We start from the raw sequence: 52,220 nt of genomic DNA, 5'->3' as shown, positions 1-52,220 counted from the left end.
CGCTTCGTGTGTCGCGTCAGCAGGGGGCGAACTATAGCAATGCCCTCCACACCACGCAAGCACTTTTTGAAAAATAAGCGAAAATAATTTAGCAAGAGCGCTCCACGCGCTTTCAAGATTCGCTCAAGGCCCTTTACCGGCGCCGGTTTCCAGCCGATATGAAGAAATGCGAAATCATTCAGAAAAAAGGGCCGCCCTGACGGGCGGCCCTTTTTACCGACCAAAATGATTCAAATGGTTAGTGAATTTTCTTGCGTACTTACAGGCTCTGTCATCCCGCCTTCACCGTCAATTCGCTCTTGACGTCCCTTACGCCATCGATCCCGGCGACCAACTGCAAGGCATGCTGCCCCAGTTCGGCGCTGGGGACCGATCCCTTCAGGGTGACCACGCCCTCCTTGGTGATGACCTTGATCTTCATGGAAGAGATCTGCTTGTCCTCAACCAGCGCCGCCTTCACCTTTGCGGTGATGACGGAGTCATCTATATAAGCACCGGCTTTCTGGGCGGAAGGTGCATGGGCGCTACCGGAATCGGCTGCCTGGACTGCGGGCGCAACAGCGGCCATGGTGAGGGTGGCGGCCAGCAATCGTGCTGCAAGTGAGGATGTGTTCATGGCGTTCTCCTTGTTGAACTGAGGTAATCGCGGCATTGCCTTTTACTTCATCTATATAGGCAACTCTGACTGGCCACTTCGCAAGGGCCATGCCAAGTCTTCATTTTGCCAATGAAATCAGTGACTTATCGTAGCGACTCCGGCCCGCCCCGCTACTGATGAGCAGACAAACCCGCGTTTTTCGTCGGCCTGCCGCGACACCAGGCGGCGCGGCCGCGCGCAAGTCCTTGATTTCAAACGACTCCATCCTGTCGCTCCAGCGCGACCGGCTCTTCGCCGCCCCTGAAGCGGCGCGGATCCAATCCGTTCTTCTGCAGCAGGCGGTAGAACTCGGTGCGGTTGCGATCAGCCAGCCGGGCCGCATCCGAGACGTTGCCATCAGTCAACTTCAGTAATCGCACCAGATAATCGCGCTCGAACTTCTGCTTGGCCTCGGCATAGCGCAACAGATCCAGGGTCGGCACCCGCAAGGCCCGCTGCACCAGAGAAGCCGGAATCAGCGCTGCAGTCGACAGCGCACAAACCTGCTCGACCACGTTGTAGAGCTGGCGCACATTGCCCGGCCAATGCGCCAGACTCAGCACCTCCAGCGCGTCCGGCGCAAAACCGGTCAGCCGCTTGGGGTACCGGGCAGCGATGGTCTTGAGGAAATGATTGGCCAGCAAGGGGATATCCTCGCGTCGCTCCTCCAGCGGCGGCAGGCTGAGGGTGACCACATTGAGCCGGTAGTACAGATCGGCGCGGAACTGCCTCTGGTTCATGGCCAGATCCAGATCGCGGTGCGTCGCCGAGATCACCCGCACATCCACTGCGGTGGCCTCGTTGGCGCCGACCTGCCGTACGGTCTTTTCCTGCAGTACCCGCAACAGCTTGACCTGAAGGGCCAGTGGCATATCGCCGATTTCGTCGAGAAACAGGGTGCCGCCATCAGCGGCCTGGAACAAACCTTCACGATGCTCCACAGCCCCCGTAAATGCGCCCTTCACGTGGCCGAACAACTCGGACTCCAGCAACTGTTCCGGAATGGCCCCGCAATTGACGGCGATGAACGGTTTGTCAGCGCGCGGACTGGCGCGATGGATGGCGCGGGCCAGCAATTCCTTGCCCGTCCCGCTATCACCTCGAATGAGGATGCTGGCATCAGAGGCCGCCACCAGCCGCGCCTCGGCCAGCAACTCGTCGATGCGCTGGCTGCGGCTGATGATATCGGCGCGCCAGACTTCGTCCGGTGCGTCTTGGGCCGGGGCGGACAGGCTCAGGGCCTGCGCCACCTTGTCCAGCAGGACATGACCGTCAAAGGGCTTGGTGAGATAGGCGAACGCGCCCTTGGTCGTGGCCTCGACGGCATCGGGGATGGTCCCATGCGCAGTCAGCAGGATCACCGGCAAGGCGGGATACCGGCTGCGGATCTCGGCAAACAGGGCCAGTCCATCCATGCCGGGCAGCCGCACATCGGTGACTACCAGCGCCGGCAGCGCAATGGCCAGCTGGGCCAGGGCGGCCTCGGCGCTTTCCACGGCCAGGATACGGTAGCCGCTGGCGTTCAGGCGCAGCGTCAACAGGCGCAGCAGGTCGGGATCATCGTCGACCAGCATCAGGGGGGCAGTCTTTCCCATCGGGACTCCAGTTCCAGTAAAGGGAACGGCCCCGACGGGATGGCGCCGTCCCGGTCCTCAGGGACTCAGGTCACTTGCCGCCAGCCGGCAGGGTCCGTTCGATGTTCTTGAGCGCTTCCAGCTTGTCGTTGAGCTGATCGACCTTGCGCTGCGCTTCCTTCAGTTGTACCGAAGACTTCTCGGCAACGTCGGCCACGCGGCGCAGGTCGGAATAATGACCAACCAGCAACTGCACCAAAGGCTTGAGCTTCTCCGCTTCGACGCTGCGATCGGCCATGACGTTCCATAGCTGCGCTTCGGCCTTGGCCAGATCGATGGCATCGCGGGTCAGCGACAGCGCCATGGCGCGGCGCACGTTGGTCGCCGGGCCGGCCGGATAGGTGTTGAGGCGCTGCAACTCACGCGCCAGTTCAGCCGGTGTCATCTTGCGCAGCTGGGCGTTGTAGGCCAGCAGCTCGTCGATGTTGCTGCTGGAATGAATCATTTGCACGGTGGAAGTCGGGGCCAACTGCTGCCCCGCACATGCAGCCAGCAGGACGGAGCAGGCCAGGATCAGGATTTTATTTTTCATCAGGCAACTCGATTCGGAAATGGGCCCCACCCTCGCGCGGGACCAGATACACCTTGCCACTATGCGCCTGCACGTACTCGCGCACCACGGACAGACCGATGCCATTGCCGCGACGGGCACCGGTGGGCTGGTGCAGACCCTGGTAGAACGGTTCGAAGATGCGCGCCGCATCGGTGGGTGCCACACCGGGCCCCTGGTCCAGGCATTCCACCCGCACCATGCCCGGCAGCTCGGTCAGCAGGAAACGGATGAAACCGCCCTGCGGGCTGAAGCGCACGGCATTGGAGAGCAGGTTGGCCAGTACGATGGCCATCTTCTCGGGATCGACCACCACGGTGCGGGCGGCCCCCTCGATTTCCACCTTCAGCTGGCGCGCCAGCCATTGCAGCCGCTGGTCATCGATCACCTTGTGTAACAGCGCGCGCAGGTCCACCGGTACCGGATGGATGCGCTGGGCATCGAAGGAAACTTCGTTATAGCGCAGCAGGTCCTCGATCTGGGTCTGCAGCGACTGGGTATTCTGGCGCAGGATGCGGGCGATCTCGCGCTGGTTGTCGGTGAGCTGTCCGGCCACGCCATCGTCGAGCAGAGCCGCACCTTCGCAGAGGGCGGCCAGCGGCGTCTTCAGCTCATGGGAGACGTGCCGCAGGAAGCGCGATTTCTCGGCCTCCAGGTCGGCCAGGCGCTGGCGCAACCAGTCCAGTTGCTGGCCCAGGCGACGAATGTCAGCGGGGCCGCGCACGTCGATGGGCTGGTCGAAGCGATTGTCGCCCAGGCGTCCGATGGCCTGCTCCAGCCGCGCCATCGGCCGCGAGAGCCACAATCCGAAGCAGAAGGCCAGCAGGACGGCCAGCACGATGGCCCCCACCACCTGAATGGTGAGCAGCTGACGTTGCTGTTCCAGCGCGGCCGACAGCGCATTGTTGCGGCGATCCACCTCGCGCCGGCTCTCCAGCGCGATGCGTTCATTGAGCGCAGGCAGGCGGGCAAAGTCCTGGAACAGCTTGGCCTGCTCCTCCTTGTCCTTGCGCGAATCGGCCTCCAGCACGCCGGCGGCCTCGTCCACGGACAGCCCCCACTGGCTGAACAGCTCGCGCGGCGCCATCGGCAGCGAATCCGACAATTCCCCCAGCGCCTGCCGCGCCTGCTCGCGCGCCTCGTTGAAGCGGTCACGGAAGGCGGGGTCATCCAGCACCAGATACTGGCGCGCGCTGCGCTCCATGGCCACGGTCCGCTCGGCCAGGCGTTGCGCCGATTCGGTCAGCTGCACGGCCTGGCGCGCGGTCTCGCGGCTGTTGGCCGACATGCGGTCCAGCGTGAAGAGGGCGTGGATGGAGGCGCCGCTGAGCAGCGCGGCGATCAGCAGGAAGGCCGCCAGCAGCAACTGCCGGAACGACAGTCCCAGGTAGCCGGGCTTGCGGTCGGCTGGCGACTGGGGCGAATGAGTGTGCTCGATGGCGTTGAACATGCGATTGATCTCGGTCCCACAAGACTTGCCTGGTTATCCGGGGGCTCAGCCCTCCGGCCCGGAACATGCCGACGGGCAATGTCGGCCACGCTGTTGCGGGCACACATTGTAATCATTTGTCGGCCCGCCTGCGATGCGGCGGCATTTCCTGATGGCAATCTCCGGGCCCGGTACCGGTGTCAGTTCTGCGGGCCGAGGAAATCCAGCAGCATCAGTGCCACCACCTTGGTGGCCTTCCTGAGGTCTTCCAGAGTCAGGTTCTCGTCGGCCTGCTTGGCGTTGGATTCCATGAGCGTACGCGGCCCGGCACCGAACAGCACCACCGGAATGCCGGCTTCGCCATACAGGCGGGCATCGGTGTAGAGCGCCGAACCATTGGTGGTGAGCGTCTCGCCCATGACCTGCTCGGCATTGCGCAGCAGGCTCTCCACCAGCTTCTCGTGACCGGGCAGCGGACGCAATGCACGCGCCAGCAGCAGGCGGCGAATCTCCACGCGAATGCCCGGCAGGCCCGCCACTGCATCGTCGATCAGCTTGCGCACACCGGCTTCGACCTGTGCCGGGTCTTCCTCGGGAATCATGCGGCGGTCCATCTTCAGCACCACCTTGCCCGGCACCACGTTGGTATTGGTGCCGCCATCGATGCGACCGACGATCATGGTCGGATGGCTGATGCCGGGGATGGACGAGCGGATCTCCTTCAAGCCCGGCAGTGCACCGTAGATGGCATTGAGAATGGCGTTGGCCGCCTGCAGGGCATCATGGCCGGTCTCGGGCATGGAGCCGTGGGTGGCCCGACCATGCACGGTCACCTCGAACTGCAGGCAGGCATTGTGCGCGGTCACCACGTTGTAGCTGAAGCCGGCCGCCAGCACGTAATCCGGACGGGTCAGCTGCTGTTCCAGCAGCCAGCCCGGGCCGAGCACGCCGCCGAATTCCTCGTCATAGGTGAAGTGCAGCTCGACCGCGCCGCGCAGTGCAGCACCCAGCGACTCCAGCGCGCGGGTGGCGAAGAGGTAGCTGGCGAAGTCGCTCTTGGAGACGGCCGCGGCACGGCCATAGATGCGGCCATCGGCCACCTCGCCGCCATAGGGATCGCGGGTCCAGCCTTCGCCCGGCGGCACCACGTCGCCGTGGGCATTCAAGGCCAGGGTCGGACCACCGTCGCCATAGGGACGGCGCACGATCAGGTTGGTGATGCTCTGCATGCCGTAGTCACGCACCTGCTCGGCCGGCACCGCATGCTTCTCGGCCTGCCAGCCCCAGGTCTGGACCAACGCGGCCACCGCATCGGCGTGGGGAGCATTGTTGCCGGGTGGCGTGTCCGTGGGAATGCGGATGAGTTGCTGGAGTACGCCGACTTCTTCCTCGAAATGCTGATCGATCCATGCGCACAGGCGCTCCGACAACTGCTGTTTGGACATGCTTGCCACTCCGTGATCAAAAACCGCCAGCCACGCCGGCGCAAACCGCCATCATAGCGCAGCCGCCCGGCGCGTGGCCGCCTCCTGCGTACTCCCACGTTCCCCGCTATCATTGACCGCCCTGTCTCAACGCCAGAACCCAACGAACCCATGCCCTCACAACCCTCCGCCTCCGGCGCTCCTGCTCCTCACATCGTCATCGCCGGCGAGGGCTTGCCTCCCGAGCAGCGCGGCCGCGCCATCCTGGCGCTGGGCATCGCGGTGGGCCTGGCCACACTCGATACCGCCATCGCCAACACCGCCCTGCCCGCCATGGCGATGGACCTCAACACCACACCGGCGGCCTCGGTCTGGATCGTCACCGCCTATCAACTGGCGATGATGGTGGCCCTGCTGCCGCTGGCGGCGCTGGGAGAGATCATCGGCTATCGCCGCATCTATGTCTGGGGACTGGTGCTCTTCACGGCCGCTTCGCTGCTGTGCGCCGTGGCCTGGTCACTGCCCACGCTGGTGATGGCGCGCTTCCTGCAGGGACTGGGCGGGGCCGGCATCATGAGCGTCAATACCGCGCTGATCCGCTTCATCTATCCCACCCGCTCGCTGGGGCGCGGCGTGGGACTCAATACCCTCATCGTGGCCATCGCCTTCACGGTCGGTCCCTCGGTGGCCTCCGGCATCCTCGCCATCGCCCCCTGGCCATGGCTGTTTGCGGTCAACGTACCGCTGGGCGTAGCGGCCGTGATCCTGGCACTGCCCTCGTTGCCGCATACCGCGCTGTCCTCGCACGCCTTCGACCTGCGCAGCGCCGTGCTCAACGCAGCCGCCTTCGGCCTGCTGATCCTGGCCATCGGCGAGGGTGCGCATCGGGCCCAGGCCAGCGTGGTGGGGCTGGAGCTGGCTGCTGCCATCCTCTGCGGACTGTTCCTGCTGCGACGCGAACTGTCGCATCCGGCGCCGATGCTGCCGGTGGACCTGTTCCGTCATCCCATGTTCACGCTTTCGGCCATTACCGCCGTATGCTCCTTTGCGGCGCAGGGCCTGGCCTTCGTCTCGCTGCCCTTCTTCTTCCACCATGACCTGGGCCGCAGCCAGGTCGAGATCGGCCTGCTGATGACACCCTGGCCGGTAGCCGTGGCCATCATGGCGCCGATTGCAGGACGCCTGTCGGACCGCTATCCGGTCGGCATCCTGGGCGGCGTCGGCCTGGCGCTCCTGTGCGCTGGACTGCTGACGATGACCTTCATGCCGGCGGCGCCCAGCGTCTGGGAGATCAGCTGGCGCATGCTGCTCTGCGGCATGGGATTCGGGTTCTTCCAGTCGCCCAATCTCAAGGCGCTCATGACCAGCGCCCCGCCCCATCGCAGCGGCGGTGCCTCCGGCATCGTGGCCACGGCGCGCCTGCTGGGCCAGAGCGTGGGCGCGGCGCTGGTAGCGCTGTGTTTCAACCTGTCGGAAACCCAGGGCTCGCGCCTGGCCCTCGGTTTCGGTGCCGCCTTTGCCGGGGTGGCCTGCATCGCCAGCTTCCTGCGTTTGCTCACCAGCAACCCTTACGCTGCTCCGCTGAAAAAATAAGTTTTTCTCAGTATTGCCCATCGCCACCACCGCCCGGATTCTCGCGCGGTGGCTGTCTTTTGTGGGGTTTCGTCAGTTTTTGTGACATCTCCATTCTAAACATTTTCCCCGCATAAACTTTACACAAGATCCCCGCTAAATTTCCTCGCCAGGCAGCGACCGAACAGCCTAAAGCCAAAGCCATTCTGTTACGATAAACCCGACAGCTCATCCATCATTACCGACTGTCACCATGAAGCCAGCCACAGAAGAACAGGCGTCCATTTCATCAGGGAAATCGAACCGCGTTCAGCACGGTAACCAGCAGCAGGCCAAGACCTGAATTCGATATGTTGAAATCCATCGCCATAGAACAATTGCGCCTGGGCATGTATGTCCACTCCATCCCCGGCGGATGGATCAATCACCCTTTCTGGCGCAAATCCTTCAAGATCGATACGCTGGAAGACCTGCAGACGCTGCGCGACTGCCCGGTCGACGAAGTCACCATCGATACCGCCAAGGGCCGTGACATCGCGCCCGAACATGATCACGACGATCAGGCCGCCGCCGACGACGACCAGCCCCAACCGTCGGCCGAGATCGTCATCGCCCATCAGGGCGCCAGCGCCACCGTGGCCGTGCGCCGGCCGGCCACGCGCACCGAGACGGCGGTGGAACGCGAACGCGCGGCCCGCATCATCTCTTCCTCCAAGTCCACCGTGCTCCACATGTTTTCCGAAGCGCGCATGGGCAGGACGGTGGACGTCAAGGACGCCGCCGAACTGGTGACCGAAATCACCTCGTCGGTCTCCCGCAATGCCGATGCCCTGATCAGCCTGGCGCGTCTGAAGACCACCGATGACTACACCTACATGCACTCGGTGGCGGTATGCGCGATGATGATCTCGCTGGCCAACCAGCTGGGCATGACCCCGGAACAGACCAGGCAGGCCGGCATGGCGGGGCTGCTGCATGACGTGGGCAAGATGGCCGTGCCCCTGGACATCCTCAACAAACCGGCCAAGCTGACCGAAGAGGAATTCGCCTCGGTGCGCTCGCACACCGTGCAGGGTCACGGCATCCTCCAGCAGATCGAGGGGATCGGGGAGGCGGCGCTGGATGTCTCGCTGCATCATCACGAGAAGATCGATGGCACCGGCTATCCCTTCAACCTCAAGTCCGACAGCATTTCCATCATGGCCAAGATGGGTGCGGTATGCGATGTCTATGACGCCATCACCTCCAACCGTCCCTACAAGGCCGGCTGGGATCCGGCCCGCTCGATCCGCCACATGGCTGCCAGCGCCGGGCATTTCGATCCGATCACGATGGAAGCCTTCGTCAAGGCCATCGGCATCTACCCGACCGGCTCCTGCGTGATCCTGCAATCGGGGCGCCTGGGCGTGGTGGTGGACCAGCGTCCGGACCAGCTGCTCACGCCGCGCATCAAACTGTTCTACTCGACCACCAGCCGCATGCCTCTCCAGCCGGAAATCATCGACCTGGCGCGCGGCGGCGACAAGATCGTGGCCTATGCCGATCCGGCCAAGTGGGGCATCCGCAGCCTGCCCAGCATCGACCTGAACTGAGTGACACTGAAGCCGCAAGAATGGAAAACGGCGCCTTGGGCGCCGTTTTCATCTGCTCCGCATCAATCGCAGTCAGTCGCACTCAATCGCGCTGCGCGAACGCCGCCGTCGACGCCAGCTCATTCAACAACGCCACCGTCGAACAGCTGGAGACGTCATAGGGATTGAGTTCGCCCGTGGCCGAATATTTCAGCAACAGCGAGCGGTTGATCTTGTCCAGCCGGATCTTGCCCATGGTCCAGGACGAGTACTGGCGTTCATCGATGGATTCATAGGCCAGCAGGATCACATCCTGGTGGCGATCATCACGCAGCAGCCGGCCATAGAGACGATTGACCTGATCACGCCCGCCTTCAAGCACCTGCACGAAAATGGTATCGCTGTAGCACAGCACGCCGGTGATGCCCTGCTGCGGATTGCGCTGACGCGAGGCCGCGAGAATGCCCTCGATGGTCTCGTGGGTGATGGTCTGGCGAGCACGGCTTGCATAGATCAGACGAACCAGCATGATTAACCTCGTTGACGTTGGGAAATCAGCGCCAGGAATTCACGGCGCAGGTTGGCGTCGCGCAGGAAGGATCCCCGCATGACGCTGTTGATCATCTTCGACTCCACATCCTTGACGCCGCGCCAGTGCATGCAGAAGTGATCGGCTTCCATGACGATGGCCAGGCCATCGGGCTGCAACTTCTGCATGAGCAGGTCGGCGGCCTGGGAGACGGCTTCTTCCTGGATCTGCGGACGGCTCATGATCCACTCCAGCAGGCGCGCATACTTGGACAGGCCGATGAGGTTGGAATGTTCATTGGGCATCACTCCCACCCATACCTTGCCCATGATCGGGCACAGGTGGTGCGAGCAGGCGCTGCGTACCGTGATGGGGCCGACGATCATCAGCTCGTTCAGGCGCTCGATGTTGGGAAACTCGGTCACCGGGGGCGGTGCCTGGTAACGGCCCTTGAAGACTTCGTTCAAGTACATCTTGGCCACGCGCTTGGCAGTATCCTGGGTGTTGTGATCGCTTTCGACATCGATCACCAGGCTCTCCAGCACCGCCGCCAGCTTGGACTGCACCTCAGCCTGCAATTGCTCCAGTTCGCCTTCCCTGATGAAGGCCGCGATATTGTCGTTGGCGTGGAAACGCACGCCGGCCGCCTTGATACGCTGGCGGATGCGGGCCGATACCAGCTGGTCATGCACGCTGGGTGCTGCCGTCTCGGTGCCGGTGGCGGCCTGGTTCTTGTCTGTTGCCATGATGGAGGGCGAGCACGCCGAACGTGATCGCTGAGTTGGGGGTGGCGCCATTATGCACGGAAAAACGTCGACGCATTGAGGGCAAACCAGCGTCAAGTCCGCGTCATGACATCGGCTGCATCGCCCTGGTGGCGCGCAGTCCAAGGGGCAGGCACCATTCATGTCGCATTAATGCTTGATTGATGAAGCATTAAACCTGGCTTAATGCCACCGATGGTGCCACCGATGATGCCGCCAATCGTGCAGCGGACTCTGAGGCACACCCCGGCGGCGCTGAGGCTTAACGACCATTGATGATTGTTTGCCGCACTTTACACCGGCCTAACCGCTGCTTACGTCCACAGCCACCATCATCCCTGCACGCGCCGCACGCACGTGTTACTGCATCTGGCAACAGCAGGCGGCGACGTGTGCCGGGCATCCAGCCTGGCCGCCATCGGGGGATCACCATGACATTCCAGTATCGCCTTGCCGGTGCCTGCGCACTGGCCGTCTCGCTATCGGCCTGCAACAGTCCGGCACCCATGGTGACCGGGCCCACCAGCGTGCGACCGGCCTACCAGGTGGCCAACGTGGAAAACAACGGCGCCATCTTCCGGGTTTCCAGCGCCCAGCTCTTCGAGGAGCCGACCACCTACAACGTGGGCGACATCATCAAGATCGACATCTCCGAATCCATCAGCAGCAGCAACAAGGCCGCCACCAGCAACAGCCGCGACAGTTCGCTCACGCAAAAGGGCCCGGGCTCGGGTGCACCGCTGGGCGGCCTGTTCACGCAGCTCTACGACGCCAACTATTCGGCCAGCGGCAGCAATACCTTCAAGGGATCCGGTGACAGCAGCAATACCAACACCATGAGCGGGACGCTGATGGTCTCCATCGTCGAGGTCCTGCCCAACCGCAACCTGGTGGTGGCCGGTGAAAAGCGCATCGGCGTCAATGGCAACGTCAATACGCTGCGCTTCTCCGGCGTAGTGCGCACGCGCGACATCCGCGGCGGCATCGTGGCCTCGGCCAACGTGGCCGACGCGCGGCTGGAACAGGTCGGCGGCGGCTCGGTGGCCGACGCCAGCACCGATGGCAACTTCTTCCGCCGCCTGCTGACCATCTGGTGATCGGGCTGTCCCTGCCGCAGAGGATGCGGCAGGGACAAACGGAAAACGGCAAAACGGCAAAACGAAAAAACGGCAAGCGCGCAGCTTGCCGTTTTTCATTGCGCCGATCACCGCGCACACCGCGTCGAGCGCGGCAAAGCATGTGCGATACCGTCAGAATCCGTTGGCCGCACTGCGCATGTTGTCCGGCGAATTGTCCGCCACCTGCGGATTGCCGGGGAACAGCGCATCGATCAGTGGCGCCAGCTTGTCACCGGCGCTGGCCCACTTGTCCTGACCGAAGGAGCCCAGCCGGTACTGCGCCGTGCCCAGCACGCGTCCCTCGCGACGCAGGGTCAGCGCAGCATAGGTAAGATAGGGGGTATAGGCATCGGTGAAGACCTTGGTATCCCATTTGACGTAACCCACATAGCTCAAGGTCACCGGGCAGTTCAGTGCCTGGGTGCCGGCATCGTAGACGCGGCTTTGTACGCCGTGCTTTTGCAGTTCGCCCTGCAGGCCGGGGACGAAGTCGCTCAGGGCCACCGAACCATTCCACTCGATGCAGACTTCATGGATCGGGTCCTTGCTGTAGACGATGGGATTCTGGACCGAGTTGGGCGTCATCGCCCGCACGCTGGAGGCGGTGGAACCAACCAGTCCCACGGCATCGACCAGGGCATTGCCGGACGTGACGATGCAGCCCGACAGCGATGAAGCCAGCAAGGTGGCAATGATGATGGTGCGCATGATGCTCTCCCCGAGCGCAATCCTCTGGCAGGGTCCCCGCATGACGCGAGGGGCAGGGATTACAGGCTGCCCATCATAGCGGCGCATATTGTCGCCACATGGCCGTTTTACCTTGATTTACGCTGACCCTGTACACGCTTAACAGCCGCGTACGTGACGCCAGGACGCACCATGGCGAGGCCTTGCGCAGTGCTGGCACAATAGGCGCCTGTATCGATTTTCCAAGGAGACTTCCATGCCCTCACTGCTCGCCCGTTCCCTGCTGGCCTCGCTGGCGATGGCTGGCATGCTGCATGCCGCCCGCGCCGATACCCTCAAGTCCGACAGCGAAGTACGCGCCCTGGCCGACAAGGTCATGGCCCAGGCTGGTGCCGGCCGCACCGATGATGCCTACGGCCTGCTCTCGCCTTATGCCTTGGTGGATATCCGCGCCTTCGAGACTGCGCGCACCAACGCGCGCAGCGCGCGCTCGGCCATCGAGGCGCTGGTCGGCAATTCGGTCGGCTATGAATTCATCCGCTCCGAGAAAGTGGGCCAGTCACTGATGAAGCTCACCTATATCGAAAAGACCGAACGCCAGCCCATCCCGTGGATGTTCATCTTCTACCACACGCCTGGTGGCTGGGCATTGAGCAGCTTCAGCAATGGCGCCAACGTGGATGCGCTGTTTGATCACTAGGGCCTGTTCACATTAAATCTGCGCGATGCGTTCCAGGTTCAGAACGCGCGCTGCGGCTCCAGATCGCCACTCTCGATGGCGCTGGCCACGCCCGAGATCTTGTCGGCGATGATGGCCGACGAGCCGCAGGCCGTGGTCCAGCCATTGGAACCATGCCCGGCGTTGAGCCACAGATTGGCATAGCGGGTGGCACCGATGAGCGGTGCGCCATCCGGTGTCATCGGCCGCAGCCCGGCCCAGTACTCCACTTTGGCCAGATCGGCCCCCTGTGGATAAAGATTCTTCAGCGACTTCAGGGCAGTGGCGCAGTCCCGCGGCGTGACGCGCGTATCCCAGCTGCCGATCTCGGCCGTGCCTGCCGCACGGATATGCTGCCCCATGCGCGTGATGGCGACCTTGTAGTACTCGTCCATGACGCCACTGCGTGGCGCGCTCGCAGGATCGGCCACCGGTACCGTGATGGCATAGCCCTTGACCGGGTAGATCGGCAGATCCAGCCCCAGGGGTTTCAACATCGGTACCGATGCGCTGGCGCAGGCGACGACGTAGGCATCGGCGCGCAGCGTGCCGGTGCGGGTACGCAGCCCGCTGACCTGCGCACCGGCCACCTCGATGGCCTGCACCTCTGTGGACAAGTGAAACTCCACCCCATGCGCCTGCAGCCATCCTGCCAGGGCGCGCGCAAACAGCGGGCAATTGCCGGTCTCATCGAGCGGCAAGAGCAGCCCGCCCTTCAATTCATGTCGGGCCGCATGCAAGCCCGGATCGAAAGCCACGCAACCCTCGGCATCCAGCAATTCGAAGGGCACTCCGGCTTCGGCCAATACCTTGGTCGACAGCCCGGCATTGTCCAGCCCTTCCTGGGTGCGGAACAGTTGCAGGTTGCCGCCGCTGGTCTGCTCGTAGCGGATATCCAGACGCTCGCGTATCTGCTTCAACTGGCTGTGGCTGTAGCGCGCCAGCCGCCCCATGCGCGCCTTGTTGACGGCATAGCGCTCGGGCGTGCATTGCGCCAGAAAAGTCTTGAGCCATTTCCACTGATGCGCATCCAGACGGGGCGTAAAGCGCAAGGCCGCTTCGATGCCCAGCCAGCTCTGCACCGACCACTTCAGCGACTTGGCCGGCATGCCCGGTGCCGCCCACGGGGTGGCGTAGGAGGGACAGACGTGGCCAGCATTGCCGACGCTGGTCTCGGCGGCCACCTCGGCGCGGCGTTCCACCACGACGACCTCGTGGCCGCGCTCGCGGAGGAAATAAGCAGTGGTGACGCCGACGATGCCGGCGCCCAGCACGATGATGCGCATGGTGTCAGTTCAACTTCCGGAAATGATCAATGAATATAAATAGACTAAATAATATAAATAATTTAAATCTTCTTGTCGCTACAGCGTCAGTCCGCCATCCACATGCCACACCTGGCCGGTGACATAGGACGCCGCCGGGCTGAGGAGGAAGGCGATCACGTTGGCGATCTCCTGCGGCTGTCCCAGGCGCTGCAAGGGGATGCGCGCCAGCGCCGCCTCCCAGGCGGCCGGATCGATGGCCGACTTGGCCGGGTCGCTCTTCTGAACGTAACCGGGCGCCACCGCGTTGACCGTCACGCCCGCCGCTGCCACCTGCACGGCCAGCGACCTGACCAGCGCCTCGATGCCGGCCTTGGCCGCCGCCGAAGCCGGAAAGCCCGATTCGCCCAGGCGGAACACATGCGCCACGAACGAGCTCACCGCCACCACGCGGCCCTGCCCGCTGGCCTCCAACGGCGCGCGGCAGGCGGTGATCAGGCGGAAGAAGCCACCCAGGAGCGCATCGAGCGAGCGCGACCAATCCGCATCATCGAGTTCGCCGATGCGCTTGCGATCGGCAAAGCCGGCATTGGCCACCAGCGCATCGAGCCTGCCGTAGTGCGTGAGCGCCGTGTCCCGCAACTGCGCTGCGGTGTGCGGATCGGCCAGGTCGCCCAGCGCCAGCGTGCACTGTGCGCCCTGCGCGCGGCATTGCTGCGCCACCGCCTGCAGCTCCGGCGACTCGGTGCGGGCATGCAGGACCAGGGCGGCATCGGGTGAGGCCACGCTCAAGGCCACCGCCGCACCGATGCCGCGCGCGGCACCGGTGATGAGGATGACTCGCCCGGAATGGGGTGGAGTGGCAGCAGGAAGGGAAGGAAAAGGGGACGGGTTCATGATCCAAAAGGTGAAACAGCGCGTTCCCGCTGATCGGGAATTTGGCAAAACGCTTCACTTGCGCAATCCCGTCATTTTAGCCAAAGCCCGCATCTACGGGGGTTCCCGGCGCATGATGAGACGTTTTGTTCAGTTCGTGCTCCAGGCGTTCTCCTTTACAATGGCCGGGTTCGCGGCACGCCGCAGCGTCGATTGCAATCGCTTGCAATCCATGCGCGGGCAGTTCTTCCCATGTCCTCCCTCCTCCCGGCACCCGGCGCGCAAGTGTCCCGGATGAACAGGGCATGGTTCGTGCATGCGCTGCACACCCTGCCCGCTTCGGGCTCATGCAATTGGCAACCAAGGAAAATCGCAGATGTATCAATGGGACTTCGGCTCGCTCTGGCAATTCAGGAGCATCATCGGAATCGGCTTCGTCTATACCCTCTCCTACACCGTGGCCTGTATTGCGCTGGGCCTCCTGGTGGGCCTGGTGGTGGGCTTGGGCCGGCTGTCGTCGAACCCCTTCATCTCCGGCCCGCTGCGCGCCTTCGTCGAAGTGTTCCGCTGCACGCCGGTACTGGTGCAGCTGGTGTGGTTCTACTATGCACTGCCGGTACTGCTGGGCATCGAGATGTCGGCCGGCACGGCGGCCATGCTGTCGCTGGCGCTGTATGGCGGTGCGTTCTATTCCGAGATCATTCGCGGCGGCATCGTCTCCATCGATGTGGGCCAGTCCGAAGCGGGCTGGGCACTGGGCATGACGCGTTTCCAGCTGATGAAGCGCGTGATCCTGCCGCAGGCCTTCAAGCGCATGACGCCGCCGCTGGTGAACCAGTCCATCATGCAGTTGAAGAACACCTCGCTGCTGTCGGTGCTGGCCGTGCCTGACCTGCTCTACCAGGGCCAGATCATCGCCCACGAAACCTATCGTCCGCTGGAGATCTACACCCTGGTGGCCATCATCTACTTCGTGATCCTGCTGCCGGCCACCATCTGGGCCAAGCGCCTGGAAAACCGCCTGTCGGTCCAGCACGGTTGAGGAGATCACGATGAACAACCAACACTCGGACGCGATGATCCAGATCAGCAATCTCAAGAAGGCCTTTGGCGAGCACGTGGTGCTCAAGGACATTTCCATCGCCGTGCCCCGTGGCAGCGTCGTGGCCATGATCGGTCCCTCGGGCTCGGGCAAGTCCACGCTGCTGCGCTGCCTGAACCTGCTGACCGTGCCTGACCTGGGCACGGTGCGCATCGGCGAGCGCCACTTCGAATTCAGCGGGCGCAAGTCGCGCCTGCCCAAGGACCGCGAGCTGGCCGCCTTCCGGGCGCGCACCGGCATGGTGTTCCAGCACTTCAACCTGTTCCCGCACATGACGGCCGTGGAAAACGTGATGGAAGGCATGGTCACCGTGCTGCGCACGCCCAAGGCCGAAGCGCGCGCCAAGGCCATGGCGCTGCTGCAGAAGGTGGGCCTGTCGGACCGTGCCGACATGTATCCGCAGAAGCTCTCCGGTGGCCAGAAGCAGCGCATCGCCATCGCCCGTGCGCTGGCCATGCAGCCGGACGTGATGCTGTTCGATGAAGCCACCTCGGCGCTGGACCCGGAGCTGGTCGGCGAAGTGCTCAACGTGATTCGCGGCCTTGCGGCCGATGGCATGACCATGATTCTGGTCACGCACGAAATCGCCTTCGCCCGCGAAGTGGCGGACCAGGTGGTGTTCATGCGCGATGGTGTGGTGGTCGAAGCCGGGCCGCCGTCGCAGGTGATCGACAATCCGCGGGAGGCCGCGACGCAGGCTTTCCTGGCCCGCTTCAATGCCTGATCGTCCAGGTCACGCGGCGCAAACCCACTGAAAAATGGCGCACAGAGAAATCTGCGCGCCATTTTTTCACCTGCGTTACGCCAGCGCTTTACTGCAGGTGATGCACCTCCTGCAAGCCATACACCGGCGTCGCAATGCCTTCCATGCGCGCCTTCAACTGCAGCGCCAGATACAGCGAGTAATGACGCGACTGGTGCAGATTGCCGCCGTGGAACCACAGCGCGGCTTGCTGCGTGGGCTTCCACATGTTGCGCTGTTCGCCCTCCCACGGCCCCGGATCCTTGGTGGTGGCCGATCCCAGCCCCCAGCACTTGCCGACCTTGTCGGCCACCTCGCGCGAGATCAGGTCGGCGGCCCAGCCATTCATGGAGCCGTATCCGGTGGCATAGACGATCACGTCGGCCGGCAATTCGCTGCCATCGGAGAGCAGGATGGAATGCGCGCGGATCTCCTTGACGTCGACGCCGCTCTTGAGGCGGATCTTGCCCTCGGCGATCAGCTCGGAAGCACCGACGTCGATGTAGTAGCCGGACCCGCGCCGCAGGTATTTCATGAACAGGCCCGAATCGTCGTCGCCGAAATCGAGCAGGAAGCCGGCCTCTTCAAGCCGCCGGTAGAAGTCCGCATCGCGTTCGCGGATCTTGTCGAACACCTGCTTCTGCATGGACGGCAAGACCTTGTAGGGGATCGAGGCGAACAGCAGGTCGGCCTTGCCGGTAGTGAGGCCGCTGGCCACTGCGCGCTCGGAATAAAGATCACCGAGGGCCAGTTCCATCAGTGAATCGGACTTGACGATATGGGTGGAGGAACGTTGCAGCATGGTCACGTCCACGCCGTTCTCCCACAGTGCCGCGCAGATGTCGTGCGCCGAATTGTTGGAGCCGACCACCACCACCTTCTTGCCGCGATAAGGATCGGGGCCGGGATGGCGCGAGGAGTGATGCTGATCGCCTTGGAAATTTTCCGCTCCGGGAAACTGCGGCACATTGGGCTTGCCCGACATGCCGGTAGCCAGCACCAGCTGGGTCGGCTGCAGCACCACTTCCCGGCCTTCGCGCTCGACCACGACAGTCCACTTCTGCGTGGTCTCGTCGAAGCTGGCGGACTTGCAGACGGTGCTGCCCCAGTAGTTCAGCTCCATCACCTTGGCATACATCTCCAGCCAGTCGCCGATCTTGTCCTTGGGCGCAAACACCGGCCAGTTCTCGGGAAAGGGAATATAGGGCAGATGGTCGTACCACACCGGATCATGCAGGCACAGCGACTTGTAGCGCTTGCGCCAGCTGTCGCCGGCACGCTCGTTGCGTTCGATGATGATGGTCGGTACGCCCAGCTGGCGCAGTCGTGCACCCAGCGCGATGCCGCCCTGGCCGCCGCCGATGATGAGGCAATACGGTTGCTGCTGGTAGCCCAGTTCGCGCGCCTCGGCTTCGCGCTCTTCCTTCCAGCTGCGACGCTGGGTATGCACCCCATGGACCGCACCGCGCGGACGGTTCACGCCCTTGGGTTCTTCGTGGCCCTTCAGTTCGGCGGCGGTGGTCAGGAGGGTCCAGATCTTGCCCTCGCGCAGTCGCAGGTAGCCCTTGCCGCGGGCGATGCCGGTCTCCAGCAGGATCCAGCCCTGGGTCACGCCATCGGCTTGCGATGGCGTCTCATCGGGATCGAGCCGCAACTGTATCGATCCGAGATGCGGCACCTGCGCCTGCAGCATGGCGCGGATCTGGTCGCGGCCTTCCAGCGTCTTGATGTTCCAGGTGAAGGCGATCAGGTCGCGCCAGTAGCCCTCCTCCTCGAACAGGGCGGCGGCCTTGGCGGCATTGCCTTCGCGCAATGCGGCTTGCAGGGTTTCCAGCGTATGGGCAATGGCCTGGCTGGCGTTTTCTTCGGGCATGACAAGTCTCCTCTATCTCGACAATAGATCTCGTGGTTGGATGGGGGTGGCGGTTCTTTGACCGCCTGGGTGAAGCCTGCAGCGCTAACGTCGATGCGGCGGCAGGATGCGGTAGCGCGCCATGCGCCGGTACAGCGTAGCGCGTGACATGCCCAGCAATTGGGCGGCGTGCGGGGCACGCCATTTGCATTCGGTCAGGGCGGCGACGATCTGGTCGCGCTCCTGTCGTTCATCAGCCTTGATGGCGTTGCCCTCGTCGCTGGAGGCAGCCGCTGTCGCAAGCGCATGCGCGCGGGCCGGGCGCAGCGCGCGCGATACCGGCGCGCGTACGCGGCCATAGAGCGTGGCGCCACCGTGCAGGCGCAGCAGGTGCAAGCCTTGCAGGGCGCGACTGTCGAGCAGGCTTTCAAAGTGCAGGTCGAAGATTTCGTCCAACGGGCAGGGCAAGCGTTGCAGGCCGGCGATGCACTCGCGCGCACGGCCATTGGCGGCGATGACGTTGCCCAGGGCATCGAAGGCGATGAGGATTTCCGGTTGCGCTTCGACATAGTGCCGGCTGCGATGCACCAGCAGTACCCAGGCGCAGGCCATGGCGTTGAGGAAATAGCCATCTTCGATCAGGGTGGCGCTTTGCTGGACGATGCGATTGACCAGGTTCTGGCTGTCGCGCGCATCGGGTGAGCGGATCGCCGAGGCATCGAGCACACCGATCAGTTCGCCCGCTGGCGAAAAGATGGGGGCGGCGCTGCAAGTCAGGGTGGTAAAGGCGGCGCGAAAATGATCGCCCTTGTGCACCGTGATGGGTAGAGCATCCTGCAGTACGGCGGCCACGCCGCAGGTGCCTTCTTCACTCTCGGACCAGCAGGAACCGAGATAAAGGCCGGCGCGCTTGAAATCCTGACGGCGTTCGCGGTCCACGCGATAGTCGATGGTGGTACCGCCGGCATTGGTGAGCATGACGCAGTAATCGGCTTCGCGCACGGTCTGGTGCAGCACCGACAGGCATTGACCGGATGCGCGCAGAAAATCCTCCTCGCCCTGCTGCACCTGGCGCAGTTCGCCGGAACTCAACACGCGCGGGCCCCGCATGTCGGCAGGGTCGAGGTGATGCTGGTCCAGTGAACGCAGATAGGACGAGCTCAGCCGTTGCAGGTAGGGACTGGCGGCGGGATCGGGCTGGCCATCGAGCAGACGGCGCACGCGGTCGAGATGGCTGACTTTCGCAACGTAGGGCATGGCGGCTCCTGGCGGGACGAGACTGCGCGAATCAATGCGGATCAATGCGGATCAGGGCGAAGACGACGGTGAAGCGATGGGTGATGTTGTAGCACAGCGTGCGCGGCGAGTTGTCCTGCGGCGCAGCATGGGGGGATGGTGAGACGCTTGTCTCAAGCGGCAAGACCTCTCTGTTGTGACGCCAACGCACGGCGCAGACTTGCCGAATGGGGATGCGTCTCCCACGGGCTTGCTCCCTGACACTACCCGGTGGGAGATGCGCCGCAAAAAAATCGAGACGCTCCTGCAAAAAGCTGTCATCACCTAGACTTCGGACGGGGCATCAGGCAATTTCCCGGTTCACCTTATCCCTGACTGAAGGTTCATCATGCCCGCTACTGCCGTTGCAACCATCGTGGTCGAAGCTACCGCGCAAGAAGAAAAGATCATCGCCGCCAAGGCGCGCAAGCTGGGACTGCCCATCTCGGAACTGATGTGTCTGGGGGCCGTAGCCTACCAAGGTGGGCAGATGCAAGAAGAACTGGACGCGCTGGCATGTCTGGCGCAGGAGGCCGCCGAACGCGCCGGAGCATGCGTGGAGGCGTCACTGGCCTTCGTCGAGGCCAGCAATGCGCGTCTGGACGCGCTGGACGCGCGGACCCGCGCCGGGAGCGCCTGATGCTCGGCCTCACCGGTCGCATCTGGAGCGCCCTGGCGACCGTCATCAAGCTGGAGGACAAGGTGAGTCGCCAGAGCGAAGCCTTACGTCAGCAACAGATGCGCATCGAAAACCTCACCGAGCGCACGATCAAGCTGGAGACCCTGCTGGAGGTCGTGCTCCATGCCAGCGAATTCAAGCGAATCAAATGAATCCGGGTTAGGTCCTGACATGAAAAAACCCGCACGGCATCACCCGTGCGGGTTTTTCTTTGCGCCCTGTGCGGCCCGCCAGGCCGCCCGCCATTACAACGGAATCTGCGCCGGCACATCCTCCGGCTTCACGCCCGAGAGCTTCTCCAGGTTGCCCAGCACGGTCGGCTTGATCTTGCCGGCGGCGCGTTCGGCGGCGATCCACTTGTTGATGGTCTCGACCCAGGCCTTGCTCTCTTCCTTGGGCACGCCGATGTTGGTGGAGGTCGCTTCCAGCGGCTGCGGGACAGTCATCTTGCCCAGCGAGGGATTCTTCTTGAGGATGTTCAGGGCCAGCAGCCACACCAGCACCTGCGCATCGACGCGACCGGTCTGCAGCGCCAGGGTGGCGTCGTCGGCCTTTTCCAGGCGCACGATGGTGGCATTCGGGCAGACCCGGCTGATCATCTGGTCGTGCGAGGAACCGATATCGACGGCGATCTTCACCTCCGGCTTGTTCAGGTCTGCCCATGTCTTGTAGTCCTTCTTGGACACCACGGTGAAGGCATTCAGGAACAGCGGCTCGGAAAAATTGATCACCTCGCGCCGCGCCGGGGTCGGGTTCATGCCGAAGAACAGGTCGATCTTGTGCGTCTGCAGATCCAGCACCGAATTGCCCCAGGTGGTCTCGGTGATGTCGAGCTTGACGTTCAGGCTGGCCGCCAAGCTCCTGGCGAAATCGATCATGAAACCGCCCCACTCGCCGCTGGCCAGGTCCTTGTTGTAGTACGGCGCGGCACCGCGCACGGCGCCGATGCGCAGGGTCTTGGTGCGCTGTACGCGCGCCAGGGTCGGCTCGGTCGAGCCGGTCGCAGCGGCGGCCTGGGCAAAGACGTTGGGGATGGCGGTGGCGGCGGCAAGGCCGGCCACGCCGGTGATGAAACTGCGACGGTTGGTCATTCTCGGTTCTCCCTGATTTGGCGGATGGCGCCGCTGCCCTGTGGTCGGCAACATGGCGCACGGGTCTGCGGTCCGGCTTGGCCAGACAGCGTCGTTGATTTTAGCCCAGCCGCAAGCCGCTCGCGCAGGCAAATGCCCGCTACGGACCGCACCAGGCGGCGTTCTCCCGGCAGGCAGGAAATTTTTTACGCCATCACCGATCGCGCGAGCTCCTGACATGGCTGTACGAAAATTGACAGCCCGCTCCCTTGTGCGAGCTTCATTGAAGATTTTTTTACAGCCACGGTATCCGGGTAAAACCGGGTAAGCCGCCGCCAGCGGAGCCTGGCGCGCGCGTAGGCTTGGCCTGTCGCGTTGATGCCGCAGGGCAATTCGGCGCACCGCACGCGTCACGAGCATAACGGGGGATCTCATGCGCATTGAACGTCATCATCATCGCCGCACCGGCGGCCTGCTCGCAGCCTGCCTCGGTGCCGCCGCTCTGGGCGGCTGTGCCAACTTCAGCGAAGTCAGCGCCGGGCGCGACGACCTGTACATGGTCTCGGCCACGGGCGTGAGCTACACCATGTCCATTCCGGCCCTGACCTCGGCGGCCCGCGAAAAGGCCAACGCATTCTGCGGCAAGCAGCAGATGCGGGCCGACCTGCGCCAGCTCATCCGTGGCTGGCGTCCGATGCAGGTGGAGCTGTACTTCCGCTGCCAGCCCGCTGGAACCAGCCTGCAAGCTTTGCTGGACTGATCAGGCCGCTCAGGCCGCCGGGAAATCACGTGCGCGCAGCGGCAATCCATCCGCATCGAAGCCATCGGCCAGACGCAGCGCGGACACGCCCAGCGAGCTCACGGCATCGGCTGCATCCAAGAGCAGGGCCTGCAGATTGCCCTCCACCGCATGCTCCGACTGCGCCAACGTCGCCTCTGCACTGCGCAGCACGACTTGCAGCGTAGTCTGCTCGTCCTCGTCCACCAGTGCCAGGAAGGCGGTGGCCGCTGCCGCCTGCGCACCGGACTGTGCCAATCCTGCTTCCAGTTCGGAAAGCATCTGCAAGGTGCGGTACTCACCATTGCCGGTGTGCTTGGCGCCATGGAACAGATCCTGGTACAGGAAATGCAGCTGGCACTGCGCAGCCTGGCCGGATTGCCCGGTCAGACATTGCTGCATCAGCGGCGTGATCTCTTGGCTCCACTGGCGGAACCGTTGCGCGCGCGATTCGAAGTAAGCATCTGCGGCGGCTTCCTCTTGCGGAATCGCGTAGAAGGGATCATTCACGTCCTTGAGCGAAAAGCCCAGCAGGAAGCGCAGTTCCAGCGCCTCGTCATCGGCCGCAAAATGACTGGCCGGCCAGCCGCGCATGCTGCGCTCGATGGCCGGCACGCTCAGGATCTTCTTGTCGGTCAGCGAAGCGAAGGCATCCCGGTTCATGGCCTCCACTTCACTGAAGCTCAAGGCGTTGATCTCTTGCGGGTGGTAGAGGTGATGCACCAGTACCACGCGCGCCTTGGGGCTTTCCAGACCGGCCTGCTGGATGCTTTCGCGCAGGGCGTCGAAGGCATCGCCATCGGCCATGGCCAGGTCCTCGCGCAGGCCACCACGCGTGCGGGCCAGCAAGGGGATCAGGAAGGCATTGATTTCCAGTTCCTTCTCGCCCCGTCGCAGCACGATGATGTCGGCGCTCTCCTCGACCACCTCGCGCAGAAAAGCATGGCCGCGCGTATCGTCGTAGCGCAGTTGCTCCAGTGCTTCGTAGAGGGTGTCATCATCGCGCTCGCGCAAGGCGTGGCGCACCATGCGCTCCAGTTCATCCTGCCCGACACGACGGCCCGCACGGTCCGGAGCATCGGCGGCGACGGCACTGGCCAGTGCGACCATCTGCTGCACCCGCAGTTCGTCCTCGTCCATGGTCTGTGAGGCGGCATGCGCCTGATGCTGGCGGCGACGCGCGGCTTCAGTGGAGACGTGGGTCTTGGGCTTGTCACGCAGCGGGCCGGCAGGCGCCGGCTTGGGAGGGTGCCTGGCCTGGCCCGGCGCGGGCTTCCTGGCTCCCGGAGACTGTGGTTTGCCTGATGGGCGTTTGGCTTGATTCACTTTTTTCCTCGCTCAGTTCAGCGGTAATTTGTCGGCCGCGCTGCGGCCCGGCAGCGTGGCCAGGAACATCCCGGCCAGGGCCACGGCGAAGGCGCCGGCCTGCAGCGCGGAGAGGCTTTCACCCAGCGCCAGCACACCGACCACGGCGGCCGAGACCGGCAGCATCACGGTAAAGACGCCAGCACGTGCAGCCGGCACCACCTTCAGTCCGGTCATCCACAACCATACCGTCCAGACGCTCGCGGCCAGCGCATAGAAGACCAGCAGCAACCAGATGTTGAGCGGCACGCTGGAGAAATGGAAATGCAGTGCCGTGTACAAGCCCATGGGGGTCATCAGCAGCAGCCCCCACAGGTTGATGACGGCGCTGATGCGCTTGGGCGTGAGGACCGTGGTCAGCTTCTTGCCGATGACGGCATAGGCGGCCTCGCACAGGACGGCGCAGAACACCAGCACGTTGCCCAGCCAGGCGGTCTGCCCGCCAGGTGCGGCGGCAGCGCCGTGGCCATCCTTGGCCAGGGACAGCAAGCCGATGCCGATGGCCCCGCAGGCCACCGCAGCCCAGACGCGCAGGCTGATCTTTTCCTTGAGGAAGATCCAGCTCATCACCGCCACCACGGCCGGGATGGAGGACATGATCACGCCCGCCGAGACTGCATTGGTCATCGACACGCCGGTAATCATGCACAGCGTGAAGAGGAAATTGCCGAGGAAGGATTCGAGGAAGACCAGCCAGCGCGACTGCGTGGAGAGCGGCTTTTCATCGGCCGGCTTCTTCAGCCAGCGCAGCATGGCCACCGCACCGATGGCGAAACGCAGCCAGGCCAGCAGGAACACCGGCAGCAGCGCCGCCAGCGGCTTGGTCAGCGCGACGTAGGCGCCGACCAGGGACATGCTCAGGATCAGACAGCCGTAGCCCATGGGGCGGCTGGGGGTGTAGCTCATGTTGGAGAGGGCAAGTGTGGGTGACACGACAGGCGGGATTGCCTCTCTTGTCAGCCCGCATTTTAACCGCTCGTGCACGGCATGCTGGATCCGATGCCAACACGACAAGCCCGGCCATACTGTGTTTTCAACCAGTATCGGACACTGAAATCGGTTAGAATGCCGCGACGTTTCACCTTACGTCTCTATCAAGAAATACCGCCATGCTCACCCTCACCGAACTCGAAGATGCAATCAACTACTGGCGCCAGCAGCGCCCGGCCAGCGGAGAGGAGTGCGCACTGTCCCCGGAAGTCAATGCCCTGGCGGGCCTGTACGCGATGATGATCTTCCATCGCCGCCATGAAGTGGACCTGGAGCAGATCGATGCCCAGGCACGCCAATTGATCGAAGCCTGGCTGGCCAGCTAAGCTGCGGTTTTTCGTACGCCCGCGTACAGTGACGGTCACTTCCTTGTAAGCGCGTTATCCTAGGGCCTCTGCAATTGCAGAACCTTCACGTTGTTGCCGGATCCACCCGGTATCCCTGAAAGGAAGAACGATGCGCAAGGATCAGGATCAGTCACCCCCCTCCCCACGCCGCAAGACCGCTGGCGCCGTGGCCACCAGGCCGCGCGTGGCGCTGGTGTTGCAGGGGGGCGGTGCGCTGGGTGCCTACCAGGCCGGGGTCTATCAGGCCCTGCACGAACATGACCTGACGCCCGACTGGGTGGTCGGCACCTCCATCGGTGCCATCAACGCCGCCTTGATTGCCGGCAACCCGCGCGAAACCCGCATCGCGCGCCTGCGCGAATTCTGGGAAACGGTGGCCCACCCCGACCTGTTCGACCTGCGCCAGGTGCCGGACACCCTGCGCCCCTGGGCCACGCGACTGACCACGCTGGACACCTTCCTGCGCGGTGCGCCCGGTTTCTTCCGGCCGCGTCCCCTGAACGCTTTCGCGCTGGGCCTGCCGGTGCCGCCCGACGAGGCCAGCTTCTACAGCACGGCTGAACTGGGCCAGACACTCTCGCGCCTGGTCGACTTCGATTACCTCAACGGCCCCTCGGGCATCCGCATGACGGTCTCGGCAGTCAAGGTCACCTGCGGTACGCTGGTCAATTTCGATTCGCGCAAGCGCCCCCTGGGGCCGGAGCACGTCATGGCCAGTGGCGCCCTGCCCCCGGGCTTTGCCCCGGTGCGCATCGAGGGCGAACTGTACTGGGACGGCGGCCTGTACTCCAACACGCCCCTGGAAGCCGTACTCAATGACGAAGCGCGCAGCAACCTGCTGTGCATGATGGTGGACCTGTGGCATGCCGACGGCCCTGAACCGCGTACGCTGGAAGAAGTGCAAACGCGCGAGAAGGATGTCACCTTCGCCTCGCGCTCGCAGCGTCACATCGACGCCTATCTCCAGCAATACCGCCTGCGGCGCGCTGCCCATGCACTCTACAAGCGCCTGCCCGCCGATCTGCTGACCCAGCAGGATCGCCAGATGATGGCCGAACTGGGTGCCGACAGCACCATCCACATCGTGCGCCTGGCCTATGCAGGACGCGACTGGAACATGGCCTCCAAGGACGTCAATTTCGCCAAGGGCTCGGTCATGTGGCGCTGGGAACAAGGTTATGAGGATGGCCTGCGTGCCGTCGCCCTGGGCCGGGCTTGCCCGTTCGGAGAAAGCGATACCGGCATCGTGGTCCACGACCTGCCCGGTGGTGATACCCATGTCCGTCCGGAGAAAACGGCCGACCGTTCGGCTTGATCGCGGGCAAAGCCGCAGCGGGCACGACGTCGCATAATCCCCACGGCGCCGGGCATTATTTTTGTGCGACGCACAAATAACACTTGATTTCACCAAAGAAGTGCATAAAATAGGAATTGTTGCGGCGCACAAATCATGATTGTTAGTTGATTCTGGTCGAAAGCCGCGCTCGAACGCCGATTGTTTTGATCGTCACGCTCGTCGGCAAGCTCATTTGTCATATCACTTAGGAGATGAACATGTTTTCGTACCAAGATCAGTTTTCCGCCGCTACCAAGGCCAATCTGCAAGCCCACCTGGACCTCATCAACAACCTGACCGCCAAGGCCTTCGAAGGCGTGGAAAAGATCGTTGAACTGAACCTGTCGGCCACCAAGGCGACCCTGGAAGAAGCCACCGCCGCCGCCAAGCAGCTGGCCGGCGCCAAGGATCCGCAGGAACTGCTGGCGCTGGCCGCCGCGCAAGCCCAGCCGGGCGCTGAAAAGGCCACCGCCTACAGCCGTCACCTGGCCGGTATCGTGTCCTCGACTCAGGCTGAATTCACCAAGGCGGCCGAAGCCCAGATTTCCGAAACCAGCCGCAAGCTGTCGGCCCTGATCGACGAGATCAGCAAGAATGCGCCCCCGGGTTCGGAGCAGGCCGTCTCGATCCTGAAGGCGACCCTCACCAACGCCAACGCTGCCTACGAGCAACTGTCCAAGAACTCCAAGCAAGCCGTGGAAACCCTGGAAGCCAACCTGGCCAATGCGACCAAACAGTTCACCGCTGTGGCTGAAAAGACCGTCGCTTCGACCCGCGCCAAGAAGTAATCTTCACTTCTGGCCGTAACAGCAAAACGCCGCCCCGGGCAACCGGAGCGGCGTTTTGCATTGAGTGATCCAGAGCGTGGATCAGCGCATCAGGACTGCGCCACGATATCCAGCGCCAGCGCCTCGGCCACGCGGATGCCGTCGATGGCCGCCGACATGATGCCGCCGGCATAACCGGCGCCCTCGCCCGCCGGATACAGGCCCTTGGTATTGAGGCTCTGCAGGGTGTGGTCATCGCGCTTGATGCGGATCGGTGAAGAGGTACGCGTCTCGATGCCGGTCAGCACGGCGTCGTGCATGGAGTAGCCGCGAATCTGCTTCTCGAAGGCCGGCAGCGCCTCGCGGATGGCATCGATGGCGTACTTGGGCAGCGACGGGTTCAGATCCCCCAAGGTCACGCCGGGCTTGTAGGACGGCTCCACGCTGCCCAGCCGGGTCGAGGGACGATTGGCGATGAAGTCGCCCACCAGTTGGCCCGGCGCATTGTAGTTGGCCCCGCCCAGTTCGTAGGCGCGGCTTTCCCACTCGCGCTGGAAGGCGATGCCGGCCAGCGGATGGCCCGGATAGTCGGCCGGCGAGATGCCCACCACGATGCCGCTGTTGGCGTTGCGCTCGTTGCGCGAATACTGGCTCATGCCGTTGGTGACCACCCGGCCCGGCTCGGAAGTCGCCGCCACCACCGTGCCACCGGGACACATGCAGAAGCTGTAGACCGAGCGACCATTGGACGCATGGTGCACCAGCTTGTAGTCGGCCGCGCCCAGGATGGGATGACCGGCACCGGGGCCGAAGCGGCATTTGTCGATCAGCGACTGCGGGTGCTCGGCGCGGAAGCCGATGGAAAACGGCTTGGCCTCGATGTAGACACCGCGTTCGTAGAGCATCTCGAAGGTATCGCGGGCGCTGTGGCCGATGGCCAGCACCACGTGGTCGGCTTCGATCTGTTCGCCGGTATTGAGCGTCAGGCCACGGATCTGGCCATCTTCGATGAGCACATCCTCGACGCGCTGCTCGAAACGGAATTCCCCACCCAGCTTCTCGATCTTCTCGCGCATGAGCTGGATCATCTTGACCAGGCGGAAGGTACCGATGTGGGGTTTGCTGACATACATGATCTCCGGCGGCGCATCGGCGGCCACGAATTCGGCCAGCACCTTGCGACCATAGTGCTTGGGGTCCTTGACCTGGCTGTAGAGCTTGCCGTCGGAGAACGTGCCGGCGCCGCCCTCACCGAACTGCACGTTCGATTCCGGCTTCAACTCACGCTGGCGCCACAGGCCCCAGGTGTCCTTGGTGCGCTCGCGCACGGTCTTGCCGCGTTCCAGGATGATCGGGTTGAAGCCCATCTCGGCCAGGATCAGCGCCGCAAACAGGCCGCAGGGACCGAAGCCGATCACCACCGGACGCTTCTTGATGGTCGCAGGAGCGCGCGTGACGTAGTGGTAGGAGGTATCGGGCGTGGGGCCGACATTGGTGGTCTTGACATGGCGCGCCAGGACGGCCGCCTCGTCCTTCACTTCAACGTCGATGGTGTAGTTCAGGGTGATGGCCGTCTTCTTGCGGGCATCGTAGCTGCGGCGAAACAGCGTGAAGGACACCAGCTCCTCAGCCGGGATGCCCAGGCGGTCGAGGATGGCGGCGTTCAATTCTTCTTCCGTATGACTCAACGGAAGGGTCAGTTCAGAGATGCGCAACATGTGCGGGGACTTTCAACAAGACTGGGGGTGCAGGCGGTGGCGCAGGCCACGATGGCCGGTGAGATCACGGCGGAAGGCTGCGCGAAAGGCGACATTTTACTCCACCCCGGCAGGCGCTCCCAAGCGGCCCACGCCAGTTGCGCGGGTGCCACAACGGTCGTACCAACTGCGGCCAGACAAGTTGCGTAACGCAATCATCTCGCGGTACATTGATTGCACTTCGCAACCATTACAGGATATCGCCATGGACTACGATGGCCTGCACTCTCCCCCGCGTGACCAGACCATCCGCCAGTTGCGCGAGCTCTCGCGCAAGCTGGTGCGTGAGCTGGGCTTCATGCGCAGCACCCTGGCCGGCAGCGACCTGGCGCCCTCGGCGGTCCATGCCTTGATCGAGATCGGGCTGCGACCGGGCCTGCAGGCGCGGGAGCTGGGCGAACTGCTGTATCTGGACAAGTCCAATACCAGCCGCCAGCTGGCCAAGCTGGAGGCGCTGGGGCTGGTGCGCCGCAGCCCGGTGCCAGGCGACGGGCGCGCCTTCAGCCTGGCGCTCACCGAGGACGGGCAGGCGCTGCGCAAGAAGATCGACAAATTCGCCACCGATCAGGTCTCCGGGGCTTTGCGGCGCATCCTGCCGGAAGACCAGCAGGGCCTGGTGCGTGCGCTGGCGCTGTATTCGGAAGCCCTGTCGCGCGACAATCCCAATGCCGCACCGCGCCCGGCCAAAGGCGCGACGGCGCCATTGAGCACCGGCTACCAGCCCGGCTGCATCGGAGATATTGCCAGCCTGCACGCGCGTTACTACGCCGAGGCCGCCGGGTTCGGCGTGTTCTTCGAGCACAAGGTCGCCAGCGAACTGGGCGCCTTCGTACAAACGCTGCCCCATGCGGGCAAGCAACTGTGGACCCACATCGAGCATGGGCGCTGCCTGGCCTCCATCGTGATCGATGGCGATCTGCAACGCCGGCAAGCGCATCTGCGCTGGTTCATCGTCGATGGCAGCCTGCGCGGCAGCGGCGTGGGGCGGCGCCTGCTGGAACAGGCCATGGCCTTCGTCGATGCCCATCGTCTGGCCTGCTATCTGTGGACGTTTCAGGGACTGGACGCGGCACGCCACCTCTATCTGTCCGCCGGCTTCGCGCTGGCCGAGGAATCGCCCGGCCAGCAGTGGGGAAGCCGCGTGGTTGAGCAACGTTACGTGCGTCCGGCACGCAAGAGATGAGCGGAGGATGGCGCGCGGCATGTATCGATGTGCCGCGATTTGTTACCGGAATTGCCCGGTACGGAACGCGCTTCGGGATAGCCACACGGGCCAGCGCTACGCACGGACACAACTGGAAACACAACATTACAGTCTTAAAGAAGCCCGGCTCCTAGAGTGGTTTCACAGCGTGGCCCTCGCGGCGCGCGCTGCATCCACGCAACACCACCTTGCAGGAGCCCGACATGAAAACCAAGACCACTCGCTTAGCCTTCGCTCTTCTCACCACCCTCTGCGCCACTGCGGCGCTATCCCCTGCCGCCCAGGCGCAGGTAGTCGGGGTGGACGTGCGCATCGGCACACCGCCCCCCGCCCCGCGCTACGAGGCAGTGCCGCCGCCGCGCCACGGCTATGCCTGGGCGCCCGGCTACTGGGCGTGGAACGGTCATCGCCATCTCTGGGTCGGCGGCCACTGGGAGCGCGTGCGCCGCGACTACGCCCGCTATGAACCGGCCCACTGGCAACCCCGTGGGCGCGGCTGGGTCTTCATTCCGGGTCACTGGGTACGTTGATGGCCCTGGCTGAGTCCGCGCCGAAGCGGGCCGGGTCCAGCGCCGCCACCAGCTCGCGGGGCAGCGGCAAGGGCTCGCGCTCGAGCATCGCGGCCAGCAGCTCGGCCATCAGCGGCGCCCAGATCAAGCCGCGCGAGGCATAGCCCAGCAGGCCGTACAGGCCATCCTGCCCGGGCAAGGCGCCCACCAGCGGCAAGCGGTCCGGTGCGATGCAGCGCTGGCCGACCCGGCCCGCCAGATGGGCATCCGCTTGCGGCAGGGACAGGTGCGCCGCGATCTGCGGCAGCATGTGCTGCAGGCGGGCCAGATTCCCGGCGTGGCTGTCGGCGCGCAGGGCCGGATCGTCGAAACGATCATAGCTTGCACCCATGCAGACTTGACCAGCATAGGGACGCGTGAGGTAACCATCGCCACACAGGGCATACGGCAGGTCGGGAAAATCCGCTGCCGCCAAGTGCGTCACCTGCCCGCGCACCGCCGCCAAGGGCAAGCCCGCCGCCTGTTGCAACGCACGCGCCTGGGCGCCCGCCGCCAGTATCACCAGCGGCGCTTGTGCAATGAGCACATCGTCGGCATCCCGTGCCTGCCACTGGTCGTCCACGCGAACCAGACGGGCGACGGCACGCCCGAAATGCGTGCGCACCTCTGCTTGCGCCTGCGCCACCGCCAGCAAGCGGCGGCATACCGAGGGCGGATTGAGCCAGCCCGCTTCCGGGAAGAAGTAGCCACCGCCCATGGTCGGCATGCCCAGCGCCGCAGCCGTCTGCTCGGCGCTCATCCAGCGGGCATAGCGCGGCGGATATTGCCACTGCTGCGCCCCCTGTTCGAAGGAGACGGCCTGCTTGGCATCGCGACCGAACTGCAGAATGCCGCAGCGCTCGCCCCGAATGGCCGTGCCCTCCTCCAAACCCACGCCGCCCAGATCGTCCAGACGCTGCGAAGCGAACAGGAAGGCTGCGCGCGTGAGCCGGGCCAGCGGACTGTCGTCACGTGCCAGCGCCGGCATGAACAGGCCACCATGATTGCCGGAGGCGCGCGTGGCGACCTGCGCCCCGGCATCGATGAGATCGATGCACCAGCCGCGTGCCGTCAGCCGCTCGGCGGCGGCGGTACCGGCCAGCCCGGCACCGATCACCAGGGCGTGGCGCTCATGCACGGGATCGCGCCGCAAAGGCGTGTCGATCCGCGCCACGTGGGTGGCCGGACGTGCCCAGGCCGGCGCATAGCGCAAGGCCAGCGCACCGTCCCGCGCTTGTCCATGGAAACCGACCTGCCGCATCGCCGCCACCAGCGCTGCCTGCCCGGCTGCGCCGAACACCAGCGCCCGGGCGCCGGTCCAGGCCAGGCGCGCCAGCCGCTTGCAGGCATGCGCATGCCAGGGCGATGCGGCCGGGTCGAAGCGGGACGGATCGGCATGGAGGTAGAACAGGTCGACCGGCGCCTCCAGCCGCGCCAGCTCCTCTTCCAGCGCGCCCCACACCAGGGTGAGCGTGAGGCGCCCTTCATCGAGCAGCAGGCGGTGTGTGCCCGGCAGCGGCAAGGGCCATGCCGCGCGCAAGGCCTGTGCATAAGTCAGATCGGCATGCAGCGCCTCGACCTGCGGCGGATGCGGCAGGATCGCGATGTAATGCAGGCGGGCCGCACCCTGCCCCAGCGCGCGCTGGCGGGCAAAGGCATGCCAGGTGGCGAAGAAGGCATGACCCAGGCCGAAATGCAGGTCCAGCACGGTGGCGCTGTGCTGTTCGTGCAGGCAGTCCGGCACCGGCTGCAGCGCCCGTACCACGGTATCGGCCTCGGCACGCCAGGCAGCCAGCAGTTCCGGGGAGGCAAGTTGAAGAGGACGCGCAGGCATCTTGAAAAGCCCTGTGGATAAATCAGAGAAGGCCGCCATTCTACGCTCCCGCTTGCGTGCGGCATTGCGCCTTGACAAAGGGTAGCGCTCTCCCTAGTCTGGGCCCTCGCCGATCAACCAGCCCCGCAGCATGGCTGCGCAACGCCATGCTCGCCATCTTCAACATCGTCTTTCCGATCTTCTCGCTGATCTTCCTCGGCTGGATCTGCCGCAAGCGCCACATCCTCTCGGCGGGCGCGGCCAGCGAACTGAACCGCTTCGTGATCTGGCTGGCACTGCCGGCGCTGCTGTTCGATTCCATGTCGCGCCTGAAGGCGACCGATTTTGCCAACCTGCGCTTCATCGCCGTCTTCGCCATCGGCGTGGCCGTGGTATTCCTGCTGACGGCCTGGCTGCGCCTGCGCCAGAAGGCGGCAGCGCCCGACGTCATCATCGACAGCCTCGGCAGTTCCTATGCCAACACCGGCTTCATCGGTATCCCGCTGTGCTACCTGGCCTTCGGCAACGAAGGCTTGCCGCCCTCGGTGATCGCCATGGTGATGACGGCCTGCCTGCTCTTCGCGGTGGCCATCGTGATGCTGGAGAGCTGTCTGCATGCCCGGGCAGGGTGGATGCAGACCGTTGCCAAGGTGGGCCGCTCGCTGCTGCGCAATCCCATCATGATCGCCCCCGTGGCCGGCATCATCGTGGCCTTGAGCGGAGTGAGCCTGCCCGGCAGCGTGCAGCAGTTCTTCAAGATCCTGGGGGGTGCGGCCAGCCCTTGCGCGCTGGTTTCGCTGGGTCTGTTCCTGGCGCAACCGGTACGCGCCGGCGACGGCGCACCGGTGTGGCTGCTGGTGGCCTTCAAGCTGCTGCTGCAACCGGCCGTCACCGCCGTGCTGGCTTACTGGCTGCTGCCGCTGCCACGCCTGTGGGCCGACAGCGCGGTGCTGCTGGCAGCCCTGCCCATCGGTACCGGGCCCTTCATGCTGGCCGAGCTGTACCAGCGCGAAGTCACGGCCATGTCGCGCGCCATTCTCATCTCCACCACGCTGTCATTGCCCACCATCGCCGTGATCCTGGCCTGGATTGCGCATCATTGAGCCGGATATGAACAAGGCCGCACAGCGATTGCCGTGCGGCCTGATTCGCAAACCGGGCGTGAAGAAAAATTACAAAATCACCCGCTCTTCCCGCAGGATCTGCTCGAACTTCTCGGCCGCCACCGGCGGGCTGAACAGGTAGCCCTGGATCTCGTCGCAACCATAGTGGCGCAGGTAGTCCAGCTGCTCGTCGGTCTCCACGCCTTCGGCAATGACGCGCAGTTTCAGGTGGCGCGCCAGCGAGATGATGGAGGCGGTGATGGCCGCATCGTCGGCATCGATGGTGATGTCGCGCACGAAGGAGCGGTCGATCTTGAGCACGTCGATGGGGAAGCGCTTCAGGTAGGCCAGTGAGGAATAGCCGGTGCCGAAGTCATCGATGGACAAGCGAATGCCCAGCTTCTTCAGGCCGGCCAGGATGCCGATGGCATGCTCGACATCGGTCATCATGAGGCTTTCGGTGAGTTCGATTTCCAGCGAGGCCGGTGGCAGGCCGGTACTGTCGAGCACGTCGGCAATCGAGGAGACCAGGTCCTTCTGCAGGAACTGCCCCACCGAGAGGTTGACCGAGACGCTGATGTCCTCATGCCCGGCCAGCTGCCACTGGCGGCACTGGGTGCAGGCGGTGCGCAGCACCCAGGCGCCGATGGGCAGGATCAGGCCGGTCTCTTCGGCCAGGCCGATGAAGCGCGCCGGCGAGACCATGCCCAGTTGCGGATGCTGCCATCGGATCAGCGCCTCGCTGCCCACCACACGGCCCGAGGCCAGGTCCACCTTGGGCTGGTAATGCAGCAGGAACTCGCCGTGATCCAGCGCATTGCGCAGGTCGCCTTCGATGCGCAGACGCTCCAGCGCCTGCTCGTTCATGGCCGGCGTGTAGAACTGGAAATTGTTGCGACCAGTCTGCTTGCCACGGTACATGGCGATGTCGGCATGCTTGATGAGCGTCTCGCCGTCAGTGCCATCGTTGGGATAGCAGGCCACGCCGATGCTGCAGGTCATGAACAGCGTATGCCCGCCCAGCGTGACCGGTGCGGCCACCGCATCCATGATGCGTTGCAGGCTGCGGGTGTCGAGCGTGAGTTCATCCTGCTCGGGCAGGATCATGATGAATTCGTCGCCACCCAGGCGCGCCACGGTATCGGCTTCGCGCACGGCGGCGCGCAGGCGACCGGCCACGGTGCGCAGCAAGGTATCGCCGGCCTTGTGACCCAGCGTGTCGTTGACGAACTTGAAGCGGTCCAGGTCCACGAACACCACCCACAAAGCCTGCTTCTGGCGCTCGGCCGCGCCGATGGCCTGTTCCAGGTGATGACGCAGCATGTGGCGGTTGATCAGGCCCGTGAGCGTATCGCGGCTGGCCTGGAATTCCAGTTCGGCTTCGTAGCGCTTCATCGAGGTGATGTCGTAGAGTGCCGCCACGAAATGGGTCACCAGGCCGCCCTCGTCACGCACCGGGGCGATGTAGAAGTCATTCCACAGCTCCGAACCATCCTTGTGGTAGTTGCGCAGCACGACGTTGTGTTCGCGCTGTTCGCGCATGGCGATCCAGACGGTCTCGAAGCCTTCGGGATCACTGTCACGGCCTTCCAGGAAACGCAGGCTCTTGCCCACGGCTTCGGCGCTGCTGTAACCGGTGATGCGGGCAAAGGCCGGGTTGACGTATTCGATGGCGTAGTCCGGCTCCTGGGCCGAGAGAATCAGGATGGCATTGGCACTGGCTTCGATGGCCTGGTGCCGCAGGCGCAGCGCACGTTCGGCCAGGCGGCGCGCCTTGATGTCGTCCGACAGCAGGGCATTGGTGGTACGCAGCTCGGCAGTCTTGTCTTCCACCAGCTGCTGCACCCGATGCGAGCGCATCGACAAGGCCCGCATGTAGGCCGCGCCCAGCAACGAGGCGATCACGCCGACCAGGCCGATGAGCAACGAGCCATAGTGATCGGAAAAGACCGAACGCGGTGGAATGCTGATCTCCATGTGCCAGCTCTGGCCGGCGATATCAAAGCTGGTGACGGTCGTGGAGGGATGGCGGAACAGGCTGCCAGGCTTGATGAGCTGGTCCAGCCACTGGGTCGGGCGCGGCTGGCTGTCATGGTGGTAGACCAGGTTGGTCGGATCGGCTTGCCGGCCGACGTAGAGACGCAAGCCGATCTCGTGGTCCGACATCAGGCCGGCGCCATCGAGGATCTTCTGCACCAGGCCGTTGAGTTCGAGCACCGCCGTGGTATCGCCGATGAGCAGTGCACGGCGGGCGGCGGTATCGGTAGGCTGCACGCCGCCGCGATAGACCGGCTGGATCACCAGCAGGCCGCGTTCATCAGGGCCGGACTGGGCCAGGCGGATGGGCGGGGTGGAGGAGGGTCGGCCGCTGACGACGGCGGCATCGAGCGCCCCCATGATGGCGGGGTTGCGCGAGACGTCCAGTCCCAGCGCAGCCTCGTTGCCGGCCAGGGGCTCCACATAGTCGACCACCAGATAGGTCGGTTGCTGCGAAGCGCGCACGGACCGGTCGCCATCGAGCGCGGTGATCTCGAAACCCGGCTTGGCGCCCTGGCGCAGGGCCTCGAACACCAGCCGGTCCTCGTCGGCCACGAAGCGCTGCACGCTGAAGGCGCGCACGTAGGGATAGCGTTCCAGCAGCGGGCGGGTGAAGCTCTCGAACTGTTCGCGCGTAGGATCGCCTACGGTGGCATAGAAATGGTTCACCACCGACTGCACCTGCACCGCCTCTTCCAGCCCGCGCTGAATGGTGAAGGCGCGCAGGCCCGCCCTACGCTCGAAGTCGAGCTGGACGGCATCCTCTTCCAGATGGCTGGTGGCGACGAACACCGTCGCGGTGGCACATAAACCCAGCATCAGCGTGAGCGATGCCGACAACGTTGCCCCCAGCTTGTTGATCACACGCTGCATAAACGATTCGTTATATCCCTTGGGAGAGCCCGATCATAATCCGGGACTCCCCTCGTTATCGGTCAAAGCGCATTTATTTTTAATCGGACCCACCCCGCAGCACGCAACTCGCATGTTGCCGCACGGGAACAAACGCATTTGTCGAGTGTGCTCAGGCTCAATATACCGATGGTGACGGGCGCTGCTCGCGTGCCGCACGTTCGATGGCCTGGGCCTGCATGAAGGCATCGAAGGAGCGTTCGATGGTGGCGCGCTCGACATCGCGGGTGATGAAGACGATGCGGCTGCGGCGGTCCTCCGAAGGCCATTGCGGCAGCGTGGCGGTGGGGTGGAAGATGTGCTGCACGCCGTGGATCACGGTCGGCTTGTCCTCTCCCTTGAGATTGAGGATGCCCTTGATGCGCAGGATGTTGGGGCCCTTGAAGCCAACCAGCAGGCTCAGCCACTCATCGAAGAGCACCGGGTCGATGGGTTCGTCGAAGGTAAAGCAGAAGGCGCGGATGTGGTCATCGTGACGGTTGACGTCATGGGCATGATCGTCGTGGTCATGGCCATGATGATCATGATGATCATGGTGATCGTGATGACCGTGATGACCGTGTGCATGGCCGTGGTCATGATGATGATGCGCATGCGCCTGCTGCTCGGCGAAGGCTTCCTCGTTGAGCCAGCGGGCCACGTCCGGCATCTTCTCGCCTGGCTTGAACAGGCCCGCATCGAGCAACTCGGCAGCGGCGATCTGGCCGACCTGCGGCTGCAACTGGCGCGCGCCCGGATTGAGCGTGCGCAGGCGCGCCTGCAGGGCCGACAGCGTGGTGGCATCGACCAGATCGGTCTTGGTCAGCAGCAGGCGGTCGGCGACGGCGGCCTGCTGGATGGCTTCCGGATGGTTGTCCAGGGTCGCCATGCCATTGACCGCATCGACGGTCACGATCACGCCATCGAGGCGATAGCGCGCCGAGATGAAGGCGTCGGTCATCAGGGTATGCAGGATGGGGGTGGGCGAGGCCAGGCCGGTGGTCTCGATGACCACGCGGTCGAACTTGCGCTCGCCGCCCTCGGCGAAGCGCCAGGTGATGTCCTTGAGGGTTTTCTTGAGATCGCCACGGATGGTGCAGCACAGGCAGCCGCTGCTCATCTCGACGATGGTCTCTTCCTGGCTGTGCGCCACCAGCAGGTGATCCAGGCCGATCTCGCCGAACTCGTTGATGATGACCAGGGTGTTCTTCATCTCCGGCTGGGTGATGAGGTGGTTCAGCAGCGTGGTCTTGCCGCTGCCGAGGAAACCGGTCAGCAGGGAAACGGGAATCGGCGCGGCGCCGGCGGGGACGGATGGATTCATGGCGGGAAACGGGATGAGTAGGGACCAAAATAGACGACCGAGCCGCCATGCTACCCGATGCGTCAAGCCGGCTGCTTCGGCCGGGCAAAAAAAAGACGGACCGCGAGGGTCCGTCCTGCCGGTGAGCCGCGCCCGGCGGGGATCGCGATCTTTACCTGGTTTTACAGCTACGCCGATCTACTCGTTGTCATGCGCGTCCAGCGGCACCTTTTCAGGCTTTTCTTCGGTTTTGGCCAGCCCCGGCAGCAGGTGGCCCAGCTTGCGCGCCTTGGTGCCCAGGTAGCCGATGTTGAAGGGATTGTGGTTGGCGATCAACGCAATGCGCTCGGCTACCGTAATGCCGCTGTCTTCCAGCGCCTTGACCTTGCGCGGGTTGTTGGTCATCAGGCGCAGGCTGGTGATCTTCAGGTGCGCCAGCATGGGCAGCACGATGGTGTAGCGCCGCATGTCGGCGGGGAAGCCCAGGCGCTCATTGGCTTCGACGGTATCGGCCCCCTGGTCTTGCAGGTGGTAGGCGCGGATCTTGTTCAACAGGCCGATGCCGCGCCCTTCCTGGCGCAGGTAGAACAGTACGCCACGACCTTCCTTGGCGATCTTCTTGAGGGCCGCTTCGAGCTGGGCACCGCAATCGCAGCGCTGGGAGAACAGGGCGTCGCCAGTCAGGCACTCGGAGTGCACGCGACCCAGGACCGGTTCACCATTGCCGACCTCGCCCAGGGTCAGGGCCAGATGTTCCTTGCCGGAAATTTCATCGTAGAAGGCGTGCAGTTCGAAGGTCGCCCAGGGCATGGGCAACTTGCACGAACTGACGAAAACCAGTTTTTCTTCCGGCGCGGCTGCGGCCGGTGCGATCGGTGAGGACATGACAACCTGCTTTCGAATCGAATGCTCAGAACCGCGTATCTTACCTTGCGCACGGGTTTATTTCAGCGCGGCGGCCGCTGCGGTGAAGGCAATTGTCCGATTCGTGCAGGCAATTTGAACAGACGCTGCCTGCCGGTTCATAATGCCAGCCAGTCCGGGACACACCGGACACGGTGCCAGCCCCAAGGGCGGCATCCCCTTGAAAGCCGGTCAACGATAAAAAAGGGAGACAACCGTGCTGTTCGATTACGTCATCGTCGGTGGCGGCTCGGCGGGTGCCACACTGGCCGCGCGCCTGTCGGAAGATCCAGGCGTCACGGTCTGCCTGCTGGAAGCCGGCGGCCAGGGCGACAGCCTCTTGGTGCGCACCCCGGCGGCCGTGGTGGCCATGCTGCCCGGCTACGGCAAGCTCAACAACTGGGCCTTGCAGACCACGCCCCAGCCGGGCCTGAACGGCCGCCGTGGCTACCAGCCGCGCGGTCGCGCCCTGGGCGGCTCCTCGGCCATCAACGCCATGCTCTACATCCGCGGACAGCGCCAGGATTACGATGGCTGGGCCCAGGCCGGCTGCCCTGGCTGGGACTGGGAGTCGGTGCTGCCCTATTTCAAGCGATCCGAAAACAATATACGCGGAGCCGATGCCTGGCACGGGGACAGCGGCCCGTTGCAAGTCTCGGAACAGAATCGCCCGCGCCCCATCACGCGCGCCTTCATCGAGGCGGCGCAGGCGCGCGGCTATCCGCTGTGCACTGACTTCAATACCGGCGACAACGAAGGCGTGGGCCTGTACCAGGTCACGCAATTCCACACGCCCGCTCATCGTGGCGAGCGCTGCTCGGCGGCGGCGGCCTACCTGCATCCGGTGATGGGGCAACGGCCCAACCTGAGCGTGTTGCGCCAGGTGCGCGCGCAACGTGTGTTGTTCGAGGGAAAGCGCGCGGTGGGCGTGGCCTATCGCCAGCAGCAGCAGGATGCGCAGGTGCGCGCCACGCGTGAAGTCATCCTCGCCGCCGGGGCCTTCGGCTCGCCGCAATTGCTGCAACTGTCAGGCGTGGGCCGGCCCGAGGACATCCTGCCGCATGGCATCGCCCTGCATCACGCCCTGCCCGGCGTGGGGCAGAACCTGCAGGATCACCTCGATTTCACGCAAGGATGGACCACCCGCGACACCGACAACTTCGGCCTGGGCGTGGTCGGCGGCCTGCGCCTCTTGGGCCAGCTGCTGCCCTGGAAGCGCCATGGCGAGGGCCTCATCGCCACCCCCTTTGCCGAGGGCGCGGCCTTCCTCAAGACGCGGACCGGACTGGATCGCCCCGACATCCAGCTGCATTTTTGCATCGCCATCGTCGATGACCATGCAAGAAAGCTGCATGCCGGTTATGGCTTCTCGCTGCACATGTGCCTGCTGCGCCCGCATTCGCGCGGGCGTGTGGGCCTGCAATCGGCCGATGCGATGGCCGATCCGCTCATCGATGCGGGCTATCTCTCCGACCCGCGCGACCTGCCGACCATGATCGAGGGCGCCCGCATCGCGCGCGACATTGTCATGACCGAACCGCTGCGCCGCTACTGCCGGCGTGAACTGTTCGGTGGCCGGGAGGGCATGGATGCGGCGGCATGGGAAGCCATGATCCGTCGGCGCGCCGACACCATCTATCATCCCGTAGGCACTTGCCGCATGGGTGCGGACCCGATGGCGGTGGTCGATGCGCAATTGCGCGTGCATGGCCTGCACGGTCTGCGCGTGGTCGACGCCTCGGTGATGCCCACGCTGGTGAGCGGCAACACCAATGCACCCACCATCATGATTGCCGAGAAGGCAGCCGACATGATCCGCGCCAGCCAGGCGCATGCCGAAGCGGCCTGACCTCGCTCGATAATGCAATGCAAGGATGAATCAATGACCGATACCACCGCTGCAGAATTGCAGCAGCTTTTCACCGCGCAGCGACAAGCGTTCACCGCCCACGGCGATCCCTCCCATGCGCTGCGCATGGACCGGCTGGCTCGTCTGCTGGCGCTGCTGGACGAGCATGAGACCGCCCTCATCGCCGCCATCGATGCCGACTTCGGTGGCCGTTCGCATCATGAGACGCGCATGGCTGAACTCTTCGTTCTGCGCGCCGGGATCCGCCATGCGCAATCGCACCTGAAGCGCTGGATGCGACCGCAACGGGTGGCCACCGCCCTGCACTTCCTGCCCGGCAGCAATCGCCTGCTGGCGCAGCCACTGGGCGTGGTGGGCATCATCTCGCCGTGGAACTATCCGCTGCAACTGGCGCTGGGTCCGGCGCTGGCGGCCTTGGCGGCAGGCAACCGGGTACTGCTCAAACCCTCGGAACTGACACCGCGCCTCTCTGCCCTGCTGGCCGAGCTGGTAGCGCGGTATTACGCCCCGGAGGAAATGGCCGTGGTCACCGGGGACGCCGGCATCGGACAAGCCTTTGCTTCACTGCCGTTCGATCATCTGTTCTTTACCGGATCGACCCAGGTCGGGCGGCAGATCGCGCAACTGGCGGCGGCCAATCTCACGCCGGTCACGCTGGAACTGGGCGGCAAATCACCGGCCATTCTCGATGCCTCGTGCCGCATGACGAGCAGCCTGCAACGCATCGCCTTCGGCAAGCTGCTCAATGCCGGGCAGACCTGCGTGGCCCCGGACTACCTGCTGGTGCCGCGTGGTCAGGCGGCCAGCGTAGCGCAGCAACTGGCCGCAGCCATGGGCCGGCTGTATCCGCGTCTGCACGACAACCCGGACTACACCGCCATCATCAGTCCGCGCCATCGTGCGCGCTTGCAGGCGCTGGTGGAGGACGCCCGCACGCGGGGTGCACGGGTGATCGAAGTCAACCCCGCGGGGGAAGACCTGGAGCAGAGCCGCAAGCTGATGCCCACGCTGATCCTGGGCGCGAGCCCGGCGATGCGGGTGATGCAGGAAGAGATCTTCGGGCCGGTCCTGCCCATCCTTGAATACGACACGCCAGAGCAAGCCATCGCCCATGTGCAGCAAGGTCCGCGTCCGCTGGCGCTGTACTGGTTCGGCGAGGATGCGGCACGGCGCGAGCAGGTGCTGCGGCAGACCCATGCGGGCGGTGTGACCATCAATGACTGCCTGTGGCACCTGGTGCAGGAGGAGCAGCCCTTTGGCGGTGTCGGCGAAAGCGGCATGGGGGCGTATCACGGACGCTGGGGCTTCGATACCTTCAGCAAGCGCAAGCCGGTGTTCCGGCAGGCGCGTTGGAACGGCGGGACGCTGTTGCATCCGCCTTATGGAAAAAAATTTGAATGGGTGATGGGGTTGATCAGGCGATTGAGCTGATGCCACTCATCCGGGCGCCGGCAGCAGATCCAGGTACAAGCGCAGCGAACGCTGCACGCTCTCGGCCACAAGGGTGGTGATGGCCGCATGGTCGCCGCTGACGCAGGCTTCATCGAGGGCGTCGTAATACGCCAGGCGATCTTCCTTGCGGATGACCGCCGGGGGATAGCCGGATTTCATCAGTTCCAGGTTCGACAGCAGGCGACCAGTGCGGCCATTGCCATCGATGAAGGGATGGATCTTCACGAAGCGCGTATGCAGTTGCGCTGCACGTTCGACCGCATGCAGGCTGCCGGCCTGCTGATACCACGCCAGCAAGGCGCGCATTTCATCGTTGAGATGCAGGAAATCGGGCGGGGTGGTGCTGGCGCCGGCGATCACCACGTTCTCGCGGCGATAGCGGCCGGCTTCATCGGCATCGATCCCCTTGAGCACGAGACTGTGGATGTACTTGATGTGCGCTTCGCTCAGAGGCGTTGCTTACGAAATCAGCGCTATGGTCGGCTTTGACTCCGCCAAACAAATATGGAGGAAAATAGAGATGGCAAAAAATCCTAGAAATGATTTTCCGCTGAAGCTGCATCAGCTCAGGTTTCGGAACGCACAGTTCCCGATTTTTGTTCTTTACAACTTTGTCGAAAAAATCGTAAAACCTAGCTGAATCTGCGCAAATCGTGCTTAGTCGCGCTTCACTGATATCGAGCGTTTTCGCGAGTGAATCAAGCGATCTGATGGGCCGGTTCTTATAGTTAATCTTTTGATAGACGACCATAATCAAAAAACAGTTATGGGGAAAACTATGGGGATTCGTTACAACAGATATTTAGTGACAAGATGCATCACCAAACTCACAACGACAGAAGAGCAAAATTTGACAAGCAAAGATTTACCCATTCCGTTGCCAGCGCTGGCAGGGCGATTGTTTCCCGACCCTTCCGGGGTACGAGGTCCTGAACTCAAAACAACAATATTAACTACAGTTTTATTTGCGGCTTTTTTCATACTTAGCTCCATTAAAGGTATAGCCAGAGCATGATTGCCCTGACTGCCTATACCCTTTTCTGACGCCCCGCTACGAAAGCAAATAACCTGCGCTGACAAACCCCCACACTTTCACGCCTAAGACGAGTACCCTCATTTTAGACACCTTCGATCCGCGCGCGCCTGCGCTCCCTTGGCGGCCAGATCCCGGTCGTGATTACATTGACTGTAATCGTCAATAGCGAACTATTGACGTGGCTCTTTCGTATAAATAATTAATACCTTGAGTTCCCCTTCAGGCATCCACCTGATGAGCTTGAGTCTACCCTAAATTACGTAAATTTTTAACCTTTTTAAGCACCACTGCTATTCACGCAACAAGCGGCTTTTCTTACAGGAAATTATTTAAACAATACCGTGCGCCTGCTGATCCGCATGGTAGCTGGAGCGCACCATCGCGCCCACGGCGGCATGCACGAAGCCCATCTTGTAGGCCTCTTCCTCGTACATCTTGAAGGTGTCGGGGTGCACGTAGCGGCGCACCGGCAGGTGGTCGCCGCTGGGCATCAGGTACTGGCCGATGGTGAGCATGTCGACGTTGTGCGCGCGCATGTCGCGCATGACCTGCAGCACTTCCTCGTCGGTTTCTCCCAGGCCCACCATGATGCCGGACTTGGTCGGCACTTCCGGATGCAGGTCCTTGAAGCGCTTCAACAGGCTCAGCGAATATTCGTAATCCGAACCCGGACGCGCTTCCTTGTAGAGGCGCGGTGCGGTTTCGAGGTTGTGGTTCATGACGTCCGGCGGGGCCATCTTGAGGATTTCCAGCGCGCGGTCCATGCGGCCACGGAAGTCCGGGGTCAGGATCTCGATGCGGGTCTCGGGCGACAATTCACGTACACGCTGGATGCAGGCCGCGAAGTGGGCAGCACCGCCATCGCGCAGGTCGTCGCGGTCCACGCTGGTGATGACCACGTAGGACAGGCGCAGCTGGGCAATGGTCTTGGCCAGGTTTTCCGGCTCGTTGGGGTCCAGCGGATCGGGGCGGCCGTGGCCGACGTCGCAGAAGGGGCAACGGCGGGTGCACTTGTCGCCCATGATCATGAAGGTCGCGGTGCCCTTGCCGAAGCATTCGCCGATGTTGGGGCAGGAGGCTTCCTCACAGACCGTCACCAGGTTGTTGGCGCGCAGGATGTCCTTGATCTCGTAGAAGCGGGTGGTCGGCGACCCGGCCTTGACGCGAATCCAGTCCGGCTTCTTCAGCTTTTCGGCGGCCACCACCTTGATCGGGATCCAGGCGGTCTTGCCGGCGCCCTTCTGCTTGTCCAGCGGATTGGCGCGCGCCGAGCCGGTGGCATTGGAGGAAGAATCTGCTGCGGGAGTGAGTTCGGTAGTCATGTCGGTCGTTCCGGCCCCGGGCACACGCGGCGCGTGGGGCTCAAGCCATGCCCGCGAAGCGGGCGATCAGTTGGTCGGCAAGCAAGTCCTGGACAGCGTCCAGCCGGGCGTGGGCAGCCCCGAGGGTCTGCATGTCCACGGTGGCCAGGCCCTCGTAGCCGCAGGGGTTGATCCAGGAAAACGGTGCCAGGTCCATCGCCACATTGAGCGAAACACCATGGTAAGTGCAGCCGTTGCCCCGTATCTTCAAGCCCAGCGCGGCCACCTTGGCGCCCTGCCAGGGGCCGTCGGCGGCATAGATGCCGGGCGCCCCCTCCTTGCGTACACCGGCCAGATTATACGCCGCCAGCGTGGCGATCACCGCCTCTTCGATGTTGTGCACGAATTCGCGCGCGAACAGGCGCGCCCCGCTGCGGTTGCGGCGCAGGTCCATCAACAGGTAGATCACCACCTGGCCGGGACCGTGGTAGGTGACCTCGCCGCCGCGGTCGGTCTGGACAATGGGGATGTCGTGCGGATTCAACACATGGGCGCGGTCAGCGCCCAAACCCAGCGTGTAGACAGGGGGATGCTCGACGATCCAGAGCTGGTCGGGGGTGTCGGCGGTGCGCGCGTCGGTATAGGCGCGCATGGCGGCGAAGCTGGCCTCGTAAGGCTCGACGCCGCGCCGGACGATCTCGGGCCGGCGGGCGCCAGCCACGGGTGTGCTGGCGGTGGGCAGTGCAGTTTGCATGCCCGCCAGTGTAGCGAAATTCGCTGCGGACCGTATCAGAACCAGCGGATCAGGCCGTGCGGCAGGAGCTTGGCAATACGTACCGTATCGTCGCTACACCCCTTGGGAGGCAAGGGAGTGACCGTGAATTCGGCCGCACCGTTGACGGCTTCGAAGATGGCCTCGCCGCGCCCGTGAAAATCAAAGCAGCGGCCCGCCTTGAGCCAGATATCCTCGCGGCAGCCGGCAATGGTCAGCCACACCAGTCCGGAGTTCACACGGATGCGCACGCCGCCCTGCAGGCGACGGGTCTGTACCTGGCCTTCCTGCAACTGGCCCGGGAGGCTTGAATCTGTGAATGAAATTGTCATGGCGCTGGCTCCTTTGCTCGACTCTCTGATTCGCCAGGCAAGCCGCGTCCCTGCCGCGATGCCCGGGAGGGTGCGGCTGCAAGGGGGGAAATGCCTGGAATGATGTGTGATGAGTCATCATTGTAGGAAAGCCCGCAAGCGCAGCAAAACGATATATATTGGTTCTCCTTGCTAATTGAATTCACAAGGAGCCGTCATGGCCGATTTGCGCAAGCTCCCCAACCTGGCCGCCCTGCGCGCCTTTGATGCGGCCGCCCGCCATGGCTGCTTCTCGCGTGCGGCCGAAGAAGTGCACGTCACGCCCGGTGCCATCAGCCACCAGGTGCGCGCGCTGGAGGAAGACCTGGGCCTGCAGCTGTTCCATCGCCATGGCAAGCGCATTTCCATTACCGAAACCGGCGAACGCTTCGCGCTCACCATCCGCAAGGCCCTGGGCGAGATCGCGCAGGCCGCCGACCACTTGCGCAGCCTGACGCGCCAGCAGCGGCTGGTGATCTCGGCCACCCCCTCCTTCGCTTCACGCTGGCTGGCACCGCGCCTGTGGAAGTTCATCGATGCCCATCCGGAAATCGAGGTGGTGCTGCAATCGGGCAGCCACCTGGCCGACCTGCGGCTGGACGGGGTGGACATCGGCATCCGCTTTGGGCGCGGGCAGTACAGCGGCGTGGTCACCGAAAAGTTGAGTGACGATTACTACTATCCGGTGGCCGCGCCCGGCTATCGCGGCAAGCAGAACAAGAAGCTCGTGCGTCCCACCGACCTGGCGCACTGCACGCTGCTGCGCATGGACACGCGCGAATCCTGGCGCCCGTGGCTCACCCTGGCCGGGCTGGACCTGCCCGAGCCGCGCGGCACGCTGGTGGTGGAGGATTCTTCGCTGACGCTGCGCCATGCCGTGGAGGGCAAGGGGGTGGCGCTGTCACGCCATACGATTGCCTGGCAGGAGATCGCCAGCGGCACGCTGGTGCGGCTGTTCGACGTGGCCCAGCTGTGCGAGGAGGCGCACTACCTGGTGCATCTGCCGGAGGGGCTGGAGAAGCCGGGGGTGGCGGCCTTCAGGAAATGGATCGTTGAAGAGATGCGGCAATTCCATGCGCAGTCGGAATGGCCGGGCGCGGTGCAGAAAACGTCAACTCGCAAGAAGTGATGCGGCCATGAAAAAACCGGCGCGCCTTGCGGGCTGCGCCGGTTTTCACGTGGATGCAGTTGCGCTCAGAGCACGAACTTGACCATCTCGTGCGTGGAGAGCGCACGGTAGATGTTGTCGAGCTGAGCGCGGCTGGTGGCGCGCACGGTCAGGGTGAGCGAGAGGTACTTGCCCTGGGTGGAAGGACGCATCTCGACCTTGCCCGCGTGAAACTCGGGGTCGTGCTCGATGACCATGGCGACGATGGTCTCGGCGAAGGCGTCATGGGTGATCCCGACCACCTTGATGGGGAAGTCGCTGGGATACTCGATCAGGGATTCTTCAGGGGAAATAGTGGGCATAGTCATGGCAAACCGCCTTGGCGTTGTCCGCCTGGCGCTCCGAATTCAATGCTCCCAGATGGGGATGAACCTGCGGGCTTCAAGCGGGGGGACTCGGGTGGGGAATGCCTGCATTCTACGCCATGCGGGCGCGGCGGCGTGCAGAAAGCGTCATCGGCCCGGACGTCCGCGCAAGCAATCTGTTCCAACATCTCCAACTATCGCGATTGATGAGCATGCGCTGCCGCACAAGACTCTGTGTCTTCCCGACAAGATGCGGTGTCCCATGCAAGTCAACCTCAAAATGCTCCAAGGTCGCTTTGAGAGGGGGTATGCCCTCGACAAGCACTCGCTCTACAGTCTCCCGGCCGGGTACAACGCGGCGGGCCACATCCAATGGCACACGCAGCGCACCGAAGTGGGAGAAGCCCTGTATCAGCTGAAATACCGGCAACAGCAGCGCTACGTCCTGCCGCTGGCGCTGGCCGTGCAATCCCACATCCTGCCCTTGCTGCCGACATTCGGCCTGATCGTGCCAATGGCTTCATCGCATGTCCGGCGCGTGCAGCCTGTCGCCGCCATCGCGCATGCGCTGGGACATCTGGTCGGCAAACCCGTGCTTGCGCTGTTGAGCAAGGCCAAGGGTGCAGCGCTTCTGAAAGACTTGCGCACGCGCGCCGAAAAGGACGCTGTGCTCACCGATACGCTGATCCTGAATCGCCTTATCCACGGAGAAGGCCGCTGGGACACGTTGCTGCTCGACGATTTGTACGATAGTGGTGCTTCGGTCGATGCTGCATGCGATGCGCTGCGCGCCTATGAGAAAATCGGGGACATTTTCGTGGCAACGCTGACGTGGAGGTAAGCCCATGACTACCGTTTTCATTGCTGGCTCCATCAGCATCCGACATCTGCATCCCAAGGTCCAGGAAAGGATCATGAACATCGTGCGCCAGGAGTTCGACGTGGTGGTTGGCGATGCCGACGGCGCCGACACGGCGATCCAGCACTTCCTTCATGCGATGGCTTACCGGCGCGTGACGGTCTTCTGCAGCGGGCAGGTACCGCGCAACAATATCGGCCAGTGGCCCGTGCACCACATCCATACCACGCTGCGCCCGGGTACGCGCGCCTTCTTCACGGCCAAAGATATCGCCATGGCCGACATCGCTGATTCCGGGCTGATGATCTGGGACGCCAAAAGTACTGGCACGCTCGGGAACGTGATCGAACTGCTGAATCGCCAGAAGTACTCCTGGGTCTTCATCGCCCCGCCCAGCCAATTTCTGGCAGTCAAGTGCGCGGAGCGGATCGAGGCCCTGCTGTCGTGCATGAGCGCCTCCGCGCGTCTGCAAGCGCAGCACAAGCTCGGCCTCGAACGCCGGCTCCCTGCCCTGCATGTCACTGAAAAACAATCCACGCTGTTCGCGCAGAATGTGAGCGACGTATTGCACGCCGCCCACTAGGGCCTGTTCACAGCCGCGCCTTGGCCGCCTGATACGCCGCATACACCTTGGCAAACACCGGCCCCGGCTGGCCGCTGCCGACCGGCTTGTCATCCAGCGTCACCACCGGCAGCACTTCCTTGCTGGCCGAGGAAATGATCAGTTCGTCAGCCGCCAGCACTTCCTCCCGCGTGATGCGGCGCGATGCCAGCGCGATACCCTGCTCGGCGCACAGCTCTTCCATCAGGCCATAGCGGATGCCTTCCAGGATCAGGTTGTCCTTGGGCGGTGCCGAGATCTTGCCATCCTTGACCACCCACACGTTGGAGGACGACGCCTCCGACAGATAGCCATCACGGAACTGGATGGCCTCCGTCACCTGATGCTCGGCGGCGAACTGCGCGGCCAGCACGTTGCCCAGCAGCGAAGTGGACTTGATCTGGCAGTTCAGCCAGCGACGATCTTCCAGGGTCACGCAGGCCACGCCCTTCTCGATAGCCGCAGCCGGAGGCAGGGCCATCGGATTGGTCATGATCAGCACCGTCGGCACCACGTCCTTGGGGAAGGCATGCGCACGCTTGGCCACGCCCCGGGTGACCTGGATGTAGATCATCTGGTCCTCCAGGCCGTTGGCCTCGACCACCTGGTGGATGAGGCCGTTCCAGCCGGCTTCGTCATGCGGATTCGGAATACCGATGCTGGCCAGGCTGCGGAACAGGCGCGCCAGGTGTTGCTGGCCACGGAAAGCCTTGCGGCGATACATGGGGATGACTTCGTAGATGCCGTCACCAAAGATGAAGCCGCGATCGAGCACCGGTACGCGGGCTTCGGAGAGAGGCGTGAGTTCGCCGTTGAGATAGACGATGGGATCGTTCATGATGGGCTTCCAGGTAATCGAGGATGATCGGGTGAAGGCGGCAACCGTGCCGCGATGAATCCATTCTGTCACGCGGCTCCCGGCATCCCTATGCAAAAACGGTATAACGCCGCCCTGCCCTCACGCTGCAATCGGCAGCGCCTCTACACGATGCCCGGCCCCCTCGCCGTCAGCCGGCGGCACGAACTTCCAGCGCACGTCGTGGAAGCGCGCCAGCGTCTCGCGGTGGGCGATGCTGATCACGGTCACGCCCGGCAGCTCGCGCGGCAAGGCGGCATAGAGGGCTTCCTCGGTCTCGCCATCCATGGCGCTGCTGGCCTCGTCCAGGAACACCAGACGCGGACGATTCAGGAACACCCGCACGAAGGCCAGCCGCTGCTGCTCGCCCGGTGACAGCGCCTGGCTCCAGTTGGCCGCCACATCGAGTCGCGCGGCCAGATGCGCAAGACGGCACAACCCCAGGTAACGCGTGATGAGCGCATCATCAAAACTGCCCTCGGCGGCCGGATACGAGAGGGCTGCGCGCAGCGTACCGATGGGCAGGTAACTGCGCTGGGGCAGGAACATGGCCGGTGCATCCTGTGGCAGTGCGATGCGGCCCTCTCCATAGGGCCAGATATCGGCCAGGGCGCGGATCAGCGTGGACTTGCCGCATCCTGAAGGACCGCTGATGAGCACGTGTTCGCCCGACTCCACCCGCGCATCGAGGCTACGCAGCATCAGGCTGCCATCGGGGAAGGACAGCTGCACGCCATCCAGCGTGACCGCACTGCCGCCATGCCGGGTGACGGCCAGTGTGCGCGGCATGCCGGCGGCGCGTTCGATATCGGCATGGAAGCCCGCCAGCCGGTTGATGCTGGCCTTCCATCCGGCCAGCGTAGTAAAGGCATTGATGAACCAGGACAGCGCATCCTGCACCTGGCCGAAAGCATCGCTGATCTGCATGAGCACCCCCAGCGAAATGGCCCCGGAGAAGTAGCGCGGTGCCGACACCAGCATGGGAAAGATCACCGCGAACTGCCCGTAGAAATTGACGGCCACGTTGAGTTTCTTGGTCAGGCGCATGATGTTCCACCAGTTTGCGCGGATGTCGTCCAGCCGCGCCGTGAGCTGCATGCGCTCCTGCGGCTCGCCGCGATACAAGGCGACGGCCTCCGCATGTTCACGCACACGGATCAGGCCAAAACGGAAATTGGCCTCGAAGCGTTCCTGATTGAAACTCAGGCCCACCAGCGGGCGACCGATCCACCACACCACCCCCGAGCCGATGGCCGCATAGGCGATCACGAACCAGACCATGTAACCGGGAATGACCCACGACTGTCCCAGGGCCGAGAAGGAGAGCGGCCCGCTTACCGACCACAGGATATGGATGAAGGAGAACAGGGTGACGCTGCTGGAAATGAAGCCCAGCACCAGTGACAGCGTGTCGCTGGTGAGCGCATGCAGGTCCTCGGCGATGCGCTGGTCGGGGTTGTCCGAGAGGCGGCCCTCCTGGCCCTGCTCGATGCGATAGTAGGCGCGATGTGCCAGCCAGCGATCGAGATAACGCGTACTCATCCAGTAGCGCCAGCGGATCTGCAGCGCCTGTTTGAGGTAGACGCTGTAGATGGCGATGGCCACGAAGATGAAGGCCAGTCCCGAGAACTGCCACAACAGCGACTTGAAGTGCGGGTAATCGCGCGACTGCAGCACGTTGTACATGTCGCGGTTCCAGGAATTGAGCCGCACGTTGATGTAGACCATGCCCAGGTTCAGGGCCAGGATGGACAGCAGCAGCGCCCAGGCCTTCCATTTTTCTTCCGAGACCCAGTAGGGCTTGATGAGGCCCCAGATCTCGGCACGGGTGGCGCGATTGGCATGGCTGCCCTGGCGGGCAGGTGTTTGTTCGGTCATGGCGAATCCTGTGGATGTTGTCCTCTTTGCTGCCCAGCTTGCCGCAAAAGACTTAAACCAGGCTTAAACCGGCATCCGGGGAGCATTAAGCAAAGTTTAATGCTCTTGCAATCGAGCATTCATCGCTATGGAATGAATCGAAACAATCAATCCCGCGCGAGCCCGATCACGGCTAGACTGCGATCTTCGTCGACATTGCCTTGCATCAATACATCCCGTGAGGGCTGTTGGCAGCAGTGGCGCCCCCCATCTTCTGGAGAATCACATGCAAGCCCATCCCCCCAAGCGCCGTTCGCTGACCGTGGCGGCCCAACTGGCACTGAGTTTTACACTGGTGCTGGCGATGATGCTGGTGCTGACGGTGGCCAGTATCGTCAAGGTCAACGCCATCGAAGGCAGCCTCTCCACCGTGAGCGAGGACAACAGCGTCAAGCAGCGCTATGCCATCAATTTCCGCGGCAGCGTGCACGACCGCGCCATCGCCCTGCGTGATCTGACGCTGGTGAGCGACGCCGAGGTCAAGGACGTGATCGCCCTGATCAACAAGCTCGATGCCGACTACCAGCAATCAGCCCGGCCGCTCGATGCGGTCTTCGCCACCATGAAGGTCAATGGCGAGGAACGCGCCAGTCTCGAGCGCATCAAGGCCATCGAAGCACGCGCCATGCCGCCGGCCGCCAAGGTCGTCGCCATGCGCACCGCAGGGGAAATCGAAGGCGCACGCCAGCTGCTGCTGAGCCAGGTGAAACCCGCCTTCGTTGAATGGCTGGCGGCCATCAATGAACTCATCGACCTGGAAGAACACATGAGCCAGATCGAGTCGGCCAAGGCCCGCAGCACCGCCCACGGTTTCCAGGCCTTCATTCTGGTGCTGCTGGCTGCCGCGCTGGTAGCCGGTGTCGTACTGGCTACCCTGATCACCCGCAGCATCCGCGGCGCGCTCGGTGCGGAGCCCGATGAGGTGACGCAGCTGGCACTGGCAGTGGATCGCGGCGAGCTTTATCACGCCATGGCCGTCAATCGCACCAGCGATGAAAGCAAGCGCCAGAGCATCATGGCCGCTCTCTCCAAGATGAACGGCAATCTGCACCAGACTGTAGCCCACGTACGGGATGCGGCCAGCGGTGTGGCCACCA

Annotated in this window: 49 protein-coding genes and 1 pseudogene (1 of these 50 only partly in view); 21 read left to right on the top strand and 29 right to left on the bottom strand. The window is 63.7% G+C overall.

The window, feature by feature from the left end; genetic code table 11:
- Window positions 1–271: 271 nt before the first annotated feature.
- The 5 genes from HWE01_RS19110 to HWE01_RS19090 all read right to left on the bottom strand — a co-directional run bounded on the left by HWE01_RS19110 (window position 272) and on the right by HWE01_RS19090 (window position 5,695).
- A complete protein-coding gene (locus HWE01_RS19110; RefSeq protein WP_008333756.1) occupies window positions 272–616 on the bottom strand; it encodes a BON domain-containing protein in 345 nt (114 codons plus the stop codon).
- A 233-nt stretch (window positions 617–849) separates the two neighbouring features.
- The gene (locus tag HWE01_RS19105) at window positions 850–2,232 is read right to left on the bottom strand and encodes a sigma 54-interacting transcriptional regulator (protein ID WP_175344413.1); all 1,383 of its coding nucleotides are present in this window, start codon (window positions 2,230–2,232) and stop codon (window positions 850–852) included.
- Between the two features lie 70 nt (window positions 2,233–2,302).
- The gene (locus HWE01_RS19100; protein ID WP_008333760.1) at window positions 2,303–2,803 is read right to left on the bottom strand and encodes a hypothetical protein; all 501 of its coding nucleotides are present in this window, start codon (window positions 2,801–2,803) and stop codon (window positions 2,303–2,305) included.
- On the bottom strand, window positions 2,793–4,271 hold the full coding sequence (locus tag HWE01_RS19095) for a HAMP domain-containing sensor histidine kinase (RefSeq protein ID WP_241822588.1): 1,479 nt from the start codon (window positions 4,269–4,271) through the stop codon (window positions 2,793–2,795). Before HWE01_RS19095 ends, HWE01_RS19100 begins: the two co-directional genes overlap by 11 nt.
- Window positions 4,272–4,450: 179 nt before the next feature.
- Window positions 4,451–5,695 (bottom strand): M20/M25/M40 family metallo-hydrolase, encoded by a 1,245-nt coding sequence (locus HWE01_RS19090; protein WP_241822587.1) that lies wholly within the window; start codon window positions 5,693–5,695, stop codon window positions 4,451–4,453.
- Window positions 5,696–5,845: 150 nt separating this feature from the next.
- Here HWE01_RS19090 and HWE01_RS19085 point away from each other — a divergent pair, with 150 nt between their 5' ends.
- Both HWE01_RS19085 and HWE01_RS19080 read left to right on the top strand, forming a co-directional pair.
- Complete coding sequence (locus HWE01_RS19085) at window positions 5,846–7,267, top strand: MFS transporter (RefSeq protein WP_008333771.1); 1,422 nt, start codon at window positions 5,846–5,848, stop codon at window positions 7,265–7,267.
- Between the two features lie 329 nt (window positions 7,268–7,596).
- Window positions 7,597–8,838 (top strand): HD-GYP domain-containing protein, encoded by a 1,242-nt coding sequence (locus HWE01_RS19080; protein WP_241822586.1) that lies wholly within the window; start codon window positions 7,597–7,599, stop codon window positions 8,836–8,838.
- An 82-nt stretch (window positions 8,839–8,920) separates the two neighbouring features.
- Here HWE01_RS19080 and HWE01_RS19075 read toward each other — a convergent pair whose 3' ends face one another.
- Both HWE01_RS19075 and folE read right to left on the bottom strand, forming a co-directional pair.
- Window positions 8,921–9,346: a BLUF domain-containing protein gene (locus HWE01_RS19075; protein WP_008333777.1), complete on the bottom strand. Its 426-nt coding sequence runs from the start codon at window positions 9,344–9,346 to the stop codon at window positions 8,921–8,923.
- A 2-nt stretch (window positions 9,347–9,348) separates the two neighbouring features.
- Window positions 9,349–10,092 carry a GTP cyclohydrolase I gene (gene folE, locus HWE01_RS19070; RefSeq protein ID WP_175344417.1) on the bottom strand — a complete coding sequence of 248 codons (744 nt, stop codon included), beginning with the start codon at window positions 10,090–10,092 and terminating at the stop codon, window positions 9,349–9,351.
- Window positions 10,093–10,541: 449 nt separating this feature from the next.
- Between folE and HWE01_RS19065 the strand changes: the two genes are divergently transcribed.
- Window positions 10,542–11,207, top strand: coding sequence for a flagellar basal body L-ring protein FlgH (locus HWE01_RS19065; RefSeq protein WP_034351704.1), 666 nt, complete (start codon window positions 10,542–10,544; stop codon window positions 11,205–11,207).
- Window positions 11,208–11,360: 153 nt separating this feature from the next.
- On the opposite strand, the gene HWE01_RS19060 is transcribed toward HWE01_RS19065, so the two are convergent.
- Window positions 11,361–11,936 carry a hypothetical protein gene (locus tag HWE01_RS19060; protein ID WP_008333792.1) on the bottom strand — a complete coding sequence of 192 codons (576 nt, stop codon included), beginning with the start codon at window positions 11,934–11,936 and terminating at the stop codon, window positions 11,361–11,363.
- A 235-nt stretch (window positions 11,937–12,171) separates the two neighbouring features.
- Between HWE01_RS19060 and HWE01_RS19055 the strand changes: the two genes are divergently transcribed.
- Window positions 12,172–12,615, top strand: a complete 444-nt coding sequence (locus tag HWE01_RS19055; RefSeq protein ID WP_008333794.1) for a hypothetical protein — start codon at window positions 12,172–12,174, stop codon at window positions 12,613–12,615.
- A 38-nt stretch (window positions 12,616–12,653) separates the two neighbouring features.
- On the opposite strand, the gene HWE01_RS19050 is transcribed toward HWE01_RS19055, so the two are convergent.
- Together HWE01_RS19050 and HWE01_RS19045 are read right to left on the bottom strand one after the other, a co-directional pair.
- Entirely contained in the window at window positions 12,654–13,919 is a 1,266-nt protein-coding gene (locus tag HWE01_RS19050; RefSeq protein WP_241822585.1) for a D-amino acid dehydrogenase, read from the bottom strand.
- Between the two features lie 78 nt (window positions 13,920–13,997).
- Window positions 13,998–14,795: an SDR family NAD(P)-dependent oxidoreductase gene (locus tag HWE01_RS19045; protein ID WP_241822584.1), complete on the bottom strand. Its 798-nt coding sequence runs from the start codon at window positions 14,793–14,795 to the stop codon at window positions 13,998–14,000.
- Window positions 14,796–15,150: 355 nt separating this feature from the next.
- Here HWE01_RS19045 and HWE01_RS19040 point away from each other — a divergent pair, with 355 nt between their 5' ends.
- Window positions 15,151–15,816, top strand: coding sequence for an amino acid ABC transporter permease (locus HWE01_RS19040; RefSeq protein ID WP_008333808.1), 666 nt, complete (start codon window positions 15,151–15,153; stop codon window positions 15,814–15,816).
- 10 nt (window positions 15,817–15,826) lie between these two features.
- Window positions 15,827–16,600, top strand: a complete 774-nt coding sequence (locus HWE01_RS19035; RefSeq protein ID WP_088756916.1) for an amino acid ABC transporter ATP-binding protein — start codon at window positions 15,827–15,829, stop codon at window positions 16,598–16,600.
- An 88-nt stretch (window positions 16,601–16,688) separates the two neighbouring features.
- Here the strand turns inward: HWE01_RS19035 and HWE01_RS19030 are convergent, their stop codons facing one another.
- The 3 genes from HWE01_RS19030 to HWE01_RS22895 all read right to left on the bottom strand — a co-directional run bounded on the left by HWE01_RS19030 (window position 16,689) and on the right by HWE01_RS22895 (window position 19,890).
- Entirely contained in the window at window positions 16,689–18,491 is a 1,803-nt protein-coding gene (locus HWE01_RS19030; protein ID WP_008333811.1) for an NAD(P)/FAD-dependent oxidoreductase, read from the bottom strand.
- A gap of 84 nt (window positions 18,492–18,575) precedes the next feature.
- Window positions 18,576–19,727 (bottom strand): helix-turn-helix domain-containing protein, encoded by a 1,152-nt coding sequence (locus HWE01_RS19025; protein ID WP_241822583.1) that lies wholly within the window; start codon window positions 19,725–19,727, stop codon window positions 18,576–18,578.
- Between the two features lie 31 nt (window positions 19,728–19,758).
- On the bottom strand, window positions 19,759–19,890 hold the full coding sequence (locus tag HWE01_RS22895; RefSeq protein WP_008333813.1) for a hypothetical protein: 132 nt from the start codon (window positions 19,888–19,890) through the stop codon (window positions 19,759–19,761).
- Window positions 19,891–20,094: 204 nt separating this feature from the next.
- Here HWE01_RS22895 and HWE01_RS19020 point away from each other — a divergent pair, with 204 nt between their 5' ends.
- Both HWE01_RS19020 and HWE01_RS19015 read left to right on the top strand, forming a co-directional pair.
- Window positions 20,095–20,385, top strand: a complete 291-nt coding sequence (locus HWE01_RS19020) for a hypothetical protein (protein ID WP_008333814.1) — start codon at window positions 20,095–20,097, stop codon at window positions 20,383–20,385.
- Window positions 20,385–20,576, top strand: coding sequence for a hypothetical protein (locus HWE01_RS19015; protein ID WP_241822582.1), 192 nt, complete (start codon window positions 20,385–20,387; stop codon window positions 20,574–20,576). The genes HWE01_RS19020 and HWE01_RS19015 overlap by 1 nt, the downstream gene beginning before the upstream one ends.
- Window positions 20,577–20,669: 93 nt before the next feature.
- Here HWE01_RS19015 and HWE01_RS19010 read toward each other — a convergent pair whose 3' ends face one another.
- A complete protein-coding gene (locus HWE01_RS19010; RefSeq protein ID WP_008333817.1) occupies window positions 20,670–21,515 on the bottom strand; it encodes a transporter substrate-binding domain-containing protein in 846 nt (281 codons plus the stop codon).
- A 412-nt stretch (window positions 21,516–21,927) separates the two neighbouring features.
- On the opposite strand from HWE01_RS19010, the gene HWE01_RS19005 reads away from it, so the two are divergent.
- Window positions 21,928–22,254, top strand: coding sequence for a hypothetical protein (locus HWE01_RS19005; RefSeq protein ID WP_008333818.1), 327 nt, complete (start codon window positions 21,928–21,930; stop codon window positions 22,252–22,254).
- 9 nt (window positions 22,255–22,263) lie between these two features.
- Here HWE01_RS19005 and HWE01_RS19000 read toward each other — a convergent pair whose 3' ends face one another.
- Together HWE01_RS19000 and HWE01_RS18995 are read right to left on the bottom strand one after the other, a co-directional pair.
- Window positions 22,264–23,598, bottom strand: coding sequence for a DUF2863 family protein (locus HWE01_RS19000; RefSeq protein ID WP_241822581.1), 1,335 nt, complete (start codon window positions 23,596–23,598; stop codon window positions 22,264–22,266).
- A 12-nt stretch (window positions 23,599–23,610) separates the two neighbouring features.
- On the bottom strand, window positions 23,611–24,543 hold the full coding sequence (locus tag HWE01_RS18995; RefSeq protein WP_034351512.1) for a DMT family transporter: 933 nt from the start codon (window positions 24,541–24,543) through the stop codon (window positions 23,611–23,613).
- Between the two features lie 203 nt (window positions 24,544–24,746).
- Between HWE01_RS18995 and HWE01_RS18990 the strand changes: the two genes are divergently transcribed.
- The 3 genes from HWE01_RS18990 (at window position 24,747) to phaP (ending at window position 27,098) form a co-directional block, all read left to right on the top strand.
- Window positions 24,747–24,953, top strand: coding sequence for a DUF3717 domain-containing protein (locus HWE01_RS18990; protein ID WP_008333821.1), 207 nt, complete (start codon window positions 24,747–24,749; stop codon window positions 24,951–24,953).
- 130 nt (window positions 24,954–25,083) lie between these two features.
- Complete coding sequence (locus tag HWE01_RS18985; protein WP_241822580.1) at window positions 25,084–26,289, top strand: patatin-like phospholipase family protein; 1,206 nt, start codon at window positions 25,084–25,086, stop codon at window positions 26,287–26,289.
- Between the two features lie 239 nt (window positions 26,290–26,528).
- Window positions 26,529–27,098, top strand: coding sequence for a TIGR01841 family phasin (gene phaP, locus HWE01_RS18980; protein WP_008333823.1), 570 nt, complete (start codon window positions 26,529–26,531; stop codon window positions 27,096–27,098).
- An 89-nt stretch (window positions 27,099–27,187) separates the two neighbouring features.
- On the opposite strand, the gene HWE01_RS18975 is transcribed toward phaP, so the two are convergent.
- Window positions 27,188–28,795 carry an NAD(P)/FAD-dependent oxidoreductase gene (locus tag HWE01_RS18975; RefSeq protein ID WP_241822579.1) on the bottom strand — a complete coding sequence of 536 codons (1,608 nt, stop codon included), beginning with the start codon at window positions 28,793–28,795 and terminating at the stop codon, window positions 27,188–27,190.
- A gap of 244 nt (window positions 28,796–29,039) precedes the next feature.
- On the opposite strand from HWE01_RS18975, the gene HWE01_RS18970 reads away from it, so the two are divergent.
- Together HWE01_RS18970 and HWE01_RS18965 are read left to right on the top strand one after the other, a co-directional pair.
- Window positions 29,040–30,017 carry a helix-turn-helix domain-containing GNAT family N-acetyltransferase gene (locus HWE01_RS18970; RefSeq protein ID WP_241822578.1) on the top strand — a complete coding sequence of 326 codons (978 nt, stop codon included), beginning with the start codon at window positions 29,040–29,042 and terminating at the stop codon, window positions 30,015–30,017.
- 224 nt (window positions 30,018–30,241) lie between these two features.
- Window positions 30,242–30,568 carry a YXWGXW repeat-containing protein gene (locus HWE01_RS18965; protein ID WP_241822577.1) on the top strand — a complete coding sequence of 109 codons (327 nt, stop codon included), beginning with the start codon at window positions 30,242–30,244 and terminating at the stop codon, window positions 30,566–30,568.
- Here the strand turns inward: HWE01_RS18965 and mnmC1 are convergent.
- A complete protein-coding gene (gene mnmC1 / locus HWE01_RS18960; protein ID WP_241822576.1) occupies window positions 30,543–32,420 on the bottom strand; it encodes an FAD-dependent 5-carboxymethylaminomethyl-2-thiouridine(34) oxidoreductase MnmC1 in 1,878 nt (625 codons plus the stop codon). The genes HWE01_RS18965 and mnmC1 overlap by 26 nt on opposite strands.
- 146 nt (window positions 32,421–32,566) lie before the next feature.
- On the opposite strand from mnmC1, the gene HWE01_RS18955 reads away from it, so the two are divergent.
- Complete coding sequence (locus HWE01_RS18955; protein WP_008333833.1) at window positions 32,567–33,502, top strand: AEC family transporter; 936 nt, start codon at window positions 32,567–32,569, stop codon at window positions 33,500–33,502.
- 69 nt (window positions 33,503–33,571) lie between these two features.
- On the opposite strand, the gene HWE01_RS18950 is transcribed toward HWE01_RS18955, so the two are convergent.
- The 3 genes from HWE01_RS18950 to ribA all read right to left on the bottom strand — a co-directional run bounded on the left by HWE01_RS18950 (window position 33,572) and on the right by ribA (window position 38,618).
- Window positions 33,572–36,412, bottom strand: a complete 2,841-nt coding sequence (locus HWE01_RS18950; RefSeq protein ID WP_175344429.1) for a bifunctional diguanylate cyclase/phosphodiesterase — start codon at window positions 36,410–36,412, stop codon at window positions 33,572–33,574.
- Window positions 36,413–36,569: 157 nt separating this feature from the next.
- On the bottom strand, window positions 36,570–37,754 hold the full coding sequence (locus HWE01_RS18945; RefSeq protein ID WP_241822575.1) for a CobW family GTP-binding protein: 1,185 nt from the start codon (window positions 37,752–37,754) through the stop codon (window positions 36,570–36,572).
- Between the two features lie 177 nt (window positions 37,755–37,931).
- On the bottom strand, window positions 37,932–38,618 hold the full coding sequence (ribA, locus tag HWE01_RS18940) for a GTP cyclohydrolase II (protein WP_008333841.1): 687 nt from the start codon (window positions 38,616–38,618) through the stop codon (window positions 37,932–37,934).
- A 235-nt stretch (window positions 38,619–38,853) separates the two neighbouring features.
- Between ribA and HWE01_RS18935 the strand changes: the two genes are divergently transcribed.
- Window positions 38,854–40,485 carry a GMC family oxidoreductase gene (locus HWE01_RS18935; protein WP_241822574.1) on the top strand — a complete coding sequence of 544 codons (1,632 nt, stop codon included), beginning with the start codon at window positions 38,854–38,856 and terminating at the stop codon, window positions 40,483–40,485.
- A gap of 33 nt (window positions 40,486–40,518) precedes the next feature.
- A complete protein-coding gene (locus HWE01_RS18930; protein ID WP_241822573.1) occupies window positions 40,519–41,937 on the top strand; it encodes a coniferyl aldehyde dehydrogenase in 1,419 nt (472 codons plus the stop codon).
- Between the two features lie 6 nt (window positions 41,938–41,943).
- Here the strand turns inward: HWE01_RS18930 and HWE01_RS18925 are convergent.
- The 5 genes and pseudogenes from HWE01_RS18925 to HWE01_RS18905 all read right to left on the bottom strand — a co-directional run.
- Window positions 41,944–42,411 (bottom strand): annotated as a pseudogene (locus HWE01_RS18925) (Fic family protein); the annotation flags it as partial.
- Window positions 42,412–42,747: 336 nt separating this feature from the next.
- Window positions 42,748–42,939 (bottom strand): hypothetical protein, encoded by a 192-nt coding sequence (locus HWE01_RS18920; RefSeq protein ID WP_241822572.1) that lies wholly within the window; start codon window positions 42,937–42,939, stop codon window positions 42,748–42,750.
- A gap of 384 nt (window positions 42,940–43,323) precedes the next feature.
- Window positions 43,324–44,316, bottom strand: coding sequence for a lipoyl synthase (lipA, locus tag HWE01_RS18915; RefSeq protein WP_241822571.1), 993 nt, complete (start codon window positions 44,314–44,316; stop codon window positions 43,324–43,326).
- A 40-nt stretch (window positions 44,317–44,356) separates the two neighbouring features.
- Entirely contained in the window at window positions 44,357–45,049 is a 693-nt protein-coding gene (gene lipB, locus HWE01_RS18910) for a lipoyl(octanoyl) transferase LipB (RefSeq protein ID WP_008333856.1), read from the bottom strand.
- A 35-nt stretch (window positions 45,050–45,084) separates the two neighbouring features.
- Entirely contained in the window at window positions 45,085–45,399 is a 315-nt protein-coding gene (locus HWE01_RS18905) for a DUF2917 domain-containing protein (RefSeq protein ID WP_241822570.1), read from the bottom strand.
- A 196-nt stretch (window positions 45,400–45,595) separates the two neighbouring features.
- Between HWE01_RS18905 and gcvA the strand changes: the two genes are divergently transcribed.
- Window positions 45,596–46,546, top strand: coding sequence for a transcriptional regulator GcvA (gene gcvA / locus HWE01_RS18900; RefSeq protein WP_241822569.1), 951 nt, complete (start codon window positions 45,596–45,598; stop codon window positions 46,544–46,546).
- Between the two features lie 65 nt (window positions 46,547–46,611).
- On the opposite strand, the gene HWE01_RS18895 is transcribed toward gcvA, so the two are convergent.
- Complete coding sequence (locus HWE01_RS18895) at window positions 46,612–46,893, bottom strand: HP0495 family protein (RefSeq protein WP_008333859.1); 282 nt, start codon at window positions 46,891–46,893, stop codon at window positions 46,612–46,614.
- Between the two features lie 259 nt (window positions 46,894–47,152).
- On the opposite strand from HWE01_RS18895, the gene HWE01_RS18890 reads away from it, so the two are divergent.
- The gene (locus HWE01_RS18890; RefSeq protein ID WP_241822568.1) at window positions 47,153–47,731 is read left to right on the top strand and encodes a ComF family protein; all 579 of its coding nucleotides are present in this window, start codon (window positions 47,153–47,155) and stop codon (window positions 47,729–47,731) included.
- A 73-nt stretch (window positions 47,732–47,804) separates the two neighbouring features.
- Window positions 47,805–48,332, top strand: coding sequence for a hypothetical protein (locus HWE01_RS18885; RefSeq protein ID WP_241822567.1), 528 nt, complete (start codon window positions 47,805–47,807; stop codon window positions 48,330–48,332).
- Window positions 48,333–48,339: 7 nt separating this feature from the next.
- Here HWE01_RS18885 and HWE01_RS18880 read toward each other — a convergent pair whose 3' ends face one another.
- Together HWE01_RS18880 and HWE01_RS18875 are read right to left on the bottom strand one after the other, a co-directional pair.
- The gene (locus tag HWE01_RS18880) at window positions 48,340–49,188 is read right to left on the bottom strand and encodes a D-amino acid aminotransferase (protein WP_175344437.1); all 849 of its coding nucleotides are present in this window, start codon (window positions 49,186–49,188) and stop codon (window positions 48,340–48,342) included.
- A gap of 120 nt (window positions 49,189–49,308) precedes the next feature.
- Window positions 49,309–51,084 carry an ABC transporter ATP-binding protein/permease gene (locus tag HWE01_RS18875; protein ID WP_241822566.1) on the bottom strand — a complete coding sequence of 592 codons (1,776 nt, stop codon included), beginning with the start codon at window positions 51,082–51,084 and terminating at the stop codon, window positions 49,309–49,311.
- A 265-nt stretch (window positions 51,085–51,349) separates the two neighbouring features.
- Between HWE01_RS18875 and HWE01_RS18870 the strand changes: the two genes are divergently transcribed.
- Window positions 51,350–52,220: the 5' portion of a methyl-accepting chemotaxis protein gene (locus tag HWE01_RS18870; protein WP_008333864.1), read on the top strand. It continues 830 nt past the right edge of the window; only the first 871 of its 1,701 coding nucleotides appear in the window; the start codon lies at window positions 51,350–51,352; the stop codon falls past the right edge of the window.

Origin of the sequence: Herbaspirillum sp. C7C8 (genome assembly GCF_022627875.1) — a bacterium.
Taxonomy (GTDB): Bacteria; Pseudomonadota; Gammaproteobacteria; order Burkholderiales; family Burkholderiaceae_D; genus Herbaspirillum.
This window is presented reverse-complemented; position numbering and strand designations above follow the sequence as displayed.

Bases quoted from the DNA above. Each gene is read 5' to 3' on its own strand.
- HWE01_RS19110 (WP_008333756.1), bottom strand. From the start codon at position 616: ATGAACACATCCTCACTTGCAGCACGATTGCTGGCCGCCACCCTCACC.
- HWE01_RS19105 (WP_175344413.1), bottom strand. From the start codon at position 2,232: ATGGGAAAGACTGCCCCCCTGATGCTGGTCGACGATGATCCCGACCTG.
- HWE01_RS19100 (WP_008333760.1), bottom strand. From the start codon at position 2,803: ATGAAAAATAAAATCCTGATCCTGGCCTGCTCCGTCCTGCTGGCTGCA.
- HWE01_RS19095 (WP_241822588.1), bottom strand. From the start codon at position 4,271: ATGTTCAACGCCATCGAGCACACTCATTCGCCCCAGTCGCCAGCCGAC.
- HWE01_RS19090 (WP_241822587.1), bottom strand. From the start codon at position 5,695: ATGTCCAAACAGCAGTTGTCGGAGCGCCTGTGCGCATGGATCGATCAG.
- HWE01_RS19085 (WP_008333771.1), top strand. From the start codon at position 5,846: ATGCCCTCACAACCCTCCGCCTCCGGCGCTCCTGCTCCTCACATCGTC.
- HWE01_RS19080 (WP_241822586.1), top strand. From the start codon at position 7,597: ATGTTGAAATCCATCGCCATAGAACAATTGCGCCTGGGCATGTATGTC.
- HWE01_RS19075 (WP_008333777.1), bottom strand. From the start codon at position 9,346: ATGCTGGTTCGTCTGATCTATGCAAGCCGTGCTCGCCAGACCATCACC.
- folE (WP_175344417.1), bottom strand. From the start codon at position 10,092: ATGGCAACAGACAAGAACCAGGCCGCCACCGGCACCGAGACGGCAGCA.
- HWE01_RS19065 (WP_034351704.1), top strand. From the start codon at position 10,542: ATGACATTCCAGTATCGCCTTGCCGGTGCCTGCGCACTGGCCGTCTCG.
- HWE01_RS19060 (WP_008333792.1), bottom strand. From the start codon at position 11,936: ATGCGCACCATCATCATTGCCACCTTGCTGGCTTCATCGCTGTCGGGC.
- HWE01_RS19055 (WP_008333794.1), top strand. From the start codon at position 12,172: ATGCCCTCACTGCTCGCCCGTTCCCTGCTGGCCTCGCTGGCGATGGCT.
- HWE01_RS19050 (WP_241822585.1), bottom strand. From the start codon at position 13,919: ATGCGCATCATCGTGCTGGGCGCCGGCATCGTCGGCGTCACCACTGCT.
- HWE01_RS19045 (WP_241822584.1), bottom strand. From the start codon at position 14,795: ATGAACCCGTCCCCTTTTCCTTCCCTTCCTGCTGCCACTCCACCCCAT.
- HWE01_RS19040 (WP_008333808.1), top strand. From the start codon at position 15,151: ATGTATCAATGGGACTTCGGCTCGCTCTGGCAATTCAGGAGCATCATC.
- HWE01_RS19035 (WP_088756916.1), top strand. From the start codon at position 15,827: ATGAACAACCAACACTCGGACGCGATGATCCAGATCAGCAATCTCAAG.
- HWE01_RS19030 (WP_008333811.1), bottom strand. From the start codon at position 18,491: ATGCCCGAAGAAAACGCCAGCCAGGCCATTGCCCATACGCTGGAAACC.
- HWE01_RS19025 (WP_241822583.1), bottom strand. From the start codon at position 19,727: ATGCCCTACGTTGCGAAAGTCAGCCATCTCGACCGCGTGCGCCGTCTG.
- HWE01_RS19020 (WP_008333814.1), top strand. From the start codon at position 20,095: ATGCCCGCTACTGCCGTTGCAACCATCGTGGTCGAAGCTACCGCGCAA.
- HWE01_RS19015 (WP_241822582.1), top strand. From the start codon at position 20,385: ATGCTCGGCCTCACCGGTCGCATCTGGAGCGCCCTGGCGACCGTCATC.
- HWE01_RS19010 (WP_008333817.1), bottom strand. From the start codon at position 21,515: ATGACCAACCGTCGCAGTTTCATCACCGGCGTGGCCGGCCTTGCCGCC.
- HWE01_RS19005 (WP_008333818.1), top strand. From the start codon at position 21,928: ATGCGCATTGAACGTCATCATCATCGCCGCACCGGCGGCCTGCTCGCA.
- HWE01_RS18995 (WP_034351512.1), bottom strand. From the start codon at position 24,543: ATGAGCTACACCCCCAGCCGCCCCATGGGCTACGGCTGTCTGATCCTG.
- HWE01_RS18990 (WP_008333821.1), top strand. From the start codon at position 24,747: ATGCTCACCCTCACCGAACTCGAAGATGCAATCAACTACTGGCGCCAG.
- HWE01_RS18985 (WP_241822580.1), top strand. From the start codon at position 25,084: ATGCGCAAGGATCAGGATCAGTCACCCCCCTCCCCACGCCGCAAGACC.
- phaP (WP_008333823.1), top strand. From the start codon at position 26,529: ATGTTTTCGTACCAAGATCAGTTTTCCGCCGCTACCAAGGCCAATCTG.
- HWE01_RS18975 (WP_241822579.1), bottom strand. From the start codon at position 28,795: ATGTTGCGCATCTCTGAACTGACCCTTCCGTTGAGTCATACGGAAGAA.
- HWE01_RS18970 (WP_241822578.1), top strand. From the start codon at position 29,040: ATGGACTACGATGGCCTGCACTCTCCCCCGCGTGACCAGACCATCCGC.
- HWE01_RS18965 (WP_241822577.1), top strand. From the start codon at position 30,242: ATGAAAACCAAGACCACTCGCTTAGCCTTCGCTCTTCTCACCACCCTC.
- mnmC1 (WP_241822576.1), bottom strand. From the start codon at position 32,420: ATGCCTGCGCGTCCTCTTCAACTTGCCTCCCCGGAACTGCTGGCTGCC.
- HWE01_RS18955 (WP_008333833.1), top strand. From the start codon at position 32,567: ATGCTCGCCATCTTCAACATCGTCTTTCCGATCTTCTCGCTGATCTTC.
- HWE01_RS18950 (WP_175344429.1), bottom strand. From the start codon at position 36,412: ATGCAGCGTGTGATCAACAAGCTGGGGGCAACGTTGTCGGCATCGCTC.
- HWE01_RS18945 (WP_241822575.1), bottom strand. From the start codon at position 37,754: ATGAATCCATCCGTCCCCGCCGGCGCCGCGCCGATTCCCGTTTCCCTG.
- ribA (WP_008333841.1), bottom strand. From the start codon at position 38,618: ATGTCCTCACCGATCGCACCGGCCGCAGCCGCGCCGGAAGAAAAACTG.
- HWE01_RS18930 (WP_241822573.1), top strand. From the start codon at position 40,519: ATGACCGATACCACCGCTGCAGAATTGCAGCAGCTTTTCACCGCGCAG.
- HWE01_RS18920 (WP_241822572.1), bottom strand. From the start codon at position 42,939: ATGAAAAAAGCCGCAAATAAAACTGTAGTTAATATTGTTGTTTTGAGT.
- lipA (WP_241822571.1), bottom strand. From the start codon at position 44,316: ATGACTACCGAACTCACTCCCGCAGCAGATTCTTCCTCCAATGCCACC.
- lipB (WP_008333856.1), bottom strand. From the start codon at position 45,049: ATGCAAACTGCACTGCCCACCGCCAGCACACCCGTGGCTGGCGCCCGC.
- HWE01_RS18905 (WP_241822570.1), bottom strand. From the start codon at position 45,399: ATGACAATTTCATTCACAGATTCAAGCCTCCCGGGCCAGTTGCAGGAA.
- gcvA (WP_241822569.1), top strand. From the start codon at position 45,596: ATGGCCGATTTGCGCAAGCTCCCCAACCTGGCCGCCCTGCGCGCCTTT.
- HWE01_RS18895 (WP_008333859.1), bottom strand. From the start codon at position 46,893: ATGACTATGCCCACTATTTCCCCTGAAGAATCCCTGATCGAGTATCCC.
- HWE01_RS18890 (WP_241822568.1), top strand. From the start codon at position 47,153: ATGCAAGTCAACCTCAAAATGCTCCAAGGTCGCTTTGAGAGGGGGTAT.
- HWE01_RS18885 (WP_241822567.1), top strand. From the start codon at position 47,805: ATGAACATCGTGCGCCAGGAGTTCGACGTGGTGGTTGGCGATGCCGAC.
- HWE01_RS18880 (WP_175344437.1), bottom strand. From the start codon at position 49,188: ATGAACGATCCCATCGTCTATCTCAACGGCGAACTCACGCCTCTCTCC.
- HWE01_RS18875 (WP_241822566.1), bottom strand. From the start codon at position 51,084: ATGACCGAACAAACACCTGCCCGCCAGGGCAGCCATGCCAATCGCGCC.